Origin of the sequence: Pseudomonas sp. Marseille-Q0931, assembly GCF_940789645.1 — a bacterium.
GTDB lineage: Bacteria > Pseudomonadota > Gammaproteobacteria > Pseudomonadales > Pseudomonadaceae > Aquipseudomonas.
On record NZ_CALNWT010000012.1, the window covers coordinates 1 to 54,689 of the forward strand.

General features: G+C 62.7%; 59 protein-coding genes and 1 other RNA gene (1 of these 60 running past the window's edge). 40 read left to right on the forward strand and 20 right to left on the reverse strand.

The genetic code is table 11. The features are described from left to right. Positions 1-14: 14 nt before the first annotated feature. The 6 genes from P3C50_RS18005 (at position 15) to P3C50_RS18030 (ending at position 5,022) form a co-directional block, all read left to right on the forward strand. The gene (locus tag P3C50_RS18005) at positions 15-1,001 is read left to right on the forward strand and encodes a metallopeptidase TldD-related protein (protein WP_275547147.1); all 987 of its coding nucleotides are present in this window, start codon (positions 15-17) and stop codon (positions 999-1,001) included. 158 nt (positions 1,002-1,159) lie between these two features. Continuing rightward, entirely contained in the window at positions 1,160-1,552 is a 393-nt protein-coding gene (locus P3C50_RS18010) for a FagA protein (RefSeq protein ID WP_275547017.1), read from the forward strand. Then, the gene (locus P3C50_RS18015) at positions 1,545-2,933 is read left to right on the forward strand and encodes a class II fumarate hydratase (RefSeq protein ID WP_275547018.1); all 1,389 of its coding nucleotides are present in this window, start codon (positions 1,545-1,547) and stop codon (positions 2,931-2,933) included. The genes P3C50_RS18010 and P3C50_RS18015 overlap by 8 nt, the downstream gene beginning before the upstream one ends. A gap of 98 nt (positions 2,934-3,031) precedes the next feature. Beyond that, positions 3,032-3,484 (forward strand): tetratricopeptide repeat protein, encoded by a 453-nt coding sequence (locus tag P3C50_RS18020; protein ID WP_275547019.1) that lies wholly within the window; start codon positions 3,032-3,034, stop codon positions 3,482-3,484. A 12-nt stretch (positions 3,485-3,496) separates the two neighbouring features. Then, positions 3,497-4,108, forward strand: a complete 612-nt coding sequence (locus P3C50_RS18025) for a superoxide dismutase (RefSeq protein ID WP_275547020.1) — start codon at positions 3,497-3,499, stop codon at positions 4,106-4,108. Between the two features lie 20 nt (positions 4,109-4,128). Then, positions 4,129-5,022, forward strand: a complete 894-nt coding sequence (locus tag P3C50_RS18030; RefSeq protein WP_197857621.1) for a ZIP family metal transporter — start codon at positions 4,129-4,131, stop codon at positions 5,020-5,022. Positions 5,023-5,039: 17 nt separating this feature from the next. Here the strand turns inward: P3C50_RS18030 and P3C50_RS18035 are convergent, their stop codons facing one another. The 10 genes from P3C50_RS18035 to P3C50_RS18080 all read right to left on the reverse strand — a co-directional run bounded on the left by P3C50_RS18035 (position 5,040) and on the right by P3C50_RS18080 (position 12,061). Further along, entirely contained in the window at positions 5,040-5,312 is a 273-nt protein-coding gene (locus tag P3C50_RS18035; protein WP_197857567.1) for an HPr family phosphocarrier protein, read from the reverse strand. Between the two features lie 14 nt (positions 5,313-5,326). Then, the gene (gene rapZ / locus P3C50_RS18040) at positions 5,327-6,184 is read right to left on the reverse strand and encodes an RNase adapter RapZ (protein ID WP_275547021.1); all 858 of its coding nucleotides are present in this window, start codon (positions 6,182-6,184) and stop codon (positions 5,327-5,329) included. A 1-nt stretch (position 6,185) separates the two neighbouring features. After that, positions 6,186-6,650 carry a PTS IIA-like nitrogen regulatory protein PtsN gene (gene ptsN, locus P3C50_RS18045; RefSeq protein ID WP_197857565.1) on the reverse strand — a complete coding sequence of 155 codons (465 nt, stop codon included), beginning with the start codon at positions 6,648-6,650 and terminating at the stop codon, positions 6,186-6,188. Between the two features lie 12 nt (positions 6,651-6,662). Continuing rightward, positions 6,663-6,971, reverse strand: a complete 309-nt coding sequence (raiA, locus tag P3C50_RS18050; protein WP_003242873.1) for a ribosome hibernation-promoting factor, HPF/YfiA family — start codon at positions 6,969-6,971, stop codon at positions 6,663-6,665. 99 nt (positions 6,972-7,070) lie between these two features. Next, a complete protein-coding gene (locus P3C50_RS18055; RefSeq protein WP_275547022.1) occupies positions 7,071-8,564 on the reverse strand; it encodes an RNA polymerase factor sigma-54 in 1,494 nt (497 codons plus the stop codon). A 175-nt stretch (positions 8,565-8,739) separates the two neighbouring features. After that, the gene (lptB, locus tag P3C50_RS18060) at positions 8,740-9,465 is read right to left on the reverse strand and encodes an LPS export ABC transporter ATP-binding protein (protein ID WP_197857563.1); all 726 of its coding nucleotides are present in this window, start codon (positions 9,463-9,465) and stop codon (positions 8,740-8,742) included. Then, on the reverse strand, positions 9,465-10,004 hold the full coding sequence (lptA, locus tag P3C50_RS18065; protein ID WP_197857562.1) for a lipopolysaccharide transport periplasmic protein LptA: 540 nt from the start codon (positions 10,002-10,004) through the stop codon (positions 9,465-9,467). The genes lptB and lptA overlap by 1 nt, the downstream gene beginning before the upstream one ends. Further along, entirely contained in the window at positions 9,991-10,557 is a 567-nt protein-coding gene (gene lptC / locus P3C50_RS18070; protein WP_197857554.1) for an LPS export ABC transporter periplasmic protein LptC, read from the reverse strand. Before lptC ends, lptA begins: the two co-directional genes overlap by 14 nt. 8 nt (positions 10,558-10,565) lie before the next feature. Further along, positions 10,566-11,087: a KdsC family phosphatase gene (locus P3C50_RS18075; RefSeq protein ID WP_197857552.1), complete on the reverse strand. Its 522-nt coding sequence runs from the start codon at positions 11,085-11,087 to the stop codon at positions 10,566-10,568. Continuing rightward, entirely contained in the window at positions 11,087-12,061 is a 975-nt protein-coding gene (locus P3C50_RS18080; protein ID WP_275547023.1) for a KpsF/GutQ family sugar-phosphate isomerase, read from the reverse strand. The genes P3C50_RS18075 and P3C50_RS18080 overlap by 1 nt, the downstream gene beginning before the upstream one ends. Positions 12,062-12,304: 243 nt before the next feature. Between P3C50_RS18080 and P3C50_RS18085 the strand changes: the two genes are divergently transcribed. The 10 genes from P3C50_RS18085 (at position 12,305) to hisC (ending at position 20,268) form a co-directional block, all read left to right on the forward strand. After that, positions 12,305-13,114, forward strand: a complete 810-nt coding sequence (locus P3C50_RS18085) for an ABC transporter ATP-binding protein (RefSeq protein ID WP_275547024.1) — start codon at positions 12,305-12,307, stop codon at positions 13,112-13,114. After that, complete coding sequence (mlaE, locus tag P3C50_RS18090) at positions 13,114-13,911, forward strand: lipid asymmetry maintenance ABC transporter permease subunit MlaE (RefSeq protein WP_197857542.1); 798 nt, start codon at positions 13,114-13,116, stop codon at positions 13,909-13,911. Before P3C50_RS18085 ends, mlaE begins: the two co-directional genes overlap by 1 nt. Then, entirely contained in the window at positions 13,911-14,381 is a 471-nt protein-coding gene (mlaD, locus tag P3C50_RS18095) for an outer membrane lipid asymmetry maintenance protein MlaD (RefSeq protein WP_197857541.1), read from the forward strand. Before mlaE ends, mlaD begins: the two co-directional genes overlap by 1 nt. A 14-nt stretch (positions 14,382-14,395) precedes the next feature. Next, on the forward strand, positions 14,396-15,028 hold the full coding sequence (locus P3C50_RS18100; RefSeq protein ID WP_275547025.1) for an MlaC/ttg2D family ABC transporter substrate-binding protein: 633 nt from the start codon (positions 14,396-14,398) through the stop codon (positions 15,026-15,028). Then, complete coding sequence (locus P3C50_RS18105; protein ID WP_275547026.1) at positions 15,025-15,333, forward strand: STAS domain-containing protein; 309 nt, start codon at positions 15,025-15,027, stop codon at positions 15,331-15,333. Before P3C50_RS18100 ends, P3C50_RS18105 begins: the two co-directional genes overlap by 4 nt. 118 nt (positions 15,334-15,451) lie before the next feature. Then, a complete protein-coding gene (locus tag P3C50_RS18110) occupies positions 15,452-15,691 on the forward strand; it encodes a BolA family protein (RefSeq protein WP_197857538.1) in 240 nt (79 codons plus the stop codon). A gap of 22 nt (positions 15,692-15,713) precedes the next feature. Continuing rightward, the gene (murA, locus tag P3C50_RS18115; protein WP_275547027.1) at positions 15,714-16,979 is read left to right on the forward strand and encodes a UDP-N-acetylglucosamine 1-carboxyvinyltransferase; all 1,266 of its coding nucleotides are present in this window, start codon (positions 15,714-15,716) and stop codon (positions 16,977-16,979) included. A 62-nt stretch (positions 16,980-17,041) separates the two neighbouring features. Further along, positions 17,042-17,677 (forward strand): ATP phosphoribosyltransferase, encoded by a 636-nt coding sequence (gene hisG / locus P3C50_RS18120; RefSeq protein WP_037046535.1) that lies wholly within the window; start codon positions 17,042-17,044, stop codon positions 17,675-17,677. A 125-nt stretch (positions 17,678-17,802) separates the two neighbouring features. Further along, on the forward strand, positions 17,803-19,113 hold the full coding sequence (gene hisD / locus P3C50_RS18125; RefSeq protein ID WP_275547028.1) for a histidinol dehydrogenase: 1,311 nt from the start codon (positions 17,803-17,805) through the stop codon (positions 19,111-19,113). Between the two features lie 102 nt (positions 19,114-19,215). Beyond that, positions 19,216-20,268 carry a histidinol-phosphate transaminase gene (hisC, locus tag P3C50_RS18130; protein ID WP_275547029.1) on the forward strand — a complete coding sequence of 351 codons (1,053 nt, stop codon included), beginning with the start codon at positions 19,216-19,218 and terminating at the stop codon, positions 20,266-20,268. Positions 20,269-20,341: 73 nt separating this feature from the next. Here hisC and P3C50_RS18135 read toward each other — a convergent pair whose 3' ends face one another. The 3 genes from P3C50_RS18135 to algW all read right to left on the reverse strand — a co-directional run bounded on the left by P3C50_RS18135 (position 20,342) and on the right by algW (position 24,384). Then, on the reverse strand, positions 20,342-21,061 hold the full coding sequence (locus P3C50_RS18135) for a DUF4198 domain-containing protein (RefSeq protein ID WP_275547030.1): 720 nt from the start codon (positions 21,059-21,061) through the stop codon (positions 20,342-20,344). A gap of 13 nt (positions 21,062-21,074) precedes the next feature. Then, the gene (locus P3C50_RS18140; RefSeq protein ID WP_275547148.1) at positions 21,075-23,069 is read right to left on the reverse strand and encodes a TonB-dependent siderophore receptor; all 1,995 of its coding nucleotides are present in this window, start codon (positions 23,067-23,069) and stop codon (positions 21,075-21,077) included. A 172-nt stretch (positions 23,070-23,241) separates the two neighbouring features. Next, positions 23,242-24,384 (reverse strand): Do family serine endopeptidase AlgW, encoded by a 1,143-nt coding sequence (gene algW / locus P3C50_RS18145; RefSeq protein ID WP_197857527.1) that lies wholly within the window; start codon positions 24,382-24,384, stop codon positions 23,242-23,244. Positions 24,385-24,494: 110 nt separating this feature from the next. Between algW and P3C50_RS18150 the strand changes: the two genes are divergently transcribed. The 3 genes from P3C50_RS18150 (at position 24,495) to cysN (ending at position 28,211) form a co-directional block, all read left to right on the forward strand. Next, the gene (locus tag P3C50_RS18150; RefSeq protein ID WP_275547031.1) at positions 24,495-25,253 is read left to right on the forward strand and encodes a Nif3-like dinuclear metal center hexameric protein; all 759 of its coding nucleotides are present in this window, start codon (positions 24,495-24,497) and stop codon (positions 25,251-25,253) included. 132 nt (positions 25,254-25,385) lie between these two features. Further along, entirely contained in the window at positions 25,386-26,303 is a 918-nt protein-coding gene (gene cysD, locus P3C50_RS18155) for a sulfate adenylyltransferase subunit CysD (RefSeq protein ID WP_275547032.1), read from the forward strand. Between the two features lie 12 nt (positions 26,304-26,315). Further along, positions 26,316-28,211, forward strand: coding sequence for a sulfate adenylyltransferase subunit CysN (cysN, locus tag P3C50_RS18160; RefSeq protein WP_275547033.1), 1,896 nt, complete (start codon positions 26,316-26,318; stop codon positions 28,209-28,211). A gap of 391 nt (positions 28,212-28,602) precedes the next feature. Here cysN and P3C50_RS18165 read toward each other — a convergent pair whose 3' ends face one another. Next, positions 28,603-29,034 (reverse strand): YhcB family protein, encoded by a 432-nt coding sequence (locus tag P3C50_RS18165; RefSeq protein WP_197857517.1) that lies wholly within the window; start codon positions 29,032-29,034, stop codon positions 28,603-28,605. A gap of 263 nt (positions 29,035-29,297) precedes the next feature. Between P3C50_RS18165 and P3C50_RS18170 the strand changes: the two genes are divergently transcribed. From P3C50_RS18170 to zapE, 3 genes are all read left to right on the forward strand, one after another. Continuing rightward, entirely contained in the window at positions 29,298-29,927 is a 630-nt protein-coding gene (locus P3C50_RS18170) for an alpha/beta hydrolase (protein ID WP_275547034.1), read from the forward strand. 28 nt (positions 29,928-29,955) lie between these two features. Further along, positions 29,956-31,302 (forward strand): tryptophan--tRNA ligase, encoded by a 1,347-nt coding sequence (locus tag P3C50_RS18175; RefSeq protein ID WP_275547035.1) that lies wholly within the window; start codon positions 29,956-29,958, stop codon positions 31,300-31,302. 289 nt (positions 31,303-31,591) lie between these two features. Continuing rightward, positions 31,592-32,686: a cell division protein ZapE gene (gene zapE, locus P3C50_RS18180; RefSeq protein WP_275547036.1), complete on the forward strand. Its 1,095-nt coding sequence runs from the start codon at positions 31,592-31,594 to the stop codon at positions 32,684-32,686. 391 nt (positions 32,687-33,077) lie between these two features. Here zapE and P3C50_RS18185 read toward each other — a convergent pair whose 3' ends face one another. Next, positions 33,078-33,983, reverse strand: a complete 906-nt coding sequence (locus tag P3C50_RS18185) for a GlxA family transcriptional regulator (protein WP_197857510.1) — start codon at positions 33,981-33,983, stop codon at positions 33,078-33,080. 215 nt (positions 33,984-34,198) lie between these two features. On the opposite strand from P3C50_RS18185, the gene P3C50_RS18190 reads away from it, so the two are divergent. Further along, positions 34,199-35,356, forward strand: a complete 1,158-nt coding sequence (locus P3C50_RS18190) for an acyl-CoA dehydrogenase family protein (RefSeq protein ID WP_275547037.1) — start codon at positions 34,199-34,201, stop codon at positions 35,354-35,356. Between the two features lie 72 nt (positions 35,357-35,428). Next, positions 35,429-36,142 (forward strand): deoxyribonuclease V, encoded by a 714-nt coding sequence (nfi, locus tag P3C50_RS18195; RefSeq protein ID WP_275547038.1) that lies wholly within the window; start codon positions 35,429-35,431, stop codon positions 36,140-36,142. On the opposite strand, the gene P3C50_RS18200 is transcribed toward nfi, so the two are convergent. After that, positions 36,139-37,176, reverse strand: coding sequence for an NADP(H)-dependent aldo-keto reductase (locus P3C50_RS18200; protein WP_275547039.1), 1,038 nt, complete (start codon positions 37,174-37,176; stop codon positions 36,139-36,141). The two genes, nfi and P3C50_RS18200, sit on opposite strands and share 4 nt — an antisense overlap. A gap of 247 nt (positions 37,177-37,423) precedes the next feature. On the opposite strand from P3C50_RS18200, the gene rplM reads away from it, so the two are divergent. The 7 genes from rplM (at position 37,424) to P3C50_RS18235 (ending at position 42,304) form a co-directional block, all read left to right on the forward strand. Further along, complete coding sequence (gene rplM / locus P3C50_RS18205) at positions 37,424-37,852, forward strand: 50S ribosomal protein L13 (RefSeq protein ID WP_003242947.1); 429 nt, start codon at positions 37,424-37,426, stop codon at positions 37,850-37,852. Between the two features lie 14 nt (positions 37,853-37,866). Next, on the forward strand, positions 37,867-38,259 hold the full coding sequence (gene rpsI / locus P3C50_RS18210; RefSeq protein WP_161864970.1) for a 30S ribosomal protein S9: 393 nt from the start codon (positions 37,867-37,869) through the stop codon (positions 38,257-38,259). Between the two features lie 254 nt (positions 38,260-38,513). Continuing rightward, positions 38,514-39,107 carry a ubiquinol-cytochrome c reductase iron-sulfur subunit gene (petA, locus tag P3C50_RS18215; RefSeq protein WP_275547040.1) on the forward strand — a complete coding sequence of 198 codons (594 nt, stop codon included), beginning with the start codon at positions 38,514-38,516 and terminating at the stop codon, positions 39,105-39,107. Further along, positions 39,107-40,318 carry a cytochrome b gene (locus P3C50_RS18220; protein WP_143506930.1) on the forward strand — a complete coding sequence of 404 codons (1,212 nt, stop codon included), beginning with the start codon at positions 39,107-39,109 and terminating at the stop codon, positions 40,316-40,318. The genes petA and P3C50_RS18220 overlap by 1 nt, the downstream gene beginning before the upstream one ends. After that, positions 40,318-41,100 carry a cytochrome c1 gene (locus P3C50_RS18225; RefSeq protein ID WP_161864972.1) on the forward strand — a complete coding sequence of 261 codons (783 nt, stop codon included), beginning with the start codon at positions 40,318-40,320 and terminating at the stop codon, positions 41,098-41,100. The genes P3C50_RS18220 and P3C50_RS18225 overlap by 1 nt, the downstream gene beginning before the upstream one ends. A 159-nt stretch (positions 41,101-41,259) precedes the next feature. Further along, the gene (locus P3C50_RS18230) at positions 41,260-41,877 is read left to right on the forward strand and encodes a glutathione S-transferase N-terminal domain-containing protein (RefSeq protein ID WP_013714134.1); all 618 of its coding nucleotides are present in this window, start codon (positions 41,260-41,262) and stop codon (positions 41,875-41,877) included. A gap of 13 nt (positions 41,878-41,890) precedes the next feature. Further along, positions 41,891-42,304, forward strand: coding sequence for a ClpXP protease specificity-enhancing factor (locus P3C50_RS18235; protein ID WP_197857499.1), 414 nt, complete (start codon positions 41,891-41,893; stop codon positions 42,302-42,304). Positions 42,305-42,647: 343 nt separating this feature from the next. On the opposite strand, the gene P3C50_RS18240 is transcribed toward P3C50_RS18235, so the two are convergent. Genes P3C50_RS18240 through P3C50_RS18255 form a run of 4 tightly spaced genes read right to left on the reverse strand, consistent with a single transcriptional unit; the run spans position 42,648 to position 45,961 of the window. Next, positions 42,648-43,181 carry a BON domain-containing protein gene (locus tag P3C50_RS18240; protein WP_275547041.1) on the reverse strand — a complete coding sequence of 178 codons (534 nt, stop codon included), beginning with the start codon at positions 43,179-43,181 and terminating at the stop codon, positions 42,648-42,650. Further along, positions 43,178-43,771, reverse strand: coding sequence for a phosphoheptose isomerase (locus P3C50_RS18245; RefSeq protein WP_197857497.1), 594 nt, complete (start codon positions 43,769-43,771; stop codon positions 43,178-43,180). The genes P3C50_RS18240 and P3C50_RS18245 overlap by 4 nt, the downstream gene beginning before the upstream one ends. A gap of 25 nt (positions 43,772-43,796) precedes the next feature. After that, complete coding sequence (locus P3C50_RS18250) at positions 43,797-44,156, reverse strand: YraN family protein (RefSeq protein ID WP_275547042.1); 360 nt, start codon at positions 44,154-44,156, stop codon at positions 43,797-43,799. Beyond that, entirely contained in the window at positions 44,153-45,961 is a 1,809-nt protein-coding gene (locus P3C50_RS18255) for a penicillin-binding protein activator (protein ID WP_275547043.1), read from the reverse strand. The genes P3C50_RS18250 and P3C50_RS18255 overlap by 4 nt, the downstream gene beginning before the upstream one ends. An 89-nt stretch (positions 45,962-46,050) precedes the next feature. On the opposite strand from P3C50_RS18255, the gene rsmI reads away from it, so the two are divergent. From rsmI to mraY, 9 genes are all read left to right on the forward strand, one after another. Next, positions 46,051-46,950, forward strand: coding sequence for a 16S rRNA (cytidine(1402)-2'-O)-methyltransferase (gene rsmI, locus P3C50_RS18260; RefSeq protein WP_275547044.1), 900 nt, complete (start codon positions 46,051-46,053; stop codon positions 46,948-46,950). A gap of 139 nt (positions 46,951-47,089) precedes the next feature. Next, an RNA gene (gene rnpB, locus P3C50_RS18265) (RNase P RNA component class A) lies at positions 47,090-47,437 on the forward strand. 311 nt (positions 47,438-47,748) lie between these two features. Continuing rightward, positions 47,749-48,204 carry a division/cell wall cluster transcriptional repressor MraZ gene (gene mraZ, locus P3C50_RS18270; protein ID WP_092380073.1) on the forward strand — a complete coding sequence of 152 codons (456 nt, stop codon included), beginning with the start codon at positions 47,749-47,751 and terminating at the stop codon, positions 48,202-48,204. Between the two features lie 2 nt (positions 48,205-48,206). Beyond that, positions 48,207-49,151, forward strand: coding sequence for a 16S rRNA (cytosine(1402)-N(4))-methyltransferase RsmH (gene rsmH / locus P3C50_RS18275; RefSeq protein ID WP_092380075.1), 945 nt, complete (start codon positions 48,207-48,209; stop codon positions 49,149-49,151). Next, positions 49,148-49,441 carry a cell division protein FtsL gene (gene ftsL / locus P3C50_RS18280; RefSeq protein WP_092380077.1) on the forward strand — a complete coding sequence of 98 codons (294 nt, stop codon included), beginning with the start codon at positions 49,148-49,150 and terminating at the stop codon, positions 49,439-49,441. The genes rsmH and ftsL overlap by 4 nt, the downstream gene beginning before the upstream one ends. Beyond that, entirely contained in the window at positions 49,438-51,165 is a 1,728-nt protein-coding gene (locus tag P3C50_RS18285) for a peptidoglycan D,D-transpeptidase FtsI family protein (RefSeq protein ID WP_275547045.1), read from the forward strand. Before ftsL ends, P3C50_RS18285 begins: the two co-directional genes overlap by 4 nt. Next, entirely contained in the window at positions 51,165-52,628 is a 1,464-nt protein-coding gene (locus P3C50_RS18290) for a UDP-N-acetylmuramoyl-L-alanyl-D-glutamate--2,6-diaminopimelate ligase (RefSeq protein ID WP_275547046.1), read from the forward strand. The genes P3C50_RS18285 and P3C50_RS18290 overlap by 1 nt, the downstream gene beginning before the upstream one ends. Next, the gene (gene murF / locus P3C50_RS18295) at positions 52,621-53,997 is read left to right on the forward strand and encodes a UDP-N-acetylmuramoyl-tripeptide--D-alanyl-D-alanine ligase (RefSeq protein WP_275547047.1); all 1,377 of its coding nucleotides are present in this window, start codon (positions 52,621-52,623) and stop codon (positions 53,995-53,997) included. The genes P3C50_RS18290 and murF overlap by 8 nt, the downstream gene beginning before the upstream one ends. Beyond that, positions 53,998-54,689 carry the 5' portion of a phospho-N-acetylmuramoyl-pentapeptide-transferase gene (mraY, locus tag P3C50_RS18300; protein ID WP_197857487.1) on the forward strand. The gene runs 391 nt beyond the window's last position, so the window shows 692 of its 1,083 coding nt (coding positions 1-692); its start codon is at positions 53,998-54,000; the stop codon falls past the right edge of the window. It begins immediately after the preceding gene.

Genomic DNA, 54,689 nt, shown 5'->3' on the forward strand with positions numbered 1-54,689 from the left:
CGGTGGGCTGGGAGATGTGTAAAAGAGCCCCCCCCGGGTCGCCCCCCCCGGAGCGGGCAGCCGAGCGGGCGCGGGCCGGCGGGGCGGCGGCTTCCGCCGCCGACACGGGGATAAAGACCGCCGATGGCCCCAGCCTCACCCCCCATCGGGGCTGCCGCTTTTATGGCAACAGCCATGGTTTTACCGGCGTTTATGCGAGCACCCGCCACAGCCTGAGTTGCGTGATGATCGCCGAAGGCGAAGGCCAGATGCAGCGCGACTACTGGTACGACGTCAATCGCCAGGGCGAGCTGCTGGCCGACGCCGCTGGGATCGGCCAGCGCGCTGCCGAGCGCGCGGTCAGCCGCCTTGGCGCACGGCCGGTGCCGACCTGCGAGGTGCCGGTGCTGTTCGCTGCCGAACTCGCCGGCGGATTGTTCAGCCACCTGCTGGCGGCAATCTCGGGCGGCAATCTGTATCGCCATTCCTCCTTCCTCGAAGGTGCGCTGGGGCAACGTCTATTCCCCGAGTGGCTAAGCCTCGACGAGCGCCCGCACCTGCCGCGGGCGCTGGGCAGCGCGGCCTTCGACGGCGATGGCCTGGCCACTTACGCCAAGCCGTTCGTGGAAAAGGGCGAGCTGGTTTCCTACGTACTCGGCACCTACTCCGGGCGTAAGCTGGGCCTGCCGAGCACCGCCAACTCCGGCGGCGTGCACAACCTGTTCGTCACTCATGGCGACGAGGATCAGCAGGCGCTGATCCGGCGCATGGGGCGCGGCCTGCTGGTGACCGAGCTGATGGGCCAGGGCCTGAATCTGGTCACTGGCGACTATTCCCGTGGTGCGGCGGGCTTCTGGGTGGAGAACGGCGAGATCCAGTTCCCGGTGCAGGAAGTGACCATCGCCGGCAACCTGCGCAACATGTTCCGCCAGATCGTCGCGGTCGGTCGCGATCTGGAGCGGCGCGGCAATATCTGCACCGGCTCGGTGCTGATCGAGAAGATGACCGTCGCTGGTAGCTGACAGCCGCTGATGCGCGGCCCGACCGGCCGCGCACGTTCTGCCATTGACGATCCCGCTTGAGCGGCGGGTCGCCTTGCACATGAAAGCCCACACATTCTATGTATTGATTATTTTTCTCAAAAGAGAATTAATATCATTAATTGATTGGGTGGGTGTCCATGTTCTATCCCTTTTTCACGCCTTGTCCGAACTGCTGGCGTTGGCAGGGTTTTCTCGTGCGCTGCGCCCTGCGGCCCGATGAGCCGCGCCTGCTCGATTTCCACGAATGGCATGGTCGGCAGCTGGTGGAGCGCGGCCTGCTGGATGCCTGGCGCGTCTCGCGCATCACGCTCGAACTCTTGCTCGACACCGCCTGCGACCCGGCGTTGCCCTGGCACTGGCGCTCCCTTTGCCTGGATCGCGCCTACCGGCCGTTGCGCGTGATGCAGCAGCAGGCACTCGATCCCGCGCGTCAGCGCAGCCTGGGCATGCTGCTCAATCGCCTGGCAACGCTGCGCCTGGAACCCTCCCTCTCTTTCACCGAATCGGCAAAAGGACATCCTTATGAGTGAAACCCTCAGCGGCACCCGCATCGAACGTGACAGCATGGGCGAGCTGGAGGTGCCGAGCGCGGCGCTCTACGGTGCGCAGACCCAGCGTGCGGTGAATAATTTTCCGGTTTCAGGGCAGCGCATGCCGGGGCCCTTCATTCGTGCACTGATCCTGGCCAAGGCCGCTGCAGCGCGGGCCAACGTCGAGTTGCAGCAACTCGATCCGCTGATGGGCGATGCCATTGTGGGTGCCTGTCAGCAGTTGCTCGACGGCGATTTCATGGCGCATTTTCCGGTGGACGTGTTCCAGACCGGCTCCGGTACCAGCTCCAACATGAACGCCAACGAGGTGATCGCCACCCTGGCAAGTCGCATCCTTGGCGATAGCGTCAGTGCCAACGATCACGTCAATTGCGGCCAGAGCAGCAACGACATCATCCCCACGACCATCCATGTCAGCGCAGCCATCGAACTGCATGAACGTCTGCTCCCGGCGCTCGGCCACCTGCTCAAGGTGCTGTGCGAAAAATCCCTGGAGGTTCAGCCGTACATCAAAACCGGGCGCACGCATCTGATGGATGCCATGCCGGTGCGCATGAGTCAGGTGCTGGACGGCTGGGGGCAGCAAATTCAGGCCAATGTCGAGCACCTGCGGGCATTGCAGCCCAGCGTGCAGGCGCTGGCCCAGGGTGGCACCGCGGTCGGTACGGGCGTCAATGCACATCCTCGTTTCGCCGAGCAGTTCTGCCTGGAGTTGGGCCGCCTGACGGGGGTTGATTTCACCTCCGGCAACAACTTCTTCGCGCTGATCGGCTCGCAGGACACGGCCGTGGCCGTATCCGGCCAGCTCAAGACTACCGCCGTATCGCTGATGAAGATCGCCAACGATCTGCGCTGGATGAACTCGGGGCCGCTGGCCGGACTGGCGGAAATCGAGCTGGAAGCCCTCCAGCCCGGCTCCTCGATCATGCCCGGCAAGGTCAATCCGGTGATACCCGAGGCGGTAGCCATGGTGTCGGCGCAGGTGATCGGCAACGACTCGGCCATCGCCATCGCCGGCCAGTCCGGCAATTTCGAACTCAACGTCATGCTGCCGCTGATTGCCGACAATCTGCTCTACAGCATTCAGTTGCTGACCAACGCCAGTCGTCTGCTGGCTGATCGGGCCATTTCCAGCTTCAAGGTCAACCAGCCCAAGCTCAAGGAAGCACTGGATCGCAACCCGATTCTGGTGACGGCGCTGAACCCGATCATCGGTTACCTCAAGGCCGCCGAAGTCGCCAAGCAGGCCTACCGCGAGGGACGGCCGATCATCGAGGTGGCGCTGGAACATACCGACCTGTCGCGAGTGCAGCTCGAGCAGCTGCTCAACCCGGAAAAACTCACTGAAGGCGGCCTCTGAGTCGCTTTCGTCCCGGAAACTGCTCACGTGCCCGCTCGGCCAGACAGCGTGCAGCCGGGCCGGTAAGTCGTGGACGGGTTCTTACCAGGAGGTCTGTCATGGAGCACTGGAAAACCATCATCGAAACCGGCAACCGCTGTTTCAGCGAAGGCGACTGGGTCACGGCCCGCGAACTCTATCTGCAGGCGTTGGCCGAGGCTCAGGTGATGTTCGGGCGCTGGCCTGATCACAACATGGCGGTGGCAGCCTTCGTAATTTCCCATCACAACCTGGCCGATTTGCATTTGGCGCTGGGACAGCCGGAGGAGGCTGCGGAAAACCTCTGCGCCAGTCATGAGCGCCTGTTGCAGACCCTGGCCGACAGCCAGCAGCCGCAGGCTCTGCGCGAAGTCGCCCTGCACCACAGCCGCCGCACCTACGTCGAGCTGTTGCAGTTCATCGGCGAGCACGGCGCCTTCCCTCGCACCGATCGTTTGCTGGGCGCTTCGCAGCGCCATGCCTGGCAGCGCCAGTCGGTCAATCCGGCCAGCCAAGGCCGCCACTATCACTGAAGGAGATCGTCCATGCCCTATAGCCTGCCCGCACTGCCATACGCTTACGATGCCCTGGAACCGCATATCGATGCGCAGACCATGGAAATTCATCACGTCAAACACCACCAGACCTACATCAACAATCTGAACGCGGCCCTGGAAGGGACGTCCTATGCACAAGAGCCGGTGGAAGAGCTGCTGAGCCGCTGGAAGGAATTACCGCAGAACCTGCACGCCGCATTGATCAACCAGGGTGGGGGACATGCCAACCACACACTGTTCTGGACGGTCATGTCGCCTTCTGGTGGGGGTAAGCCCGACGGTGAGCTGGCGACAGCGATCGATGCCGAGCTGGGCGGCTTCACGGCGTTCCAGGACGCCTTTACCAAGGCCGCTCTGAGCCGGTTTGGCAGTGGCTGGGCATGGCTCAGCGTGACGTCGGAGAAAAAACTCGTGGTAGAAAGCAGCGCCAACCAGGACAGCCCCTTGATGCATGGCAACACTCCGATCCTCGGGCTGGATGTGTGGGAGCACGCTTACTACCTGCGCTATCAAAATCGCCGGCCGGAGTACATCGGGGCCTTCTACAACGTCATCGACTGGCGTGAAGTGGCGCGTCGATACCGGCAGGCCCTGAGTTGAATGTACGGATATCCCAGGTGATGCGAGCCCCGCTGACTTCCCTTCCCAGCCTCAATGGCCGAGTTCTGCGTTATTTGCTCGGTGGTGCCATCCTGTTTTGCGGTGGGTTGTTGCTCTTCGTTCAGTCGGCCGCGCTGATCGACCAGAGCGTGCAGCCGCAACTCATGCGAGCGATGCAGGCTGGCCTGCTGTGTGCAACGGGGACAGCGCTGGGCGCCTTGCCGGTGCTGTTCATGGGCGAGCTGTCGCAGCGCTGGCGCGACAGCCTGCTCGGTTTCGGCGGCGGCGTCATGCTGGCAGCGACAGTGTTCTCCCTGCTCACCCCGGCATTGGACGTGGCGGCGGAGCAGGGATTTACGCCTTGGGGGGCGGGCGTCATGGCCAGCATCGGCCTGCTGCTGGGCGCCGCAGCACTGCTGGGCCTGGGTAAGCTGCTCGAGGAACGGCGTTACCTGTCTGATCCACAGGCGGGGCCGGGACCGGGCGCGCTGCTGTTCGTGATTGCCATCATGTTGCACAACGTGCCGGAAGGCATGGCTGTCGGAGTCGCTGCGGGAGCCGGACTGGCTGGCGCCGGTGGCCTGGCGATCGGCATTGCCCTGCAGAACGTCCCCGAAGGGCTAATCGTCGCTTTGGTGCTGGCCAGTGCGGGAGTGAGTCGCGGCAAGGCGGTACTGATCGGTGCCGCGTCCGGATTGGTCGAACCGCTGTTCGCGGTACTCTGCGCATGGCTGGTCAGTGTCTCGCAGGTGCTGTTGCCTTGGGGGTTGGCGCTTGCCGCTGGCGCCATGCTGTTCGCGGTCATTCACGAAATCATCCCCGAGTCGCACGGTAACGGGCACCGTGGCGATGCCAGCCTGGCGCTGACGGCGGGCTTCTGCGTAATGATGGTGATGGATACGGCGCTGGCTTGAGGCGGTCTCGGTGCGCCTCATTCGCCTTCGTCGAAGTAGTTTTCGATGAGGCCGACCAGAGCGTCCATGGCCTGCTGGTCCTGCTCGCCTTCGGTATGCAGGTGCACACAGGTGCCCTTGCCCGCAGCCAGCATCATCACTGCCATGATGCTCTTGCCGTCCACCAGGCTTTCGGCGCTACGGCCGATTCGCACCTGGCAGGGGTAGGTGCTCGCCACGCCGACGAACTTCGCCGCGGCGCGGGCGTGCAGGCCGAGCTTGTTGATGATGGTGATTTCACGTGCGGGCATCGCGGCATGGCTCCTTAGCTGAGGTCGCGGTGGCGCACCTGGACGTTCTTCAGCGAGTCTTTGAGTGCCTGGCTCAGGCGGTTGGCCAGATACACCGAGCGGTGGTGACCACCGGTGCAACCAATGGCGATGGTGACGTACGCGCGGTTGCTGGCGGCGAAGCGCGGCAGCCATTTTTCCAGGTAGGCGAGAATGTCCTGATACATCTCCTCGACCTCCGGTTGCGCCGCCAGGTAGTCGACCACTGGTTGATCCAGGCCGGAATAGTCGCGCAGCTCAGGCTTCCAGTAAGGGTTGGGCAGGCAGCGTGCATCGAACACCAGATCGGCGTCGACCGGCATGCCACGCTTGAAACCGAAGGACTCGACGAGAAAGGCGGTGCCGGTCTGCGTCTGGCCGAGCAGGCGCAGCTTGAGCGTATCGCGCAGCTGATAGAGGTTCAGCCTCGTGGTATCGATCTTCAGATCGGCGCGATCGGTGATCGGTGCCAGCAGCTGACTTTCGTAGGCGATGGCCTCGGCCAGCGAGCGGTTGTCGTTGGTCAGCGGGTGGCGTCTGCGGGTTTCCGAGAAGCGTTTGAGCAGCGTCTCGTCTTCGGCGTCGAGGTAGAGCACGTCGCAGCGGATGTTGCGCTGGCGTACTTCTTCGAGCAGCTCCGGGAAGCGCTTGAGCTGGCTCAGCAGGTTGCGTGCATCGATGGAAACGGCCACCTGCGGCAGCAGCATATCGCTGTGTGGCAGGAAGCGCTCGGCGAGGTCGGGCAGCAGGCCGGCCGGCAGGTTGTCGATGCAATAGAAACCGTTGTCCTCAAGTACATCGAGGGCGGTGCTCTTGCCCGAGCCGGAGCGACCGCTGACGATGATCAGGCGCATGTCATTGACCGTTCTGAATGTCCACCACGACCTGATAGAGATCTTCGCCGCTGTTGGCCTGGCGCAGACGTTCGCGTACTTCCTGGCGATCGAGCATGCTGGCGATCTGGCGCAGCAGTTCGAGGTGCGCGTCGGTTGCCGCTTCCGGCACCAGCAGGACGAACAGCAGATCGACCGGCACGCCGTCGATGGCGTCGAAGTCGACCGCGGTGTCGAGGTGCAACACGGCGCTGATCGGTGCACTGCAGCCGGCCAGGCGGCAGTGGGGAATGGCAATGCCGTTGCCGAAGCCGGTGGAACCGAGCTTCTCGCGGGCGATAAGGCTTTCGAAGATGTCCTGGGCATCCAGGTCGGGCAGGTCGCGGGCAACCAGGTTGGCGATCTGTTCGAGCACGCGTTTCTTACTGCCGCCCGGCACGTTCACCAGGGAACGGCCGGGGGTCAGGATGTTTTCAAGTCGGATCATGGATGGGGAATGTTAGCGGGCCGTGGCGCCTTGCAGACGCTCGAGCTGCTTTTCCTTGTGCTTGATGAGTTGACGGTCGAGTTTGTCGGCCAACAGGTCGATGGCAGCGTACATGTCCTGATGTTCGGCATTGGCGACGACTTCGCCGCCGGCGACATGCAGGGTGGCTTCGATCTTCTGCTTGAGTTTCTCGACCTCCATGGTCACCTGAACGTTGGTGATCTTGTCGAAGTGGCGTTCCAGTCGGCCCAGTTTCTCGCCGATATAGTCACGCAGGGCGTCGGTCACATCCAGCTGATGTCCACTGATGTTGACTTGCATACCGCTTTCTCCTTGTTGCCTTGTGTAAGAGACGGGTCTGGTTCGACCCGCCGCCGGAACACTCTGGCCTGAAGACCCTGGGCCTTCAGTCGATCTGGCCTACATCAGTCGCTTGCGCTCACTGGAGGGCGCGATACCGAGGGACTCGCGATACTTGGCGACCGTCCGACGGGCGACTTGGATGCCTTGTGCCTCCAGTAAACCAGCGATCTTGCTGTCACTCAACGGCTTTTTCGCGTTTTCTGCCGCAACCAGTTTCTTGATGATCGCGCGGATCGCGGTGGACGAGCATTCGCCGCCTTCGGAGGTGCTGACGTGGCTGGAGAAGAAATATTTCAGCTCGTAAATGCCGCGCGGGGTGTGCATGAATTTCTGCGTGGTCACGCGCGAAATGGTCGACTCGTGCATGCCGACCGCTTCGGCGATGTCGTGCAGCACCAGAGGCTTCATCGCCTCGTCGCCGTAATCGAGAAAGCCGCGTTGGTGCTCGACGATCTGCGTGGCCACCTTCATCAGCGTCTCGTTGCGGCTCTGCAGGCTCTTGATGAACCAGCGCGCTTCCTGCAGCTGGTTGCGCATGAAGGTGTTGTCGGCGCTGGAGTCGGCGCGTTTGACGAAGCCGGCATACTGCGGGTTGACCCGCAGGCGCGGCATGGCTTCCTGGTTCAGCTCCACCAGCCAGCGGTCGTTGTGCTTGCGCACGATCACGTCCGGAACGACGTACTCCGGCTCGCTGGATTCGATCTGCGACCCCGGGCGCGGATTCAGGCGCTGGATCAGGTCGATGACCTGGCGCAGTTCGTCTTCCTTGAGCTTGGTGCGGCGCATCAGCTGGGCGTAATCGCGGCTGCCGAGCAACTCGAGATAATCGCTGACGACGCGCTGGGTCTCGTTCAGCCAGCTCGTATTGGCAGGCAGCTGGCGCAATTGCAGCAGCAGGCATTCGCGCAGGTCGCGGGCACCGATACCGGCCGGTTCGAACTGCTGGATGCGGTGCAGCACCACTTCCACTTCGTCCAGCTCGATATCCAGCTCTGGGTCGAAGGATTCGGTCACTTCCTCGAGGGTTTCCTCGAGATAACCATCGTTGTTGATACAGTCGATCAGGGTGGCGGCGATCAGCCGGTCCTTGTCCGACATGGGGGCCAGGTTCAGTTGCCAGAGCAGATGGCTCTGCAGGCTCTCGCCGGTGGAAGTGCGGGTGGTGAAGTCCCACTCGTCATCATCGTTGCTGGGCAGGCTGCTGGCGCTGGTCTGGTAGATGTCTTCCCAGGCGGTATCGACTGGCAACTCGTTGGGGATGCGGTCGCCCCATTCGCCATCCTCCAGGTTATCCACCGTCGGAGTGGTCTCCTGGTAGCTCTCTTCCTTGCTCGGGGCGGGAGCGGCGCTTTCGGCGCCATCAGCCATCGGGTCGCTGTTGTCGAAGTCGTCGCCATCTTCCTGGCGCTCGAGCATGGGATTGGATTCCAGCGCCTCCTGGATTTCCTGTTGCAGGTCCAGGGTCGACAGTTGGAGGAGGCGGATAGCCTGTTGCAGCTGCGGGGTCATCGTCAGCTGCTGGCCCATCTTGAGGACTAGCGATGGTTTCATTGCAGACCTTAATTTACTGGCGAGTTACGCCTTCCACATCAGGGCGCCGAAGCGCCGCCAGGAAGCAAATTATATGCCTGAATTTCTCGTTCTTGCCTAGGGGTTGCAATATTTCTGTAGCGAAATAGCGGCGATCTACAGGCAGTGTGAAGGCGCAGTATTTTCACGCAGCCTGCTACAGGCGGAACTCGTGGCCCAGATAAACTTCCTTCACCGTCTGGTTGGCGAGGATGGTCTCGGCGTCACCTTCGGCGATCAGTTGCCCATCATTGACGATGTAAGCGGTTTCGCAGATATCCAGGGTCTCGCGCACGTTGTGATCGGTGATCAGGATGCCGATGCCCTTGGTCTTGAGGTGATGGATGATCTGCTTGATGTCGCCCACCGAAATCGGGTCGACACCGGCGAAGGGTTCGTCGAGCAGGATGAACTTGGGATTGGTCGCCAGGGCGCGGGCGATCTCCACGCGGCGTCGCTCGCCACCGGACAGGCTCATGCCGAGGCTGTCGGCGATGTGGTGGATATGGAACTCCTGCAGCAGGCTGTCCAGTTCCGCCTGCCGCCCGGCGCGGTCCAGGTCCTTGCGCGTTTCCAGAATAGCCATGATGTTGTCGGCCACAGACAGTTTGCGGAAGATCGAGGCTTCCTGCGGCAGGTAGCCGATGCCGGCGCGCGCGCGGCCGTGCATGGGCTGGTGGCTGACGTCGTGGTCGTCGATCAGCACGCGGCCCTGATCGGCGCGCACCAGGCCAACGATCATGTAGAAGCAGGTGGTCTTGCCGGCGCCATTGGGGCCGAGCAGGCCGACGATCTGACCGCTTTCGATGCTCAGGCTGACGTCACGCACGACCTGGCGGCTCTTGTAGCTTTTCGCCAGGTGTTGGGCTTTGAGAATGGCCATTACTGTTGCTGATCCGCGGGTTTGTTCTTCGGCTGGATGACCATGTCGATGCGCGGGCGTGGCGTGCTGACGTTGCCGCCCGTGGCGCGACCGGCATTGACGATCTGGCGGCGGGTGTCATAGACGATCTTCTCGCCTTCGAAGGTATTGCCTTCCTGAATCACCTTGGCCTGGTCGATCAGTACGATACGCTCGTTGCTGGCGAAGTACTGGATGGTCTTGCCGTAGGCCTTGACGATGTCCTTGTCCACGGCTGGCTTCTGCTCGTAATAGGCCAGGTTGCCCACCGAGGTGAAGACGTCGATATCGCCACTGGCGGTCTGCGTGATGGTCACGGTGTCGCCGGTGATCTTCAGGGTGCCCTGGGTGATGATCACGTCGCCGCGATAAACCGCGACGCCCTGCTTGTCATCCAGTTCGGCGCTGTCGGCCTGGATGCGGATCGGCTGGTCGCGATCCGATGGCAGTGCCCAGGCAGCCGCGCTTCCCAATGCGGCGCTGAGGCTGAGAATCAGGGGGAGGGTATTAACGAACCTCATGCTGGCCTCTTACGTTGGACTGCAGGAGCATCCTGCCGTCATTCAAGTACGCTTTCATTCCTTGTGCCGTGGTCACCCCGTTGGCCGCGACGATTCTAACTGCTTGCTCGGTCTGCGCATATTCCTTGTCGGGAATAACGGTCATGCGGCTACTGGTGATGATGGTTGGACGGTCCTTTGCATCGGTGCGGGCGATGCGCACGTCGTCGATCAGTTCCACCTCGACGCCGCCGGGCGAGACTTCGGCACGCTGGCTGGTCACTTTCCAGGGCAATTCGGTGCCGCGGTAGAGGTCCAGCTTGGGCGTGTCGATCAGGGTGATGTCGGTACTCTTGACGTGTTCGAGCTTGTCCGCGGTCATGCGGTAGTGCAGTTTGCCGTCATCCTGGAACTGCACGGTGCGTGCGCCGACCACATAGAAGTCGATGACATTGTCATCGCCGTTCTGCTGGGCTACGCGGGCGCTGTCCGGCGCGAGGTTCCAGTAGCCGAGAGCGGCCACCACCACTGCGATCAGCGCGAAGATCAGAGTATTGAGAAGTTTACGCGGCATGCTGTTCTCTATAGATAGGCGGCCTGGGCCGCTTCCAGTGTGCCCTGGGCACGCATGATCAGTTCGCAGAATTCCCGCGCCGCACCGTCACCGCCACGCGCCTGGGTCACGCCATGGGCATGCTGGCGCACGAAACTGTCGGCGCTGGCCACGGCCATGCCCAATCCGACACGGCGAATCACCGGAAGGTCCGGCAGGTCGTCGCCCAGATAGGCAACTTCTTCATAGCTTAGGCCGAGTTCGGCGAGCAGGCCGTCGAGCACCACGAGTTTGTCCTCGCGGCCCTGGAACAGGTGCTGGATGCCGAGGTTGTTGGCGCGGCGCTCCACTACCGGGGTCTTGCGGCCGCTGATGATGGCGGTGCGCACGCCCGAATTGATCAGCATCTTGATGCCGTGACCGTCGAGCGTATTGAAGGTCTTGAACTCGCTGCCGTCTTCGAGAAAGTACAGGCGGCCGTCGGTGAGCACGCCATCGACGTCGAAGATCGCCAGTTTGACGGCGCGGGCGCGTTGCAGCAGGTCGTTCATCACATTACTCCGGCGCGCAGCAGGTCGTGCATGTTGAGGGCGCCGACCGGCTTGTCCTGGTCGTCGACCACCACCAGCGCGTTGATCTTGTGGTCTTCCATGATCTTCAGGGCTTCGGCGGCGAGCATCTCGGCGCGGGCGGTCTTGCCGTGCGGGGTCATGACCTCGTCGATCGACGCCTGGCGTACGTCGATGCCCTTGTCCAGGGTGCGGCGCAGATCGCCATCGGTGAAGATGCCGGCCAGGCGGCCGTCTTCTTCCAGTACCACGGTCATGCCCAGGCCTTTCTGGGTCATTTCCAGCAGCGCGTCGCGCAGGCTGGTGCCACGGCGCACGCAGGGCAGCGCATCGCCCTTGTGCATGACGTTTTCCACCTTGAGCAACAGGCGACGGCCGAGGGCTCCACCCGGATGGGAGAAGGCGAAGTCTTCGGCGGTGAAACCGCGCGCTTCCAGCAGGGCGATGGCCAGGGCATCGCCCAGTACCAGGCTGGCGGTGGTCGAGGAGGTTGGCGCCAGGTTCAGCGGGCAGGCTTCCTGCGATACGCGGGCATCGAGATTGACCTCGGCGGCTTTGGCCAGCGGCGAGTCGGGGTTGCCGGTCATGCTGATCAGGCGGATGCCGAGGCGCTTGATCAGCGGCAGCAGGGTGACGATCTCGGCGGTCGAGCCCGAGTTGGACAGGGCCAGGACGATGTCGTCCTTGGTGATCATGCCCATGTCGCCGTGGCTGGCTTCGGCCGGATGGACGAAGAACGCCGTGGTGCCGGTGCTGGCCAGGGTCGCGGCGATCTTGTTGCCGATGTGCCCGGACTTGCCCATACCGACTACGACCACGCGTCCCTTGCAGTTCAGAATGAGCTCGCAGGCCCTGATGAAATCGGCATCGATACGGGGCAGCAGCTCCTGCACCGCTTCGAGTTCGAGGCGAATGGTGCGCTGCGCGGAGTCGATCAGGTCGCGGGTCTGGTTCATTGGGCTGAGCTGTCGGGCGAAAAAAGACGGGGATTATAACGGGAAAAGCTTTCTGCGCTCACCTCTGCTTTAAGCAGCCATTGTCGAAGCTGTCGCAAGTCTGAACGCCGTATTGTGGCGCTATTGGGCGGCATGTCCGGCAAATGCTATAGTTCGCGGCCATTTTGGCCCCCTCTGGCCGGCGCGTGTCCTGGCATCGGGAGGCGGCGTCTGCAAGGAAGGCCTGGTTTTCGAGGAGTTCAGATGAGCGCCGAGCACGAGTACGCGATCGAGTTGCAGGGCGTCAGCTTTCAGCGCGGCGCGCGGTCGATTTTCGAAAAGGTCGACATCCGCATTCCGCGCGGTAAGGTCACCGGCATCATGGGCCCCTCCGGCTGCGGCAAGACTACCTTGTTGCGTCTGATCGCCGCCGAGCTGCGCCCCTCCGCAGGCGATGTCCGCGTCGACGGCGTGAGCCTGCCGAAGCTGTCGCGGGACGAGCTGTTCGACATGCGCAAGCAGATGGGCGTGCTGTTTCAGAGCGGCGCGCTGTTCACCGATCTCGACGTGTTCGAGAACGTGGCGTTCCCGCTACGGGTGCACACCAAGCTTCCGGAAGAGATGATTCGCGACATCGTCCTGATGAAACTGCAGGCCGTTGGCCTGCGCGGCGCGCTGGAGCTGATGCCGGACGAGCTGTCCGGCGGCATGAAGCGTCGTGTGGCGCTGGCCCGCGCTATCGCTCTCGATCCGCAAATTCTGCTGTATGACGAGCCGTTCGTCGGCCAGGACCCTATCGCCATGGGCGTGCTGGTGCGTCTGATTCGCCTGCTCAACGATGCGCTGGGGATCACCAGCGTGGTGGTCTCTCACGATCTCGCGGAAACCGCCAGCATCGCGGATTACATTTACGTTGTCGGCGATGCGCAGGTATTGGGGCAGGGCACGCCGGCCGAGCTGATGGAGTCGGATAATCCGCGTATTCGTCAGTTCATGAAGGGCATTCCGGACGGCCCGGTGCCGTTCCATTTTCCAGCGCCGGACTACCGCGAAGATCTGTTGGGGAGAGGTTGATGCGCAGAATTTCACCGCTCGAACGGCTGCGGCTGTTCGGTCGTGCGGGTATCGATGTGGTTGCGACGCTGGGGCGCTCGGTGCTGTTCCTAGTCGGCGCGCTGTTCGGCCGCAGTCGCGCCGGCAAGCCGTTGCAACTGTTGATCAAACAGCTGTTCGCGGTCGGCGTGATGTCGCTGGCGATCATCGTCGTCTCCGGCGTTTTCATCGGCATGGTGCTGGCCCTGCAGGGCTACAACATCCTGGTCAGCTATGGCTCCGAGCAGGCGGTCGGGCAGATGGTCGCCCTGACCCTGCTGCGTGAACTGGGGCCGGTGGTCACTGCGCTGCTGTTCGCCGGTCGCGCAGGTTCGGCGCTGACCGCCGAGATCGGCAACATGAAGTCGACCGAGCAGCTCTCCAGCCTGGAGATGATCGGTGTCGACCCGCTCAAGTACATCGTCGCGCCACGGCTGTGGGCCGGTTTCATCTCGATGCCGCTGCTGGCGATGATCTTCAGTGTCGTCGGCATCTGGGGCGGGGCGATGGTCGCCGTGGACTGGCTGGGCGTCTACGAGGGATCGTTCTGGTCCAACATGCAGAACAGTGTTTCCTTTTATGACGATGTGCTCAACGGCGTGATCAAGAGCATCGTCTTCGCCTTCGTGGTGACCTGGATCGCCGTATTCCAGGGCTACGACTGCGAACCCACTTCCGAGGGCATCAGCCGCGCGACCACACGCACCGTGGTGTATGCCTCGCTGGCCGTGCTTGGCCTGGATTTCATTTTGACCGCTTTGATGTTTGGAGACTTCTGATGCAAAACCGCACGCTGGAGATTGGTGTCGGCCTGTTCCTCATGGCCGGTGTGCTGGCCCTGCTGCTGTTGGCCCTGCGCGTCAGCGGCCTGAGCGTCGGCAGTGCAGGCGATACCTACAAGGTCTACGCCTACTTCGACAACATCGCCGGGCTGACCGTACGCGCCAAGGTGACCATGGCCGGCGTGAGCATCGGCAAGGTCACCGCCGTCGACCTGGACCGCGACAGTTACATGGGCCGAGTGACCCTGGAACTCGATGGCAACGTCAATAACCTGCCCGAGGATTCCACCGCGTCGATCCTGACTGCAGGTCTGCTCGGTGAGAAGTACATCGGCATCAGCGTCGGTGGTGACGAGGAGGTGCTCAAGGACGGCAGTACCATCCACGACACGCAGTCCTCGCTGGTGCTGGAAGACCTGATTGGCAAATTCCTGCTCAATTCGGTCAATAAAGATGAAGCCAATTGATGAGGGCTCCTGACATGTTCAAGACCGTGCGTAATTCCCTGCTGGCGTTGCTTGCCGCCATGCCGCTGCTAGCCGTCGCCGCGCCAAGCGCCCACGAGGTGGTGCAGCAGACCACCGATACCCTGCTGGCCGACCTCAAGGCCAACAAGGAGCGCTATCGCAGCGATCCCAATGCGTTCTATGAGTCGCTCAACGAGATTCTCGGCCCGGTGGTCGACGTCGATGGCATCTCCCGTGGCGTGATGACCGTGCGCTACTCGCGCCAGGCCTCGCCCGAGCAGATGAGCCGCTTCCAGGAGAACTTCAAGCGCAGCCTGATGCAGTTCTATGGCAACGCCCTGCTCGAATACAACAACCAGGACATCCGCGTACTGCCGGCCAGCGGCAAGCAGGACGCCGAGCGCACGTCGGTCGGCATGGAAATCCGCGACGGCAAGGGCGTAGTTTATCCGCTGTCCTACACCATGGTTTCCCAGGATGGCACCTGGAAGCTGCGCAACGTGGTGATCAATGGCATCAACGTCGGCAAGCTGTTCCGCGACCAGTTCGCCCAGTCGATGCAGAACAACCGCAACGATCTGGACAAGGTCATCGACACCTGGGCCGATACCGTGGCCAGGGCGCGCCAGGCTCGGGGCGAATCGTGAGTCAGGCGAGCATCAGCGAGCGCGCCGCTGGGCAACTGCAGCTCAGTGGTGTGCTCGATTACCGCACCGGCCCGAAGTTGCGTGAGCAGGGCGCGCGTTTGATCGCCGCCAGCAGCGCCGCGCAGCTGTCGCTCGACTGCAGTGCGGTGGAAAAATCCAGCAGCGTCGGTCTGGCGCTGCTGCTGGCGTTCGTTCGCGATGCGCGCAAGGCCGGGCGTGAGCTGTCGATCAGCGCGCTGCCCGACGACATGCGCGAGATCGCTCAGGTCAGCGGTTTGCTGGAACTGCTGCCGCTGCAACCGTGAAGCGCTTCCCGTCGTTCCGTCAGCACCGCTGCTGGCGGGGTTCGCAGGCGGGAGGCTTTTTTGTATGATGGCCGACCCGCGGGCGTAGGTAGCCCGAATGCGTCAGTCGAGGTCGAGCATGCAGGCTGCAGAAGTAAAAAGCCTCCTAGAGGAAAAACTCCCGAACACCCAGGTGGAAGTCGAAGGCGAAGGCTGCAACTTCCAGCTCAACCTGATCAGCGACGAGCTGGCTGCACTCAGCCCGGTCAAGCGTCAGCAGCAGATCTACGCCCATCTCAATGCCTGGATCGCCAGTGGCAGCATCCACGCCGTGACCATGAAATTCTTCAGCCAGGCCGATTGGGCCGCGCGTTCCTGAGCCTGCGGGCGACGAGATTCCTATGGATAAACTGATCATTACCGGCGGTGCTCGCCTCGATGGCGAAATCCGCATTTCCGGTGCGAAGAACTCTGCGCTGCCGATTCTGGCTGCCACCCTGCTGGGCGACGCCCCCGTCACCATCTGCAACCTGCCGCACCTGCACGACATCACCACCATGATCGAGCTGTTCGGTCGCATGGGCATCGAGCCGGTGATCGACGAGAAGCTGGCGGTGGAAGTCGACGCCCGCGCGATCAAGACCCTGGTTGCACCCTACGAGCTGGTAAAGACCATGCGCGCCTCGATCCTGGTGCTCGGCCCGATGGTCGCCCGTTTCGGTGAGGCCGAAGTGGCGCTGCCGGGCGGTTGCGCCATCGGTTCGCGTCCGGTCGACCTGCACATCCGCGGCCTCGAGGCGATGGGCGCGATCATCGATGTCGAAGGCGGCTACATCAAGGCCAAGGCGCCGGAAGGCGGCCTGCGCGGCGCGCACTTCTTCTTCGACGTGGTCAGCGTGACCGGTACCGAGAACATCATGATGGCCGCGACCCTGGCCAAGGGCCGCAGCGTGCTGGAAAACGCCGCGCGCGAGCCGGAGGTGGTCGACCTGGCCAACTGCCTGATCGCCATGGGAGCGAAGATCCAGGGTGCCGGCACCGATACCATCATCATCGACGGCGTCGAGCGCCTGCATGGCACGCGCTTCAGCGTGATGCCCGACCGTATCGAGACCGGTACCTACCTGGTCGCCGCCGCCGTCACCGGTGGCCGCGTCAAGGTCAAGGATGCCGACCCGTCGACCCTGGAGGCCGTGCTGGCCAAGCTGCAGGAAGCGGGCGCCGAGATCACCACCGGCCCGGACTGGATCGAGCTGGACATGAAGGGCAAGCGGCCGAAGGCCGTCAACCTGCGCACTGCGCCGTACCCGGCGTTCCCCACCGACATGCAGGCGCAGTTCATCGCCCTGAATGCCGTGGCCGAAGGCACTGGCACCATCATAGAAACCGTCTTCGAAAACCGCTTCATGCACGTCTACGAGATGCTGCGCATGGGCGCTAACATCCTGGTCGAAGGCAATACGGCGGTGGTCACCGGCGTAGAGATGCTCAAGGGCGCGCCCGTGATGGCGACCGACCTGCGTGCGTCGGCGAGCCTGGTGCTGGCTGCGCTGGTGGCCGAAGGCGATACGCTGATCGACCGCATCTACCACATCGACCGTGGCTACGAGTGCATCGAAGAGAAACTGCAACTGCTCGGTGCCAAGATCCGCCGAGTGCCGGGCTAAGTCTCCATTGCTGTAAGACCGCACCGATTGGTGCGGCCGCTTCCGCTCAAGGAAACCGTTTCATGCTGACCATCGCCCTGTCCAAAGGCCGCATTCTCGATGACACCCTGCCGCTGTTGGCGGCTGCCGGTATCGAGCCGACCGAGAACCCGGACAAGAGCCGCAAGCTGATCATCCCCACCACTCAGGATGACGTGCGCCTGTTGATCGTGCGTGCCACCGACGTGCCGACCTATGTCGAGCATGGCGCCGCCGACCTCGGCGTGGCAGGCAAGGACGTGCTGATGGAATACGGCGGCCAGGGCATCTACGAGCCGCTGGATCTGCAGATCGCCAAGTGCAAGCTGATGACCGCCGGCAAGGTCGGTGCGCCGGAGCCGAAAGGACGCCTGCGTGTGGCCACCAAGTTCGTCAACGTTGCCAAGCGCTACTACGCCGAGCAGGGCCGCCAAGTCGACATCATCAAGCTGTACGGCTCGATGGAGTTGGCGCCGCTGGTGGGTCTGGCCGACAAGATCATCGACGTGGTCGACACCGGCAACACCCTGCGTGCCAACGGCCTGGAGCCGCAGGAACTGATCGCCACCATCAGCTCGCGCCTGATCGTCAACAAGGCTTCGATGAAGATGCAGCACGCGCGCATCCAGGCGCTGATCGAAACCCTGCGTGGCGCCGTCGAGGCGCGACACCAAGGCTGACTCTTTTCGCGACCTCTGGTCGCGGCAGCCTATCCGTGTCATAGCCATTTTTCTTGGGTGCCCGCACGGTGGGCTTGCTACATTACGGGCGCCCGAGAAAAACGCCATTTAATGAGGCTTTCGCTATGACCGCACCCGTTGCCATCCGCCGACTCAACGCCGCCGACACGGACTTCGCGCGTCATCTGGATCATCTGCTGTCCTGGGAAAGCGTCTCCGACGATGGCGTCAACCAGCGCGTGCTGGAAATCATCCAGGCCGTGCGCGAGCGCGGCGATGCCGCTCTGGTCGAGTACACCCAGCGTTTCGATGGCCTTGAGGTCGCCTCCATGGCCGACCTGATCCTGCCGCGCGAGCGTCTGGAGCTGGCCCTGACCCGCATCAGCGCCGAGCAGCGCCAGGCCCTCGAGGTCGCCGCTGAGCGCGTGCGCAGCTACCACGAGAAGCAGAAGCAGGACTCCTGGCGCTACACCGAAGCCGACGGCACCGTGCTGGGTCAGAAGGTCACGCCGCTGGACCGCGCCGGCCTTTACGTGCCGGGCGGCAAAGCCTCCTATCCGTCTTCGGTGTTGATGAACGCGATTCCTGCCAAGGTCGCCGGCGTGCCCGAGGTGGTCATGGTGGTGCCGACCCCGCGCGGCGAGATCAACGAGATCGTCCTGGCTGCGGCTGCCATCGCCGGCGTCGACCGCGTTTTCACCATCGGTGGCGCCCAGGCCGTCGCCGCGTTGGCGTATGGCACCGAGAGCGTGCCGCCGGTGGACAAGATCGTCGGCCCCGGCAATATCTACGTGGCCACTGCCAAGCGCCACGTGTTCGGCAAGGTGGGCATCGACATGATCGCCGGCCCGTCGGAAATCCTGGTGGTCTGCGACGGCCAGACCGATCCGGACTGGATCGCCATGGACCTGTTCTCCCAGGCAGAGCACGACGAGGATGCTCAGTCGATCCTGGTCAGCCCGGATGCCGCTTTCCTCGACAAGGTTGCCGAGAGCATCGCCAAGCTGCTGCCGACCATGGAGCGGGCCGAGATCATCCGCACCTCGCTGGAAGGCCGTGGCGCGCTGATCCAGGTGGCGGACATGGCCCAGGCCATCAAGGTGGCCAACCACATCGCGCCGGAGCACCTGGAGCTGTCGGTGGCCGACCCGGAAGCCTGGTTGCCGCAGATCCGCCACGCCGGCGCCATCTTCATGGGCCGCTACACCGCAGAAGCCCTGGGCGACTACGTGGCCGGCCCGAATCACGTGCTGCCCACTTCCGGTACTGCGCGCTTTTCCTCGCCGCTGGGGGTGTATGACTTCCAGAAGCGCTCGTCGATCATCTTCTGCTCGCCGGACGGCGCATCGGAACTGGGCAAGAGTGCTTCGGTGCTGGCCCGTGGCGAGTCGCTGACCGCGCACGCACGCAGCGCCGAGTACCGCATCAAAGAGTGACCCGAACCGCGTAGGAGCGAGTTCTGCTCGCGAACGCCATTTTCGCGAGCAAGCTCGCTCCTACAAAAGCAACGCGAACCGCATTCGAGGAGAGAAGGGCAGATGAGCAAATTCTGGAGCCCCTTCGTCAAAGACCTGGTGCCCTACGTGCCGGGTGAGCAGCCCAAGCTGAGCAAGCTGGTCAAGCTCAACACCAACGAGAACCCCTATGGCCCGTCGCCCAAGGCTATCGCGGCGATGCAGGCCGAGGTCAACGACGACCTGCGTCTGTATCCGGACCCCAACGGCGAGCGCCTGAAGCAGGCGGTGGCCGATTACTACGGCGTGCAGCCGGCCCAGGTGTTCGTCGGTAACGGTTCCGACGAAGTCCTGGCGCATGCCTTCCACGGCCTGTTCCAGCACGATGCGCCGCTGCTGTTCCCGGATATCAGCTACAGCTTCTACCCGGTTTACTGCGGCCTGTATGGCATCGACTTCGAGCAGGTGGCGCTGGATGATGAGTTCCAGATCCGCGTTGAGGATTACGCCAAGCCGAACGCCGGCATCATCTTCCCCAACCCCAACGCGCCGACCGGCTGCCTTCTGCCGCTTGAGGCCATCGAGCGTCTGCTGCAGAACAGCCCGGATTCAGTGGTGCTGGTAGACGAGGCCTATATCGACTTCGGCGGCCAAAGTGCCATCGCTCTGGTCGACAAGTACCCGAACCTGCTGGTCACCCAGACCTTGTCCAAGTCGCGTTCGCTGGCCGGTCTGCGCGTCGGCATCGCGGTCGGTCACCCGGATCTGATCGAGGCGCTGGAGCGGATCAAGAACAGCTTCAACTCCTACCCGCTCGATCGCATGGCCATCGCCGGTGCGGCAGCAGCGTTCGAAGATCGTGATTATTTCGAAAAGACCTGCCAGCAGGTGATCGCCAGCCGCGAGGTGGTGGTCGCCGGCTTGCAGGGTCTGGGCTTCGACGTACTGCCGTCAGCGGCCAACTTTGTCTTCGCCCGTCATCCGGGCAAGGATGCCGCGAGTCTGGCGGCAGGATTGCGCGAGCAGGGCGTGATCGTGCGTCACTTCAAGCAGCAGCGCATCGCTCAGTTTCTGCGTATCACCATCGGCACGGCGGAGCAGAACCAGGCTCTGCTGGACGCCCTGCAAGGCCTGTAAGCCAGGCAGCAGGTTGCAAAAAAGCCGGTGACGCTCACGCGCCACCGGCTTTTTCATGCGCTTTCCGCGGGAATCACTCGTGATGCGGCTGGCCGAGGAAGGTCAGCGAGGTGAACAGACCACGGCTTTCGATGTTCGGATCGTTCTTCACCGGCAGGTAGACCGAAGCGCTGATGATGTTCAACCCTTCGTTGCGCACCATGACCTGAGCGCGGCCCTCGGCATCGGTCTTGGCGCTGACCTGGTGCGGCGCGCCACGGTAATCACCAACCAGCTCGACGCCTGCGAGCGGCTTGCCGTCGGCCAGCACGCGTACCGGCAGCGGCTTGCCCGGGCCGACCTTGAGCGGATCGGTCTCCGGAACGATGACCAGTTTCAGCGCCTTGAGATCGGGGAGCTTGGCGCCTTCGGCGTAGATCGCCAGGCTGTATTTGTAGGTGTGCAGTGACTCGGAGGAGTCCGGCACCTGGCTACGGCCCTGATTGACCCATTTGCCGTCCGGGGTTTTCGACCAGGCGCCGTTGTCCAGTGCCACGCCGAGCACGGCGGGCTTTTTCAGTGGCTGCAGACGGGCGTGGTCGGCCAGGCGTTCGACGGTTACCGGAATCATCTTGCCGGCAACATCGTAGGCCCAGGCGCCGCTGATCTTTTCTGCCTTGAAGGCGTTATCTTCGGCGCCGTGGCCATAGACCACTTCGATGTTGCCGCGTCGCTCTTCAGTCCACAGGCCGTGGGCGAGAGCGCCGCTGCTGGCGAACAGGCCGGCGAGGAGCAGGTAGGCAGGAATGCGCATGTGAATCTCCGATTCAGAGGTTGAGGGTCAGGCTGACACTGAGGTTGCGTGGGTCGCCGGGTATTACCCAGACGTTGTTGAACGCGCGTTCGTAGTACTTGCGGTCGAACAGATTGTTGAGATTCAGGCCCAGGCTCAGATCGTTCGTCGCCTGCCAGCGGGCGAGCAGGTCGACCGTGGTGTAGGCCGGCAATTCGAAATCGCTGCCGGTCTGCCCGGAACGGTCGCCAACGTAGGTGATCGCTGCCCCCAGTTCGGAACCCTGCAGCGTGCCGCCCTGGAATTGGTAAACGCTCATCAGGCTGGCGCTGTTGCGAGCGATACCAAGCAGGTCGCTGCCCTCGGGGATGCTGTTGTCCTTGGTTACCTCGGCGTCGATATAGGCGTAGGCGCCGATCACCCTTAGGGCGTCGCTGAGCTGGCCGCTGACCTGCAGATCCAGGCCCTGGCTGCGGGCCTTGCCGGCGGCGATACTGTCGCCGGGGTTGTTCGGGGCGGCGGTCAGCACGTTTTCCTTTTCGATATGGAACAACGCCACGGTGGCGCCGATGCGCCCGTCTGCCAGGTCGAGCTTCAGGCCGGTCTCGTAGCCGAGACCTTTCTCCGGCTTGAACACCTGGCCCTGGGCACCTATGGCGTTGGGCTTGAACGACATCGAGGCGTTGGCGAACACGCCGACTTCCGGAGTCAGCTGATAGAGCACGCCGGCGCGCGGTGTGGCGACATCCTTGCTCTGCTCGTTGCTGACCCGCGTGCTGCGGTTCAGCGCGGTCTGCTCGAAACGCTCCAGACGCACGCCGAGCAGGCCGCTCCAGCGCTCGCTGAAGCTGATCTGGTCCTGCAGGTTGAGGGCGTAGCTTTCCGTGTGCTCGTGAAAGTCGTTGGGGTTGACGATGGGGGGCTTGGGCTGGCCGTAGATCGGGTTATAGATGTCCAGACCATAGCCGAGGCCGGTGACGCTTTGCGGGTACTTCTGGCTGTTGCGGTAGTTCTCGTATTCCAGGCCCAGCAGCGTCTGGTGCTGCCAGCCGGCCCAGTCGAACTGACCGTGCAGCTCGGCCTGGGTGATGCTGTCGTTCCACTCGAAGCTGCGCTCGCGGTAAAAACGAGTGACCTGATCACCGATCAGCCGCGACGTCTCGGAGCTGTTGCCTTCCAGCGTGCCCTGGCTGTAGTGGCTGGCCAGACGCATTTTCCAGGCATCGTTCAGGTAGTGTTCGAGGCTCACCTGCAGCAACTGGTTGTCGTTGCGAATCTTGCCGTCGTTGGGCTCGCCGAGGAAGGTAGAGCGCTTGACTACTCCCGTCTTGCCGTCGACGGCGGGAATGCCACGGTCGAATACCGCATCGGTGCGCGAGAACTCGCTGTCGATCATCAGCAGGGTGTCGGGCGACAGTTGCCAGCTGAATGTCGGGTTGACGATCTGCCGTTGATTGCCGACGTGATCGCGAAAGCTGCCGTTGTCCTCCACCGCCAGGTTGACCCGCGAGAGCAGCGTGCCCTCATCGTTCAGCGGGCTGTTGACGTCGAGGCTGCTGCGGTAGCGATCCCAGCGCCCGGCACTGGCCTTGAACTGAGTGAAAGCTTCGAGCTGCGGGCGCTTGGTGACGATGTTGACCAGCCCGCCGGGATCGCCACGCCCGTACAGCGCGGCGGCCGGTCCCTTAAGCACTTCCAGGCGTTCGATGGCCGAGGCGTCCGGCGAGCTGTAGCTGCCGCGGTTGATGGCGAAGCCGTTGCGATACAGCTCGCCAGTGGTGAAGCCGCGCACACTGTAGTTGAGGAAGGTCAGGCCGCCAAAGTTGTTCTGCCGCGACATGCCGCCGGCGAAGTCCAGGGCGCGATCGATACGGCTGCTGCCAAGATCTTCCAGCACCTGCGCGGGCACCACGCTGATGGCCTGAGGAATCTCGCTGATCGGCGTATCGGTGCGGGTGGCGCTGGCCGAGCGTTTGGCGCGGTAGCCCTGCACCGGCCCATCGGCCTGTTCGCTGGGGGCGCTGATGATGCTGTCAGCGAGTTGGGCCGGAGATTCTGCTGCAACGACCCAAGGTGTTAGCAGGCTGCCGGCAAGCAGGGCGGTGGTGGCGCGCAAGGGAATCTCCAGAGAATTGTAATTAATGTAATAACATTACAATAACCTCAATCGAGAAAAGTTCCCACCTGAAAATGCTGGTCGATCAGTTGCCGTTAACGGGAGGGCGGATACCGATCTCGGCGGTCAGCTGCAGCGGCTTGCCGTTGCGTAGGACCTCGATACGAATCTTGTCACCCGGCTTGGTGCGCGCCACCTGGTTCATCGAGCGGCGGCCGTCGCTGGCTGGTTCGCCATCGATGCTGAGAATCAGGTCGCCCGGTTGCAGACCGGCCTTCTGCGCCGGGCCGTCACGGTACACGCCCGCAACGACGATGCCGGGGCGGCCATCGAGGCCGAAGGACTCGGCCAGCTCCGGCGTCAGCGGCTGCACCTCGACCCCCAGGTAACCACGGATTACCTGGCCATGCTCGATGATGGCGCGCATCACTTCCATGGCCAGCTTCACCGGGATGGCGAAACCGATGCCCTGCGAGCCACCGGACTTGGAGAAGATCGCCGTGTTGATGCCAACCAGGTTGCCGTGCGCATCGACCAGCGCGCCGCCGGAGTTGCCGGGGTTGATGGCCGCGTCGGTCTGGATGAAGTCTTCGTAGGTGTTGAGGCCCAACTGGTTGCGCCCGGTGGCACTGATGATGCCCATGGTCACGGTCTGGCCCACGCCGAAGGGGTTGCCGATGGCCAGGGTGACGTCGCCGATGCGAATGCTGTCGGAGCGGCCCAGGGTGATGGCCTGCAGATTGGGCAGGTCGATCTTCAAGACTGCCAGATCGGTTTCCGGGTCGTTGCCGATCACCCGCGCAAGGGTTTCGCGCCCGTCCTTGAGGGCCACGACGATCTGATCGGCGCCACTGACCACATGGTTGTTGGTCAGCAGGTAGCCTTCCTTGCTCATCAGCACCGCTGAGCCCAGGCTCGACTCCATACGCTGCTGGCGTGGCAGGTTGTCGCCGAAGAAGCGGCGGAACGTCGGGTCTTCGAACAATGGGTGCGCAGGTTTGCTCACCAGCTTGGTGGTGTACAGGTTGGCTACCGCCGGCGAAGCAGTGTCGACGGCCTCGGCGTAGGACACCGGCCCTTCCTGCAGGCGGCTGTAGATGGGGGCCTGCACCAGTTGCACGTCCTGGCTTGGCAAACCTACCCATTGCGGGTAGCGCTGGATCAGCAGCAGTGCGAGCAGCACACCAACCAGCAGGGGCCAACCGAGAAAACGCAGTGCCTGGGGCATCGAGACAATCCTGAGAGTTGCAGGGGCCAAATTCGGCCCTTAAGGTGGCGCATTATAGTGAGGTGCTCGCCAATTAGGCAGCGGCCCGCAACAGCTTGAGAGGAATCTTAATGGCCATTGCCCTGTCCACGTTGGTGGAAGAAGCTGACGCTTTTCTGAACGCGTCGCGCATCAGCGATTACTGCCCTAACGGCCTGCAGGTCGAGGGGCGTCCGCAGGTCAGTCGTATCGTCAGCGGCGTCACCGCCAGCCAGGCTCTGATCGAAGCCGCCATCGACGCCGAGGCCGATGTGCTGCTGGTCCATCATGGCTATTTCTGGAAGGGTGAAAACCCCTGCGTCACCGGCATGAAACAGCGTCGTCTGAAAGCGTTGCTGGCTCATGACATCAGCCTGCTGGCCTATCACCTGCCGCTCGACGTTCATCCCGAAGTGGGCAATAACGTGCAGCTCGCTCGGCAGTTGGGCATCGTGGTCGAGGGCCCTCTGGAGCCGGAAAATCCGCGCACCGTTGGCCTCGTCGGCTCGCTGACAGAGCCGATGAGTGCTATCGATTTCGCCCGTCACGTACAGCAGGCGCTGGGGCGTGAGCCGCTGCTGGTGGAAGGCGAAGGCCTGATCCGCCGGGTCGGCTGGTGCACGGGGGGCGGGCAGGGCTATATCGATCAGGCGATCGCCGCTGGTGTCGATCTTTACCTGACCGGCGAAGCCTCGGAGCAGACATTCCACAGCGCGCGGGAGAATGGCGTGAGCTTCATCGCTGCAGGCCACCATGCCACAGAGCGCTATGGCGTGCAGGCGCTGGGCGATTATCTGGCGCGGCGTTTCGCCCTTGAACACCTGTTCATCGACTGCCCGAATCCGGTCTGAAGCGTCTGAACGCGCAGGTATAACCCTAGATCGTTTCGGTCTAACCAGCGTCCTGAGTATAAGCAGACGCTGTGATAGAGTGCGCGCTCGTCCACGGCCCGCCGGCCCCATAACAGCAAACCGTGAGTAGCCATGCTCGACAAACTGACGCACTTGAAACAGCTCGAGGCGGAAAGCATCCACATCATTCGTGAAGTGGCCGCCGAATTCGACAACCCGGTGATGCTCTATTCCATCGGCAAGGATTCAGCCGTGATGCTGCACCTGGCCCGCAAGGCATTCTTCCCCGGCAAGCTGCCGTTCCCGGTGCTACACGTCGATACGCGCTGGAAATTCCAGGAGATGTACCGCTTTCGCGAAAAGATGGTCAGTGAATACGGCCTGGATCTGCTGACCCACATCAACCCCGACGGTGTGGCACAGGACATGAACCCCTTCACCTACGGCAGTGCCAAGCACACCGACGTGATGAAGACCGAAGGTCTCAAGCAGGCGCTGGACAAGTACGGCTTCGATGCCGCCTTCGGTGGCGCGCGCCGCGACGAAGAGAAGTCGCGCGCCAAGGAGCGCGTGTATTCCTTCCGCGACAGCAAGCACCGTTGGGACCCGAAGAACCAGCGCCCCGAGCTGTGGAACGTGTACAACGGCAAGGTCAAGAAGGGCGAGTCGATCCGCGTCTTCCCGCTGTCGAACTGGACCGAGCTGGACATCTGGCAATACATCTACCTGGAGCAGATCCCAATCGTGCCGCTGTACTTCGCTGCCGAGCGCGAAGTGATCGAGAAGAACGGCACGCTGATCATGATCGATGACGAACGCATCCTCGAGCACCTCACCGACGAGGAAAAGGCGCGCATCCAGAAGAAGAAAGTGCGTTTCCGCACCCTGGGCTGCTACCCGCTGACCGGCGCGGTGGAGTCCGAGGCGGAAAGCCTGACCGACATCATCCAGGAAATGCTCCTGACCCGGACTTCCGAGCGCCAGGGCCGCGTGATCGATCACGACGCCGCCGGGTCGATGGAAGAGAAGAAACGTCAGGGCTATTTCTGAGGATCACGCACCATGAGTCACCAATCCGATTTGATCAGCCAGGACATTCACGCCTACCTGGCTCAGCACGAGCGCAAGGAACTGCTGCGCTTCCTCACCTGCGGCAACGTCGATGACGGCAAGAGCACGTTGATCGGCCGCCTGCTGCACGACTCCAAGATGATCTATGAAGATCACCTGGAAGCCATCACCAAGGATTCCAAGAAGAGCGGCACCACCGGCGAGGAAGTCGACCTGGCGCTGCTGGTCGACGGCCTGCAGGCCGAGCGCGAGCAGGGCATCACCATCGATGTCGCCTACCGCTACTTCTCCACCGCCAAGCGCAAGTTCATCATCGCCGACACCCCCGGCCATGAGCAGTACACGCGCAACATGGCCACCGGCGCCTCGACCTGCGACCTGGCCATCATCCTGATCGACGCCCGTTATGGCGTGCAAACCCAGACCAAGCGCCACAGCTTCATCGCGTCCTTGCTGGGCATCAAGCACATCGTCGTCGCCGTCAACAAGATGGATCTGAAGGATTTCGACCAGGGCGTGTTCGAGCAGATCAAGGCCGACTACCTGGCCTTCGCCGAGAAGATCAACCTGCGTCCGACCACCCTTGAGTTCGTGCCGATGTCGGCGCTCAAGGGCGACAACGTGGTCAACAAATCCGAGCGCTCGCCCTGGTACAGCGGCCAGTCGCTGATGGAAATCCTCGAAAGCGTGGAAGTGGCGGGTGATCGCAACTTCGACGACCTGCGCTTCCCGGTGCAGTACGTCAACCGCCCGAACCTCAACTTCCGCGGTTTCGCCGGCACCCTGGCCAGCGGCATCGTGCGCAAGGGCGATGAGGTCATGGCGCTGCCTTCGGGCAAGACCAGCAAGGTCAAATCCATCGTCACCTTCGAGGGCGAGCTGGAGCATGCCGGCCCGGGCCAGGCGATCACTCTGACTCTGGAAGACGAGATCGACGTTTCACGCGGCGACATGCTGGTGCATGCCGACAACCGCCCGCAGGTCACCGACAGCTTCGAGGCCATGCTGGTGTGGATGGGCGAAGAGCCGATGCTGCCGGGCAAGAAATACGACATCAAGCGCGCCACCAGCTACGTGCCCGGCTCGATCCCCAGCATCGTTCATCGCGTTGACGTGAACACCCTGGAGCAGGGCGCGGCAAGTGAGCTGAAGCTCAACGAGATCGGCCGGGTGAAGATCGCCCTGGACGCGCCGATTGCCCTGGATGGCTACGAGTACAACCGCACCACCGGTGCCTTCATCGTCATCGATCGCCTGACCAATGGCACCGTCGGCGCCGGCATGATCATCGCCGATCCGGTCGCCCATGGCGGCGGTCAGCATGGCCGTCTGGCCCATGTGTCGACCGAGGAGCGCGCCTCGCGCTTCGGCCAGCAGCCGGCCACCGTGCTGTTCAGCGGCCTCTCCGGCGCGGGCAAGAGCACCCTGGCCTATGCGGTCGAGCGCAAGCTGTTCGACATGGGCCGCGCCGTGTACGTGCTCGACGGGCAGAACCTGCGCCATGACCTGAACAAGGGCCTGCCGCAGGATCGCGCCGGCCGCGCCGAGAACTGGCGCCGTGCCGCCCATGTAGCGCGCCAGTTCAACGAGGCGGGGCTGATCGCCCTGGCAGCGTTCGTCGCCCCGGATGCCGAGGGCCGCGAGCAGGCCAAGGCGCTGATCGGCAGCGAGCGTCTGGTCACCGTCTACGTCCAGGCCTCTCCGCAGATCTGCGCCGAGCGTGACCCGCAGGGGCTGTATGCCGCCGGTGGCGACAACATCCCCGGTGAAGGCTTCCCCTATGACGTACCGCTGGATGCCGATCTGGTGATCGACACCCAGACTCAGTCGGTCGAGGAGGGCGTCAAGGCGGTGCTGGATCTGTTGCGTAGCCGCGGCGCGATCTGACGGTCGCCTGCTGAACGAAAGCCCCGCCCTCGTGCGGGGCTTTTTCGTTCTGGGGGGCGGTGAGGATGCAGTGCAGGGGGGCCGACAGGCGTGCGGCAACCCTCTAGCGCCTAGGGCACTATCGATGGGCCGACGAGCATTCGCGGACAAGTCCGCTCCCACAACAGCACCACCGCTCCCCCTGTGGGAGCGGACTTGTCCGCGAAGGTCATGGCGCCTGGCTGGAGGCTGAGGCTGTTCTTGCAGGGGGCGCGGCGATCCGCTTTTCCACAGACTCTTTGAGCGGATGACCGGGATGAAGCTGCGCGCGACTGCGGATGACCCGCCGCCGGTGCCAACGAAAAAGCCCCGCATTGCGGGGCTTTGTGTTCTAGCCGGACGTGCAGGTTGGTTACTTCTTCAACCCGTAGCTTTCGTCCAGCATGCCGGGGCCATCGCTCTTCGGCGCATAGTCCTTGGGCATTTCGTGGTTCTTCGGCGGCGTCAGGCGCTCGCGCTTTTCACTCGAGTCTGTGCTGTTCAGGGTGGCCAGCAGGCGCTGGCGGGTCAGTTCGTCCAGGGCCAGGCGGTTGGCACCGTCGGACAGGTGCTCCTGCACGTCCTGGTAGCTCTGGGTAAGTTTCTTAACCAGGCTGGCGGTGGTGTTGAAGTGGGTCACCACTTCGCTCTGGTAGGCCTCGAAGCGCGCCTGCATTTCATCCATCTGCCGCTGCGTACGGCCAGGTGCAGCATTGGGGGCCAGGCGGGCGAGCACAAAGCCCACGGCGATGCCGACCACCAGGGTCAGAGCGGGTATCAACCAGGCTGTAACGGTCTGTTCCACGAGTCCTTCCTCTCAAAACGGCTTTGCTTTACGTTAGCGGCTTGAGCCTGTGCTGTATACGACCAGAACCTGCTCGGAGTTTATTGCATGTTGGCAATGCTGGGTAAAAACAGGTTCGGAATGCTCATGTACAACAGTACACTGCGTTTCCTCTCCTGTTTTGCCTTGCATTGCGCGAGCGTGTGAAACGCTGAACAGGGTCATTTGCCGCACAGGCAGTTTGCTAGACGAGTCGACCCGATGTGGGGTCACGGAGTTCAGTGTTGCTCAGTCGCGAAACCCCTCTTTTCATTCAGGGCCCGGTAGGCCAACTCGAAGCCCTTCTACTGGAGGTGCCTGACGCCCGGGGCGTGGCGTTGGTCTGCCATCCCAACCCGGTACAGGGCGGCACCATGCTCAACAAGGTGGTGTCCACGCTGCAGCGTACCGCGCGTGACTGTGGTTATCACACGCTGCGGTTCAACTACCGCGGTGTTGGCGCCAGTGCCGGCAGTCACGACATGGGCACTGGCGAAGTGGACGACGCCGAAGCCGTCGCTGCCTGGCTGCAGGAAAAGTACCCGAATCTGCCTATCACCCTGCTGGGCTTCTCCTTCGGCGGTTTCGTGGCGGCTGCGCTGGGCGCTCGCCTGGAGGCACAGGGCGTTACGCTCAGCAAGCTGTTCATGGTCGCACCGGCGGTGCATCGTCTGACGGCCGATACGCCACCGGCCAGCCAGTGTCCGCTGGTGGTGATCCAGCCTGACGCCGACGAAGTGGTCGAGCCGCAGGCGGTCTACGAGTGGTCGGCCAATCTCGGGCGTGCCCACGAGCTGTTGAAAGTGGCAGAATGCGGTCACTTTTTTCACGGCAAGCTGACGGATCTGAAGGATCTGCTGTTGCCTCGACTGTAAGTTTTCCAGCCATTTCTAAGCGAACGTCATGACCACCCGTATCCTTACCGGTATCACCACCACCGGCACGCCGCACCTGGGCAATTATGCCGGCGCCATCCGCCCGGCCATTGCGGCCAGCCGCGACCCGCAGATGGACTCGTTCTACTTCCTCGCCGACTACCACGCGCTGATCAAGTGCGATGACCCGGCGCGCATCCAGCGCTCGCGTCTGGAGATCGCCGCCACCTGGCTGGCGCTGGGCCTGGATACCGACAAGGCGACTTTCTACCGTCAGTCCGACATTCCCGAGATTCCCGAGCTGTGCTGGCTGCTGACCTGCGTCGCCGGCAAGGGCCTGCTCAACCGTGCCCATGCCTACAAGGCCTCGGTGGACAAGAATATAGAAGCCGGTGAAGACCCGGACGCCGGCGTGACCATGGGCCTGTTCAGCTACCCGGTGCTGATGGCGGCGGACATTCTGATGTTCAACGCGAAGAAGGTGCCGGTGGGGCGCGACCAGATCCAGCACGTGGAAATGGCCCGTGACATCGGCCAGCGCTTCAATCACCTGTTCGGCAAGGGCAAGGACCTTTTCGTGCTGCCCGAGGTGGTGATCGAGGAGGAGGTGGCGACGCTACCGGGCCTCGACGGGCGCAAGATGAGCAAGAGCTACGACAACACCATCCCGCTGTTCGGCACCGCGAAGCAGCTCAAGGATGCCGTGGCGCGCATCGTTACCGATTCCAGGCTGCCGGGGGAACCCAAGGACGCCGAAGGCTCGCACCTGTTCACCCTGTACCAGGCCTTCGCCAGCCAGTCGCAGCAGGCCGAGTTCCGCGCTGACCTGGAAGGTGGCCTGGCCTGGGGCGAGGCGAAGAATCGCCTGTATCAGCTGCTCGAAGACACTCTGGGCGAGGCGCGCGAGCGCTACAACGCGCTGATCGCCAAGCCGGCCGATTTGGAGGACATTCTCCTCGCCGGCGCCGCCAAGGCGCGCAAGATCGCCACACCATTCCTCGGCGAACTGCGCGAGGCGGTGGGCTTGCGCTCGTTCCGTGAGCAGGTGCAGGTGGCTACTGGCGAGAAGAAGAAAGCCAGCAAGAGCGCACGCTTCGTCAGCTTCCGCGATGACGACGGCAGCTTCCGCTTCCGTCTGCTGGATGTCGATGGCGAGCAACTGCTGTTGTCGAAATCCTTCGCCGATGGCAAGTCGGCCGGTATGGTCAACAAGCGCCTGCAGTCCGGCGAAGCGCTGGATGTGCGTGCCGATGGTCTGGCGTTCTCGGTATGGATTGACGGTGAAAACGTGGCAGGCAGCCCCGAATTTGCCGACGGTCAGGCCGTGGAAGCTGCCATCGCCCGCCTGCGTGAGGCGCTTGCGCCGCAGGATTGAAGTAGCCTGGATGAAATCCGGGGCGGGTACCGCCAAGACTCCCGGATTGCATCCGCGCTACGGCCATGATTGCCAACAAACGGGGGCGTCGCTAAAGTGACGCCCCCGTTTTTACTTGCCGGCCGAGAGCCTGTTTAAAGGCTCGCGAGCTAGAGGCATGCAAGGCAGAGACAGGCGAGGACGCGGAGTGTACTGGTGTACATGAGCATTCGACCGGGCTGGCGTTCCAGACTGTTTCTAACGCAGCAGGCCCGACGCGCAGCAGACTTTGAACAGGCTCTAACGAATCATGACCCCTCTCGAGCGTTATCAGGCCGACCTCAAGCGGCCCGACTTCTTCCATGATGCGGCCCAGGAAAATGCCGTCCGCCATCTGCAGCGTCTATACGACGATCTGATCGCGCGCGACCAGGGCAAGTCCGGGCTGATGGGCAAGCTGTTCGGCAAGAAGCCGCAGGGGCCGGTCAAGGGCCTTTACTTCTGGGGCGGCGTGGGACGCGGCAAGACCTATCTGGTCGACACCTTCTTCGATGCGCTGCCGTTCGAGCAGAAGATGCGCACCCACTTCCACCGTTTCATGAAGCGCGTGCACGAGGAAATGAAGACCCTCAAGGGCGAGAAGAATCCGCTGACCATCATTGGCAAGCGTTTCGCCGACGAGGCGCGGGTGATCTGCTTCGACGAGTTCTTCGTCAGCGACATCACCGACGCGATGATCCTCGCCACACTGCTCGAAGAGCTGTTCAAGAACGGTGTGTCGCTGGTCGCCACCTCCAACATCGTTCCGGACGGCCTGTACAAGGATGGCCTGCAGCGTGCGCGCTTCCTGCCAGCCATCGCTTTGCTCAAGGAGCATACCGATATCGTCAACGTCGACAGCGGCGTCGACTACCGCCTGCGTGCACTGGAGCAGGCCGAGCTGTTCCACTACCCACTCGGGCCGACGGCGGAAGAGAGCCTGCGCAAGAGCTTCCAGAGCCTGCTGCCCGACTGCACGCACATGGTGGAGAACGAGGCGCTGATGATCGAGAACCGCGCGATCAACGCCGTACGTGTGTGCGAGGACGTGGCCTGGTTCGAGTTCCGCGAACTCTGCGACGGCCCGCGCAGCCAGAACGACTACATCGAGCTGGGCAAGATCTTCCACGCGGTGATCCTGGCCAACGTCGAGCAGATGGGCGTGGCCAAGGACGACATGGCACGGCGCTTTATCAATCTGGTAGATGAGTTCTACGACCGCAACGTCAAGCTGATCATCTCTGCCGAGGTGGAGCTCAAGGATCTCTACACCGGCGGCCGCCTGAGCTTCGAGTTCCAGCGTACGCTGAGCCGTCTGCTGGAAATGCAATCGCACGAGTTCCTCTCGCGCCCACACCGCCCCTGAGAAACTGACGAGCCACGATAAATAGCGCTCAAGTCAACGCTGTTCGCCAAGGCTGCATGTGCCTGTCTCCCCTCGCCCACTTGGGGGAGGGGTTGGGGGAGAGGGCTGAAATACAGCAAGGCTGTCAGTTCCTCCGTCCCAACCCTTTTCCCGAAGAGGTGAGGGACTGATCGCGTTCGGCCGCTTACGTGAACAGCGTTACGCCTGCGGGCGTGCCTTACGGCCTTCGGTTTCTCGCTAGCTTCTGCTGAGGCTAAGCCAGCAGATTTGCGCATAAGCCATTTCCCGCTTATCCATGGCAGTGGCCGCCTTGCTCGTTGCCGCGAGTTGTCTTTGCTGTCGCCTTACACCTACGTCAGATAGCTGGCGAACTCGACGGGCAGGGCGACGCTTACTCCTGTTTTTCCTTCTGCTGAAATTGCCGGCGGTACTGGTTCGGCGACAGGTCGGTGTGCTGGCGGAACAGGCGTGCAAAGAAGCTGGCGTCGTCGTAACCGACTTCGTAGCTGATGGTCTTGATGCTCTTGCGTGTGGAGGAGAGCAGGCTCTTGGCGGTTTCGATGCGCAGGCGCTGCAGGTAGTGCAGCGGTTTGTCGCCGGTGGCGCCCTGGAAGCGACGCATGAAGTTGCGAATGCTCATGCCGTGCTCGCGGGCTACGTCCTCGAAACGGAATTTGTCGGCGTAGTGCTCCTCCAGCCAATGCTGGATCTGCAGTACGGTGACGTCCTGATGCAGTTTCTGCCCGCCGAAGCCGATGCGCCCCGGCGTATAACTGCGTTGCACCTCGTAGAGAATGTCACGTGCCACACCCTGGGCGACGCCAGCGCCGCAGTAACGTTCGATCAGGTAGATATACAGATCGCAGGCCGAGGTGACGCCGCCGGCGCAATACAGGTTGTCGGCATCCGACAGATGCTTGTCCTGGTTGAGCAGGACCTTGGGGAAGCGCTCGGCGAACTCGCGGAAGAAGCGCCAGTAGGTAGTGGCCTCCTTGCCGTCGAGCAGGCCAGCTTCGGCCATCCAGAATACGCCGCTGGCTTCTCCGCAGATCGCCGTACCGCTGGCATGCTGACGCTTGAGCCAGTCCAGCACCTGCGGGTAACGACGGCTGAGCGCATCGAAGTCGTCCCAGAAGGCCGGCAGGATGATCACATCGCAGGCGTCCAGGCCGCTATCGACCGGAACGCGTACATTGCTGAAGCTGTTCACCGGCTGGCCGTCGGGGCTGACCAAGTGGATTTCGAAAGGCGGCTTAAGGTCAAGACCTTGCTGCTTGGCGTAGCGAACGCCAGCCATGTGGAAAAAGTCCTTGGCTTGCATCACCGTAGAGGCGAACACGCCGTCGGTGGCGAGAATGCTGACGCGCCGTAAGGCGCCTGACTGATGATTAACCATATGTTGTTTTTATAAAGGCTAAGTGGTCACTGGGTGGCTGGATCGTCTTATTTTTTGGCGCTTGTGTCCAGTGTAAGCAAGCGTTTGCTTGGCTAAAGTCGAGCGCTGATTCCTCGATGACTACAGGTAGCGCTATGATTCCCAGAACCCTATTCAGCTCCGACCATGAACTGTTCCGAGACAGCGTGCGCAAGTTTCTCGAGCAGGAAGCGGTGCCTCATCATCATCAATGGGAGAAGGACGGCCATATCGATCGGGCGCTGTGGAACAAGGCGGGTGAGGCCGGCATGCTCTGCTCGCATATCCCCGAAGAGTACGGCGGCATGGCGGCCGACTTCCTCTACAGCACCGTGGTGATCGAGGAGATCGGTCGTCTGGGGCTGACCGGTATCGGCTTCTCGCTGCACTCGGACATCGTCGCGCCGTACATCCTGCATTACGGCAGCGAGGCGCTGAAGCAGCGCTACCTGCCCAAGCTGGTGAGCGGCGAGATGGTCACCGCCATCGCCATGACCGAGCCGGGCGCCGGCTCCGACTTGCAGGGTGTGAAGACCACCGCTGTGCTCGATGGCGACGAGTACGTCATCAATGGCTCGAAGACCTTCATCACCAATGGCTGGCTGGCGGATCTGGTCATCGTCGTGGCCAAGACCGACCCCAAGGCCGGCGCCAAGGGCACCAGCCTGTTCCTGGTGGAGGCCAATACGCCGGGCTTCTCCAAGGGCAAGCGCCTGGAAAAAGTCGGCATGAAAGCGCAGGACACCTCCGAGCTGTTCTTCCAGGATGTACGCGTGCCCAAGGAAAACCTGCTGGGTCAGCCGGGCATGGGCTTCGCCTACCTGATGCAGGAATTGCCGCAGGAGCGTCTGACCGTCGGCATCGGCGCGCTGGCTTCGGCCGAGGCGGCGCTCAAGTGGACGCTGGAGTACACCCGCGAGCGCAAGGCATTCGGCAAGGCCGTGGCGGATTTCCAGAATACTCGCTTCAAGCTTGCCGAGATGGCGACCGAAATTCAGGTCGGCCGGGTGTTCATCGACCGCTGTTTGGAGCTGCACCTTGATGGCAAGCTCGATGTGCCGACTGCGGCGATGCTCAAGTACTGGACCACTGACCTGCAGTGCAAGGTACTCGATGAGTGCGTGCAACTGCACGGCGGCTACGGCTTCATGTGGGAGTATCCGATTGCGCGTGCCTGGGCTGATGCGCGCGTGCAGCGCATCTATGCCGGTACCAACGAGATCATGAAGGAGATCATTTCCCGCTCGTTGGTGTAATGGGGTAGTGGTTCACGGGGCGAACTCAGGCGTCGCCCCGCGGCTCCAAGGTAGAAATGCCTGGAGAGCCTCATGACCCGATTGAGCGATCTGGCTGCCGCCCCCTTCGCGGATTGGGACGGCAGCCCGACGGCTGCCCGCGAATTGCAGACGCAACTGGCCCGGCAAGTACGGCTGGAGGACGATTATCCGCCGCTGCGGCGCTTGGCGGGTGTGGATGTCGGCTTCGAGGAGGGCGGCGCCATCACTCGCGCTGCCGCAGTGCTATTGGACGCCGATACTCTCGAACCGCTGGCCGAGTGCGTGGCGCGCATTCCCACCAGCATGCCCTACGTGCCGGGGTTGCTGTCCTTTCGCGAATTGCCCGCTTTGCTTCGAGCATTGGTTGATCTGCCGCACGAACCGGATCTGGTCTTCGTCGACGGTCACGGCATCGCCCATCCGCGCGGTCTGGGCATCGCCGCGCACCTGGGCGTGGTCAGCGGCTTGCCGACCATTGGTGTGGCCAAGAAGATTCTCACCGGACATCACGCCGAGCTGGATGAGGCGCGTGGTGCGCGCGTCGAGCTGCTGAGCAGGAGAGGCGAGCGAATCGGCTGGGTATTGCGCAGCAAGGATGGTGTGCGACCGCTGATCGTCTCTCCGGGCAATCGGGTCAGTCTCGAGCGAGCGCCGGAGCTGGTCATGGCCTGCGTCAGGCGTCACCGCCTGCCCGAACCGACCCGACTGGCCGATCGCCTGGCCTCGCGACGCGACGCCAGGAACGATCAGCCCTCTCTTTTTTAGGGCGCGGGGTTGGGCTGCGCCTTGTGAATCGCCTCGATACCGGCAAGCACCTCTTCGGAGAGTTTCAACCCGGCGCTGGCGATGTTGCTGTCCAACTGCTCCAGGCTGGTGGCACCGATAATGTTGCTGGTTACGAACGGCTGCGCGGTAACGAAAGCCAGGGCCATCTGCGCCGGGTCCAGGCCATGCTCGCGGGCCAGGGTCACGTAGCGGGAGGTAGCTGCGATGCTCTGCGCATTGTTGTAGCGCTGGAAACGTTCGAATAGTGTCAGGCGCGCGCCGGAAGGTTTCTCGCCACCTTCGTACTTGCCGCTGAGCATGCCGAACGCCAGCGGTGAATAGGCCAGTAGACCGCATTGCTCGCGAATCGCCACTTCCGCCAGACCCACTTCGAAGCTGCGATTGAGCAGGTTGTAAGGGTTCTGGATCGACACCGCGCGCGGCCAGCCGCGGCTCTCGGCCAGTTGCAGGAACTTCATGGTGCCCCAGGGTGTTTCGTTGGACAGGCCGATGTGGCGGATCTTGCCGGCCTTGACCTGCTCGTCGAGCACTTCGAGTGTCTCTTCCAGCGGCGTGAAATCAACGTCCTTGTGTTTGTAGTCGAGCTGACCGAAGAAGTTGGTCGGGCGCTCAGGCCAGTGCAACTGATACAGGTCGATCCAGTCGGTCTGCAGGCGCTCGAGGCTGGCATCCAGCGCGGCGACGATGTGCTGGCGGTTGAATTTGAGCTGGCCATCGCGGATGTGGCTGATGCCGTTGCCGGGGCCGGCGATCTTGCTGGCCAGAATCCAGTCGGCGCGATCGCCGTGGCGCTTGAAATAGCTGCCGATGATCTGCTCGGTCTTGCTGTAGGTTTCAGCGCGCGGCGGCACCGGGTACATCTCGGCGGTATCGATGAAATTGATGCCGCTGGCCTTGGCCCGCTCGATCTGGGCGTGGCCTTCGCTCTCGCTGTTCTGCTCGCCCCAGGTCATCGTGCCCAGGCACAGTGCGCTGACATCGAGATCGGTTCGGCCTAGCTTGCGGTATTCCATGAAGTGCTCCTTGGCTAAAAGAGTCATACAAGCAGGTTGAAATTTTTTTCGCAATCCGGATAATCCGGCACCTCTTTCTGCGGTGGAAGTGATGCGCCGCCTGCCGAAGAATCTTGCCGTATTGTGGACGCGCTGACCCGAGCCCCCGATAGCGTCCGTATGCGGCTGCCTTTGACTTGTCAAAGTACGCACTATCCAGTAAGATCCGCCGTCTATTTTTGCTGGGCGGCCCCTGAGGCTATAAAGAATGAAAACTTTTACTGCTAAACCGGAAACAGTAAAACGCGATTGGTTCGTCGTTGATGCTGCTGGTCAGACCCTGGGTCGTCTGGCCACCGAAATCGCGAGCCGTCTGCGTGGCAAGCACAAGCCTGAGTACACCCCGCACGTTGATACCGGCGACTACATCGTCGTGATCAATGCCGAGCAGGTGCGTGTAACTGGCGCCAAGGCCAGCGACAAGAAGTACTACTCCCACTCCGGTTTCCCGGGCGGCATCAAAGAGATCAACTTCGAGAAGCTGATCGCTCGTGCTCCTGAGCGCGTGATCGAGACCGCGGTCAAAGGCATGCTGCCGAAGAACCCGCTGGGTCGCGACATGTACCGTAAGCTGAAGGTGTACAAGGGTGCCGCTCACCCGCACACCGCTCAGCAGCCCCAAGAACTGAAGATTTAACGGAATAGTTCATTATGTCGGCGACTCAAAACTACGGCACTGGCCGTCGCAAGACCGCAACCGCGCGCGTTTTCCTGCGTCCGGGCACTGGTAACATCTCGATCAACAATCGCAACCTGGATACCTTCTTCGGTCGCGAAACCGCTCGCATGGTCGTGCGTCAGCCGCTGGAGCTGACCGAGACCGTCGAGAAGTTCGACATCTTCGTCACCGTTGCCGGTGGTGGTGTCAGCGGCCAGGCCGGTGCCATTCGTCACGGCATCACCCGCGCTCTGATCGAGTACGACGAGACCCTGCGCAGCCCGCTGCGTAAAGCCGGTTACGTCACTCGTGACGCCCGTGAAGTCGAGCGTAAGAAAGTCGGTCTGCGGAAAGCGCGTAAGCGTCCGCAGTACTCGAAGCGTTAATCGCGTCTACGCTTCCAAAAGCGCCCAGTTTCCTTACGGAGCTGGGCGTTTTTTATGGGCCTGGAAAATTGCTGCGACAACGTGCCGCATACGCGCAAGCCGCACGCGCCAAGGCTTTCGCCAGTCTCTTCGGGGGTAATTACCTTGTCAGAAAAGGGGCTTTTCTTTACCATTTGGCGAATTTTTTGCGCGGCCCGATTTTTACTTAGTAGAGGCCTGAACAACAGGCCACAAAGCTGATGGGAGACGACTGAATGAGCAATGACGGCGTGAATGCAGGCCGGCGTCGCTTCCTGGTTGCAGCCACCTCCGTGGTGGGTGCAGCAGGGGCGGTAGGTGCTGCGACTCCGTTCGTGGGGTCATGGTTCCCCAGTGCCAAGGCCAAGGCGGCCGGTGCACCGGTGAAGGTGAACGTCGGCAAGATCGAAGCAGGTCAGCAGATGGTTGCTGAATGGCGCGGTCAGCCGGTGTTCATCGTGCGCCGTACCGAGGAGATTCTGGCCAACCTGACCAAGATCGAAGGTAGCGTTGCGGATCCCGAGTCGGCTGCTTCCGTGCAGCCGGAGTACGTGGACAAGAAAAACCGCTCGATCAAGCCGGAACTGCTGGTGCTGGTAGGTCTTTGCACCCACCTTGGCTGTGCGCCGTCCTTCCGCCCGGAAGTCGCCCCGGCTGACCTGGGGCCGGACTGGGTGGGTGGCTATTTCTGCCCCTGCCACGGCTCGCGCTACGACCTCGCCGGCCGCGTGTACAAGGCCCAGCCTGCACCGCTGAACCTGCCGGTGCCGCCGCACACCTACGAAACGGATGATGTAATCATCATCGGTGTGGACCAGGAGAACGCGTGATGAGCAAATTCATGGAATGGGTGGATGCGCGCTTCCCCGCCACCAAGATGTGGGAAGACCATCTCTCCAAGTACTACGCCCCGAAGAACTTCAACTTCTTCTACTTCTTCGGCTCGCTGGCACTGCTGGTGCTGGTCAACCAGATCGTTACCGGTATCTGGCTGACCATGAGCTTCGAACCTTCGGCCGAAGGCGCTTTCGCCTCCGTCGAATACATCATGCGTGACGTCGAATACGGTTGGATCCTTCGCTATCTGCACTCCACCGGCGCTTCGGCGTTCTTCGTGGTGGTCTACCTGCACATGTTCCGCGGTCTGCTCTACGGCTCCTATCAGAAGCCGCGCGAGCTGGTGTGGATCTTCGGCATGCTGATCTATCTGGTGCTGATGGCCGAAGCCTTCATGGGCTACCTGCTGCCGTGGGGCCAGATGTCCTACTGGGGCGCCCAGGTGATCATCTCGCTGTTCGGTGCCATCCCGGTCATCGGTGACGACCTGACCCAGTGGATCCGTGGTGACTACCTGATCTCCGGCATCACCCTGAACCGCTTCTTCGCCCTGCACGTGATCGCGCTGCCGATCGTTCTGCTCGGCCTGGTCGTGCTGCACATCCTGGCGCTGCACGAAGTCGGCTCGAACAACCCGGACGGCGTCGACATCAAGAAGTTCAAAGACGAGAACGGCGTGCCGCTGGACGGTATCGCGTTCCACCCGTACTACACCGTGAAGGACATCGTCGGCGTAGTGGTCTTCCTGTTCGTGTTCTGCTTCGTGGTGTTCTTCTTCCCGGAAATGGGCGGTTACTTCCTCGAGAAGCCGAACTTCGAAGCGGCCAACCCGTTCAAGACCCCTGAGCACATCGCGCCGGTTTGGTACTTCACTCCGTTCTACGCGATTCTGCGTGCGGTACCGGACAAGCTGCTCGGCGTTATCGCCATGGGGGCTGCCATCGCCGTGCTGTTCGTGCTGCCTTGGCTCGACCGCAGCCCGGTCAAGTCGATGCGCTACAAGGGTTGGCTGAGCAAGATCTGGCTGGTGGTGTTCTGCATCTCCTTCGTCATCCTGGGCGTGCTGGGTGTGCTGGCGCCGACCCCGGGTCGTACCCTGCTGTCGCAGGTGTGCACCTTCCTGTACTTCGCGTACTTCATCCTGATGCCGTTCTACACCAGGATGGAGAAGACCAAACCGGTTCCGGAAAGGGTGACTGGCTGATGAAAAAGCTCTTTGCTGCATTTGTTTTCGCTGCGCTGCCGGCCCTCAGCTTCGCCGCCGGTGGTCATGATGTGCAACTGGACAAGGTCGACATCGACCTGACCGACAAGGCTGCCATGCAGGACGGCGCGCGTACCTTCGCCAACTACTGCATGGGCTGCCACTCGGCCCAGTACCAGCGTTACGAGCGTGTCGCTGATGACCTCGGCATCCCGCATGAAATCATGCTGGACAACCTGGTGTTCAACGACGCCAAGATCGGCGACCACATGAAGATCGGCATGAAGCCGGACGATGCCAAGGCCTGGTTCGGTGCGGCGCCGCCCGATCTGACCCTGGTCGCTCGTGTGCGTGGCAACGACTGGCTGTACACCTACCTGCGTACTTTCTACGCCGATCCGACCCGTCCGCTGGGCTCCAACAATAAGGTGTTCCCGAACGTCGGCATGCCCAACGTGCTGGTTGGCCTGCAGGGCAATCAGGTCATCGGTTGCAAGCAGGTTCAGGTCGTCACCGACGGCAAGAAGCAATTCGACCCGTTGACCGGTGCGCCGATCACTCACGAGGCCTGCGATCAGCTCACCATCGAGCCGAACACCGGCAAGCTGAGCGAGGCCGAGTTCGACGAGAAGATCAAGAACCTGGTGACCTTCCTGGCCTACTCGGCCAACCCGGTCAAGCTGAAATCCCAGCGCATCGGCACCTACGTGCTGCTGTACCTGGCGTTCTTCTTCGTGTTCGCCTACCTGCTCAAGCGTGAGTACTGGAAGGACGTTCACTAAGTCGTTCGAGCTGCATGAGACCTGCGCGCCCTGAGGGGCGCGCAGGTTTTTCTGCCCTGCCATTTCTAACGGCCGCCTTAGGGCGCCGTGTCTGCGACGAAAAAATTGCTCCGGCAATTTTTCCTGTTTCTGAATAATCAAAAAGCGAGGAGGATCGCCATGGCGGTGACCAACAGGTTGACCTGCTACTCCGACCCCGCCGACCACTATTCCCATCGCGTGCGTCTGGTGCTCGCCGAGAAAGGTGTCAGCGTCGAGATCATCGATGTCGAGCAGGGCCGCTGTCCGCCCAAGCTTGCCGAAGTCAATCCCTATGGCAGTTTGCCGACCCTGGTCGACCGTGACCTGGCGCTGTACGAGGCGTCCGTGGTGATGGAGTATCTCGACGAGCGTTATCCGCATCCGCCGCTGTTGCCGGTGTATCCGGTGGCGCGGGCCAATAGTCGCCTGCTGATGCACCGCATCCAGCGCGACTGGTGCGTGCTTGTCGATCGTATTCTCGACAAGCGCAGCAAGGAGGCTGAGCGCCAGCTGGCGCGCAAGGAGCTGCGCGAGAGCCTGACAGGTGTATCGCCACTGTTCGCGGACAAGGCATTCTTCCTCAGCGAGGAGCTGAGTCTGGTGGATTGTTGTCTACTGCCCATTCTCTGGCGTTTGCCGGTACTGGGTATCGAGCTGCCGCGTCCGGCCAAGCCGCTGCTCGACTATATGGAGCGCCAGTTCGCCCGTGAGGCCTTTCAGGCCAGTCTTTCCGCAGCCGAGCGCGCAATGCGCTGAGAAGGAGGAAGTCATGAATTCCAGTCGTCCCTACCTGGTTCGCGCCCTGTACGAATGGATCGTCGATAACGATTGCACGCCGCACCTGCTGGTCAATGCCGAGCACCCTGGGGTGCAGGTGCCATCTGGCTTCGCCAGTGACGGCCAGATCGTGCTCAATGCCTCGCCCAGTGCCGTGCGTCATCTGCACATGGACAATGAGGCGGTGAGCTTCGAAGGGCGCTTCGGCGGTGTGGCGCACAGTCTCTATATCCCTGCTGCAGCGATCCTGGCGATCTATGCGCGGGAGAACGGCCAGGGCATGGTCTTCGATATGGAGCCGTCGATTGCTGGCGGCCCGGAAGAGCCGGGGCCGGATGATGACGGTCCGTCCGGTGACGAGCCACCGCGTCCCAGCGGCCGACCCAGCCTCAAGGTGGTGAAATAGGGTTGGAGCGTAATGCTGTTCACATAAGAAAATGGTCGAGCGCGATCAGTCCCTCGCCCCTCTGGGGAGAGGGTTAGGGCGGGCCGCGTTCGGCGAGGGGAAAGCTAGTAGTTTGCGGTGCTGTCGGCCCTCTCCCCCAGCCCCTCTCCCATAAATGGGAGAGGGGAGCCAAACGCATGCAACCTTAAGTGAACAGCGTTAGGGTAGGAGCGAGCTCTGCTCGCGAATCCGCTCGACGCAAAAGCTTCGCGAGCAGAGCTCGCTCCTACGGGAAGCAATCTTTGCCGTACACGAAAACGGGCGCCCTAGGGCGCCCGTTCTTGTTCCGCAGTTTGAGATGGCTTCAGTTGGTGTATTCGAACAGGCGCACGACCCGCTGTACGCCTGACACACCCTGTACCACGCGGGTGGCAGCGTTGGCTTCTTCGCGCGTCACCAGGCCGAGCATGTAGACGATGCCGTTCTCGGTGACGACCTTCACGCGTGCGCTCGGCACATTGCTGTCGGCCAGCATCTGCGTCTTGATCTTGGTGGTCAGCAGCGAGTCGTTGCTGCGCGCCAGCAGGGATGCCGGTTGCTGCACCTGCAGTTCGTTGTAGACCTTCTTCACGCCCTGTACTCCACGAGCGGTCTGCGCGGCGCGATCCTTGAGCTCACTGCGTGGGGTTTGCCCGGCGAGCAGAATCACGCCGTTGTAGCTGGTGACCACGATGCGCGAGGTCGGGCTGGACAAGTCGGCATGAGCGTTGCTGATACGCGAGGCGACCTCCGGGCCGAGGAACTGGTCGTCGATCTTGTTGCCGATGCTGCGGCTGCCGCAGCCTGCCAGGCTCAGGGTAACGGCCAGGGCGGCCAGAATCAGGGCGGAACGCTTCATTCTTCACTCCCAAACAATTGACTGTCGATCAGGTCGCACAAGCAGTGGATGGTCAGCAGGTGGACTTCCTGGATGCGTGCGGTGGCTTTGGCTGGAACGCGGATCTCGACGTCTTCCGGTAGCAGCAGCGAGGCCATGCCCCCGCCATCGCGGCCGGTGAGGGCGACGACGATCATTTCGCGGTCATGCGCGGCTTGAATGGCCTGGATGACATTGGCCGAGTTGCCGCTGGTGGAAATTGCCAGCAGCACGTCGCCGGGTTGGCCGAGCGCGCGGATCTGTTTCGAAAAAACCTCGTTGTAGCTGTAGTCGTTGGCGATCGAGGTGATGGTCGAGCTGTCGGTGGTCAGGGCAATGGCCGGCAGGCTCGGGCGCTCACGCTCGAAGCGATTGAGCAGCTCGGAGGAAAAGTGCTGGGCATCGCCGGCAGAACCGCCGTTGCCGCAGGAAAGAATCTTGCCCTCGTTGAGCAGCGCCTGGACCATCACCAGGCTGGCGTGCTCGATATAGGGTGCCAGGACTTCCATGGCCTGTTGCTTGGTGTCGATGCTGGCTTGGAAGAGCTGGCGGATTCGGGATTGCATGTCCATCGGTTAAACCTTGAATGTACGGCCGTCAGGCGTCGAAGGCGTTCTTGATCCAGTCGAGGCGAGTGGCGCCGTCAGTGCTGATGGCGACCACATCGAAGCGGCAGGAGTAGCGGGCCCAGCGTGAGTGTTGCTGGAGGAAGAGTTCTGCGGCGATGACCAGCTTGCCACGCTTGCGCGCATCGATGCTCTCCAGGGCGCCGCCCCAGGCGCTGTGGCGGCGGGCGCGGACTTCGACGAATACTACTGTATCGCCGTCGAGCATGACCAGATCGAGCTCGCCACGCCGACAGCTCCAGTTCTGTTCGATCAGGCGCAGGCCGTTACGTTCCAGATGCTGACGAGCCGCCTGTTCGGAGGCTCGGCCCAGATCGTTGTGTGTGCTCAATTGATGCTGTCGGGTAGGCGCTGAACCTGGCCGTCACGGAACTCGGCCCAGGGCAGCTGGCGTTCGATGCGCTGCGTGGCATTGAGGCTGAGACTGCCGGACAGGCCGTCGATGCGCGACTCAGGCAGCGCCTTGAGCTGGCCCAGGCGCGGGGCCAGGCGATAGGCGTCGACGCCCATGGCGTACAGGCGACCCAGGCTGCCGCCTGCCTGCGGCCACTGGTTCATGACTTCCTGGCGCAGCGGTGCGTGAGTGTCGAGCAGCCAGGGGGTTTCGCAGAAGCGAATGCCTTCGAGGTCCTGATACTGAGCCTGGCTGTGCGCGCCGGTGAACAGGTGCGAGGTGGCGTAGACCGGCACGTCGCCGGCGTACTGGAAGGCCAGGGTGGGCTTGATCTGCTGCGCCTGTTGCGGTGTGGCGGCAAGGAAAATGAAGTCGATGTCCTGGCGGCGCGCCGGTTGCGCGTCCAGGCTGGTGCCCAGGGTGTTTTGCAGGCGGCGTGCACGGGCCTCGCTCTCGCGCAGTTGGAACAGGTCGGCGATCTGGCGGGCCAGCTCCACGGGCTGGTCGACGTGCTCGGCGGCGATCAGCGTACCGCCCTGGGCTTGCCAGCTCTGGCGGAAGGCATCCAGTACACGATCACCCCAATCACCACGCGGCACCAGGGCGACGGCGCGGCGCATGCCGTCGTTCCAGGCGCGGCGCGCGACCTCGCGGGCCTCGTCCTCGGCCGCCAGGCCGAACTGGAACAACTGCGCGGGGCCTTCCTGGCCAGCATCGCTGTAGTTCAGGGCGAGGGTGGTGATGGGCAGTTGCTCGCGATCGCTGAGTTGCTTAACCAGTGGTTTTTCCAGTGGGCCGACCACCAGTTGCACGCCGTCGGCCTGCGCCTGCTGGTAGAAGGCGTCAAGCGAGCCGATGCGCGAACTGTCATAGAGTTTGATATCCGGCGGGTTCTGTCCGGCCTGCTGGGCTTCGTAATGTGCGGCGAGGAAACCGTCGCGCAGTGCGCGGGCAACACTGGCAAGCTGACCTTCCTGTGGCAGCAGCAGGGCGATGCGGGTCAGCGGCTGGCTGGCCAGTTCGCGCAGCTTGCCCAGTGCTTCGGGCAGTTGCTCGGCAGCCGGGTGCTGCGGGTTCTGCGCGACCCACTGGTCGATGGCGGCTTGCTGCTGTTCGAGCGTGGCGCTGCTCTTGGTCAGCTGAGCCAGCGCCAGCCAGCCGGCCAGGTCGCTGTCGGCGCCGGCAGAGGTTTGCGCTGGCAGAGTGGACACCAGTGCCCAGATATTCTCGTGGTTGTCATGGGCGGCCTGGCCACTCAGCAGTGGGGCGATGAACACGCGTTCGCGGGCGGCGGCCAGAGTCTGGCCGTCGGCTTCCAGGGCGCGTGCGCGAACCAGCTGGGTGCGAATCTGTTGCTCGACCGGCAATTCGCCCAGGCGCTCCAGGCTGGGATGCTGCAGCGCTTTCAGCGCGCTTTGCGGTTGCCGGCGGGCCATGGCCAGCTCCGCCTTCAGGGTACTGGCGAAGATCTGCTGCGCGGGCTGCAGGCTGGTGATATCGAGCTGCTCGAGAATGCGTGTGGCACGCGCCACGTCATTTTGCTGGTAGCTCTGGTCGGCTGCCGACAGGCGCAGCAGGGCGGCCTGTTCCGGTTTGCTCTCGGCGGCTTGCTGGAGCATCTGCTCGATGCTCGCTTGTGGCGTACGCGGCAACTGGCCCAGGTCGTTGGAGGGCGAGCTGGCGCAGGCGGCGAGCAGGCCAGCCAGGAAAAGAGCGGAAAGAGGACGCAGGCTAGCGATCATCGGGTCATCCTGATACTTGAGCAAATCAAGCGGCGATTGTACCCAAGCCCCGAGATCGGTGCGATGCCGCAGGGGCGGAACCGGCTAGAATGAGCGCTCATTCAATTAACGAGGTGTTTCCAGTGAGTCAGCCCGCAGTCGCAAGCGTCCAGCCCGGCAGCCTTTATGTGGTCGCCACGCCGATCGGCAACCTGGATGACATCAGTGCGCGGGCCTTGCGGATTCTGCGCGAGGTAGCGCTGATCGCCGCGGAGGACACTCGGCATTCGGCGCGCCTGCTGCAGCACTTCGGCATCGCAACGCCGTTGGCTGCCTGCCATGAGCACAACGAGCGCGCCCAGGGCGGCCGCTTTCTGGCGCGATTGCAGGCAGGGGAAGATGTGGCGCTGATTTCCGATGCCGGTACGCCGCTGATTTCCGATCCGGGCTATCACCTGGTGCGCCAGGCGCGTGCCGCCGGCTTCGCAGTGGTACCGGTGCCGGGTGCCTGCGCGCTGATCGCGGCGCTGTCGGCCGCTGGTCTGCCATCCGATCGCTTCATCTTCGAAGGTTTCCTGCCAGCCAAGGCGGCAGGTCGCCGGGCGCGCCTGGAGCAGGTGCGCGAGGAGCCGCGCACGCTGATCTTCTATGAGGCGCCGCACCGTATTCTGGAGTGCCTGCAGGATATGCGCGACGTATTCGGCGCCGAGCGCCTGGCATTGCTGGCGCGTGAGCTGACCAAGACCTTCGAGACTCTGCAGGGGCTGCCGCTGGCCGAACTGTGCGAGTGGGTGGGCGCAGACAGTAATCAGCAGCGTGGCGAGTGCGTGGTGCTGGTGGCGGGCTGGCAGGCGCCGGAAGGCGAGGAGGCGGTCAGCGCCGAAGCGCTGCGCGTGCTCGATCTGCTGATGGCGGAAATGCCCCTCAAGCGGGCGGCAGCGCTGGCGGCGCAGATCACCGGCGTGCGTAAGAACCTGCTGTATCAGGTGGCGCTGGAGCGCCAGCTGTAGGAGCGGCTTTAGCCGCGAATAGGGCAGGAGCGATGGTGGCCCATTCGCGGCTGAAGCTGCTCCTACGCCAATGGTCGCGGCGTGCTTTTTCTTGCAGCTTGTAGCTTGGCGCTTGCCGCTTTGTTACCCTTGCCGGCGGAGAGTCGATCGGACAGTCGCTGCCTTCGCAAGAAGGGGGAGGAAAGTCCGGGCTCCATAGGGCAGAGTGCCAGGTAACGCCTGGGAGGCGTGAGCCTACGGAAAGTGCCACAGAAAATAACCGCCTAAGCGTTTCGGCGCCGGTAAGGGTGAAAAGGTGCGGTAAGAGCGCACCGCACGGCTGGCAACAGTCCGTGGCTAGGTAAACCCCACTCGGAGCAAGACCAAATAGGGTTCCATCGGCGTGGCCCGCGCTGGAACCGGGTAGGTTGCTAAAGGCGTGCAGTGATGTACGTCGTAGAGGAATGGCTGTCCTCGACAGAACCCGGCTTACAGATCGACTCTCCTCCTTCCTCCCTTCTTGTTTTGCGCTTCTATCCCTCGCTGTTCTGATACCGAAAAATTCTTACTCTTAATAAATTACTTTAAGTTCGATTTTCAGCTCGCTGGAATGGCTGGAATTTGCCTGTCCTAGGCCGGCCCTGGCATCCCTTTTCCCCTCGCTTTTGTTCGCTAAATCTCCGTCCTGTAAGGATTTTTCCCTTTCGTGGCGCCTTGACGGTGGGGCGTAGGCGTTTCTATAGTGTGCGCAAGTGGTGAAAAGTGGCATGAAGTGGGTTTTTATGGGCAAGGAAAGCTAATTACAGGGGAAGCGCAGCCGTGTTTCGCGGAGCTAACGCCATCAGTCTCGACGCCAAAGGGCGCCTCGCGATGCCGAGTCGGTATCGTGACGAGCTCGTTTCGCGTTGTGCAGGCCAGCTCATCGTAACCATCGACATCAATGACCCCTGCCTGAACATCTATCCCCTGGTCGAGTGGGAGCGGATCGAGGAAAAGCTCAGCGTGCTGGCCTCTCTGGATGAGAAGAACCGGATCCTGCAGCGCCTGCTGGTGGGGAACGCGGTAGATCTCGAAATGGACGGCAGTGCGCGCATCCTGATCCCGCCGCGCCTGCGTGAGCACGTCAAGCTGGACAAGCACGCAATGCTGGTCGGCCACCTGAACAAGTTCCAGTTGTGGGATGAAGAAACCTGGAATGCCCAAGCTGCAAACGACCTGGCCGCCATCAAGCTGCCGGGAGCCCTTTCCGATGAACTGCGTAGCCTGATCCTGTGACCATGACCGACAGCAACTTCCGCCATATCACCGTGCTGCTCGACGAAGCCGTCGAGGGGCTCGCCGTGCGCGCTGATGGTTGCTATATGGATGGCACCTTCGGACGAGGGGGGCATAGCCGGCTGATCCTGCAGAAGCTCGGGCCGGGAGGGCGGCTACTGGGGTTCGACAAGGATCCCCTGGCGATAGCCACCGGGGAAGCATTGGCGGCCGAAGACGGCCGCTTTGTCGTTGTGCAGCGCAGTTTTGCGGAACTCGGCGACGAAGCTGTTGTCCGCGATCTTCGCGGTCAGGTCTCCGGCATCCTTCTGGACCTCGGTGTGTCCTCGCCGCAACTGGATGACCCGGAACGCGGCTTCAGCTTTCTCAATGACGGCCCGCTGGACATGCGCATGAATCCGGATGCCGGCGTGAGTGCCGCTGACTGGATCGCCACGGCGGATGAAGACGAAATCGCCCGCGTGATGAAGGACTACGGCGAGGAGCGTTTTGCCAAGCGCATGGCGCGCGCTGTGGTGCAGCGCCGTGCCGAGCAGCCGTTCACCCGCACCGCTGATTTGGCGAAAGTCCTGACCGATGCCAATCCCGCCTGGGAAAAGGGCAAGAACCCGGCGACTCGCGCTTTTCAGGGTATCCGCATTCACGTCAACAACGAGCTCGGCGATCTCGAGCGCGGGCTCGAGGCTGCGCTGGAAACGCTGGAGGTGGGCGGCCGTCTGGTGGTGATCAGCTTCCATTCGCTGGAAGACCGTATCGTCAAGCAGTTCATGAAACGCCAGGCCAAGGGCGAAGCGGACAAACTGCCGCGCGACCTGCCGATCATCCCGAAAGCCTTCGAGCCGCGTCTGAAGCTGATCGGCAAGCCGGTCTATGCCGCCGAAGCCGAACTCAAGGCCAACCCGCGCTCGCGCAGCGCGGTGATGCGCATCGCGGAGAAGTTGCGGTGAGCCGCCGGCTGATCAAATCCATGCCCAATGGCAGCTTTCTGATGCTGCTGTTGTTCGTCGCCATTCTGGTTTCTGCCGTGGCCGTGGCCTACAGCGCGCACTGGAATCGCGTATTGCTCAACGAGCTGTATGGCGAGCTGAGCGTGCGCGACAAAACCCAGGCCGAGTGGGGCCGGCTGATTCTCGAGCAAAGCACCTGGACTGCGCACAATCGCATCGAGGCTTTGGCCAGCGAACAGCTGAAAATGCACATTCCCGACCCTGCCGCCGTGCGCATGGTGCGTCCATGATCGGTCTCGAAGGCGCACTCTATCCCTGGCGTTTCCGCCTGGTGCTGGTGCTGCTGGCACTGATGGTCGGTGCCATCGCCTGGCGCATGCTCGATCTGCAGGTGCTCGACCATGATTTCCTCAAGGCTCATGGCGATGCCCGTAGTGTTCGGCATATCCCGATTCCTGCCCACCGCGGCCTGATCACCGACCGCAACGGGGAGCCGCTGGCGGTCAGTACGCCGGTGACCACCTTGTGGGCAAATGGCAAGGAGCTTCAGGTCGGTCGTGAGCAGTGGCCTGCGCTGGCTGCGGCCCTGGGTCAGGACCCGGCCAACTTCGCCGCGCGCCTGGAGCAGAACAAGGAACGCGAGTTCATGTACCTGGTGCGCGGCCTGACCCCGGAGAACGGTCAGCGCGTGCTGGACCTGAAAGTGCCGGGCGTCTATGCCATCGAAGAATTCCGCCGTTTCTACCCTGCAGGCGAAGTTGCCGCACATGTCGTCGGCTTCACCGACATCGACGATCGTGGTCGCGAGGGTATGGAGCTGGCCTACGAAGACTGGCTGGCCGGTGTGCCGGGCAAGCGCCAGGTGCTCAAGGACCGTCGCGGCAAGCTGATCAAGGATGTACAGGTCGCGCAGAACGCCAAGGCTGGCAAGGCCCTGGCGTTGTCCATCGACCTGCGCCTGCAGTACCTCGCCCATCGCGAGCTGCGCAATGCGCTGCTGGAAAACGATGCCAAGGCCGGCAGCCTGGTGATGGTCGACGTGAAAACTGGCGAAGTGCTGGCGATGGTCAACCATCCGACCTACAACCCGAACAACCGCCGCAGCCTGACACCGGCCGCCATGCGCAACCGCGCCATGATCGACGTGTTCGAACCCGGCTCTACCATCAAGCCGCTGTCGATGGCCGCTGCCCTGGAGTCCGGCCGCTGGAAGCCCAGCGATATCGTCCAGGTCGGCAATGGCACCCTGCAGATCGGTCGCTACAGCATTCGCGACGTTTCCCGTACTCAAGGTCCGGCGCTGGATCTGACCGGCATCCTGATCAACTCCAGTAACGTCGGCATGAGCAAGATCGCCTTCGACGTAGGCGGAGAGAACATCCATCACGTACTGAGCAACCTCGGCTTCGGCCGAGACACCGGCCTGGGTTTCCCGGGTGAGCGGGTCGGCAATCTACCCAATCACCGTCAGTGGCGTCAGGCGGAAACGGCCACGTTGTCCTACGGCTATGGCCTGTCGGTGACCGCCGTGCAGCTGGCGCATGCCTATGCAGCACTGGCCAACGGTGGCGGCATGACGCCGCTGTCGATGATTCGTGTGGACAGCAAGCCGAGCGCGTTGCAGGTCGTGCCGCCTGAGGTGGCCAAGACCCTGCAGGGCATGTTGCAGCAGGTGGTCGAGGCGCCGCGCGGTGTGTTCCGCGCTCAGGTGCCGGGCTACCACGTCGCTGGCAAGAGCGGCACGGCGCGCAAGACCAACGCCGGGGCCAAGGGCTACCAGACCAACTCCTATCGCTCCCTGTTCGCGGGCTTCGCCCCGGCACAGGACCCGCGCATTGCGCTGGTCGTGGTGATCGACGAGCCCGGCAAGGGCGCCTATTACGGCGGCCTGATCTCTGCACCGGTGTTCAGCCGGGTGATGGCTGGCTCGCTGCGTTTGATGAATATTGCGCCGGACAACCTGCCGTCCCCCGAGCAGAAGATGGCGGCCGCTGGCCAGGGAGGGCGTAACTGATGCCCATGCCACTCAATCAATTGCTGCCATCTGCTGATAGCGGCGTGCTTATTCGTGAACTGACTCTGGATAGCCGCAAGGTGCGTCCGGGTGATCTGTTCCTGGCCGTGCCGGGTACCCAGCAGGATGGTCGCGTGCATATCGCCGATGCCATCGCCCGTGGCGCAGCCGCCGTCGCCTTTGAGGCAGAAGGCGCCCCGGCCCTGCACGCCGATAGCACCGTGCTGATCCCGGTAAAAGGCCTCGCCAAACAGCTTTCGGCCATCGCCGGGCGCTTCTACGGTGAGCCGAGCCGTGCCCTGTATCTGGTCGGCATTACCGGGACCAACGGCAAGACCAGTGTCAGCCAGTTGCTGGCGCAGGCGCTGGATCTACTCGGCCAACCCTGCGGCATCGTTGGTACTTTGGGCAATGGTTTCCATGGCGCGCTGGAGCAGGGCAAGCACACAACGCCCGATCCGGTCGGCACGCAGGCCACTCTCGCGTCGCTCAAGCAAGCCGGTGCTCGCGCCGTGGCCATGGAAGTGTCTTCCCATGGTCTGGACCAGGGCCGTGTCGCCGCACTGGAGTTCGACGTTGCGGTGTTCACCAACCTGTCGCGTGATCACCTCGATTACCACGGCAGCATGGAGGCTTATGGCGCAGCCAAGGCCAAGCTGTTCGCCTGGCCAAATCTGCGTTGCCGGGTGATCAACCTCGATGACGCCTTCGGCCGTGAGCTGGCGGCGCAAACGCACGAGTCGCGCCTGATCGGCTACAGCCTGAACGATGCTGGCGCCTTCCTTTATTGCAGCGAAGCGCACTTCGATGATCACGGCGTGCGCGCGCGGCTGGTGACGCCGCGTGGCGAGGGCGTGCTGCGCAGCAATCTGCTCGGCCGTTTCAACCTGAGTAATCTGCTGGCCGTGGTCGGTGCGCTGCTCGGGCTGGACTACGCACTCGACGAGATTCTCAAGGTTCTGCCGCAGTTGCAGGGCCCGGCTGGCCGCATGCAGCGCCTCGGTGGCGGTGACAAGCCGCTGGTAGTGGTCGATTACGCACACACCCCCGATGCTCTGGAGAAAGTCCTCGAAGCCATGCGCCCGCATGTGGAAGGGCGTCTGGTTTGTCTGTTCGGCTGTGGCGGCGATCGCGATAGTGGCAAGCGTCCGTTGATGGCCGCTGTTGCCGAGCGCCTGGCCGATGTGGTGTGGGTGACTGATGACAACCCGCGTACCGAAGAGCCGGCGCAGATCGTTGCCGATATCCGCGCGGGCTTCGCAGCACCGGAGCAGGTGCAGTTCATTCACGGTCGTGGCGATGCCATTGCGCGTCTGATCGCCCAGGCCGAGGCTGCCGACGTGCTGTTGCTGGCAGGCAAGGGTCACGAGGATTACCAGGAAATCATGGGTGTGCGTCAGCCGTTCTCCGACCTGATCGAAGCGAACAAGGCCCTGGCGGCCTGGGAGGCGGCTCATGCTTAAGCCCTGGCTGCTTAGCGAAGTCGCCGCGGACCTGAATGCGAGCGTGATTGGCGCCGATGTCGCGTTTTCCGCCGTGGGCACCGACAGCCGCACCATCACCGCTGGCCAGTTGTTCGTGGCGCTGACCGGGCCGCGTTTCGACGGCCACGACTACCTGGCCGAAGTCGCCGCAAAGGGCGCAGTTGCTGCACTGGTCGAGCGTGAAGTGGAGGGAGCACCGCTGCCGCAGTTGCTGGTGGCAGATACCCGCATGGCGCTTGGTCAGCTGGGCGCGCTGAATCGCCAGGCCTTCACCGGCCCGCTGGCGGCTGTTACCGGCTCCAGTGGCAAGACCAGCGTCAAGGAGATGCTCGCGTCCATTCTGCGCGCCGGCCTGAACGGCGCGGTGCTGGCCACCCGTGGCAACCTCAACAACGATCTTGGCGCACCGCTGACCCTGTTGGAGTTGGCACCGGAGCATCGCGCCGGCGTGATCGAACTCGGCGCCAACCATGTCGGCGAGATCGCCTACACCGTCAGCCTGACCCGGCCGCAGGTGGCGATCATCACCAATGCCGGCAATGCCCATGTCGGCGAGTTCGGCGGTCCGGAAAAGATCGTCGAGGCCAAGGGCGAGATTCTCGAGGGCCTGCCGAACGATGGCGTGGCCGTGCTCAACCTGGATGACAAGGCCTTTATCACCTGGCAGCGCCGCGCTGCAGGACGCAAGGTGCTGAGTTTTGCCTTGCGTGACACTCGCGCCGACTTTCACGGCAGCGATCTGGCACGCGACGAGCGTGGTTGTCAGGGCTTCACTCTGCGCAGCCCGCTTGGCAGCGCGCGTATTCAACTCAACCTGCTGGGCGAGCACAACGTGGCCAATGCACTGGCTGCCTGCGCCGCGGCTCATGCCCTTGGCATGCCGTTGGTCGCCATGGTTCAGGGGCTGGAAAATCTGCAGCCGGTCAAGGGCCGCGCCGTAGCGCAGCTGGCGCCGAACGGCGTTCGGGTTATCGATGACAGTTACAACGCCAACCCCGTGTCTATGTGCGCGGCGGTGGATATACTCGCCGGCTTCTCCGGTCGCACCGTCCTGGTGCTGGGAGACATGGGCGAGCTGGGCGAATGGGCCGAACAGGGTCATCGCGATGTCGGCCGCCATGCCGCGGGCAAGATCGATGCGCTGTATGCCGTCGGCCCGCTGATGCGTTTTGCTGTCGAGGAGTTCGGCTCAAAAGGCCGCCACTTCGTCGAACAAGCCGAGCTGATCGAAGCGCTTCACGCCGAGCAGGCCGGCAGCACACTACTAATCAAGGGTTCACGCAGCGCAGCCATGGACAAGGTCGTGGCGGCGCTGTGTGGCATATCTGTATCTGGGGAGAGTCACTAAATGCTGCTGCTGCTGGCAGAGTACCTGCAACAGTTTTACAAGGGCTTCGCGGTCTTTCAGTACCTGACCCTGCGCGGCATCCTTGGCGTGCTTACCGCCTTGGCGCTGTCGCTGTGGCTCGGTCCGTGGATGATCCGCACCCTGCAGGTGCGTCAGATCGGCCAGGCCGTGCGCAACGACGGCCCGCAATCGCACCTGTCGAAGAAAGGCACGCCGACCATGGGCGGCGCGCTGATCCTCACCGCCATCGCCGTCAGCACCCTGCTCTGGGCCGACCTGTCCAACCGCTACGTGTGGGTGGTGCTCGCCGTTACCCTGGCGTTCGGCGCCATCGGCTGGGTCGATGACTACCGCAAGGTGATCGAGAAGAATTCGCGCGGCTTGCCGAGTCGCTGGAAGTACTTCTGGCAGTCGGTGTTCGGCCTGGGCGCTGCCTTCTTCCTTTATATGACCGCGCAGAATCCGGTAGAAACCACGCTGATCCTGCCGCTGCTGAAAGACGTCAGCATTCCGCTGGGCATCGGTTTCGTGGTGCTGACCTACTTCGTCATCGTTGGCTCGAGCAACGCGGTGAACCTTACCGACGGCCTCGATGGCCTGGCCATTCTGCCCACCGTGATGGTTGGCGGCGCCCTGGGTATCTTCTGCTACCTGTCGGGCAACGTGAATTTCTCCGAGTACCTGCTGATCCC

Coding starts and splice junctions, on each gene's coding strand:
- P3C50_RS18135 (WP_275547030.1), bottom strand. CDS start 21,061: ATGCGCATTCCTGCCTACCTGCTCCTCGCCGGCCTGTTCGCCAGCAGC.
- lptC (WP_197857554.1), bottom strand. CDS start 10,557: ATGCCGCGTAAACTTCTCAATACTCTGATCTTCGCGCTGATCGCAGTG.
- rapZ (WP_275547021.1), bottom strand. CDS start 6,184: ATGCGCCTGATCATCGTCAGCGGTCGCTCCGGCTCGGGCAAGAGCACC.
- mlaE (WP_197857542.1), top strand. CDS start 13,114: ATGCGCAGAATTTCACCGCTCGAACGGCTGCGGCTGTTCGGTCGTGCG.
- P3C50_RS18230 (WP_013714134.1), top strand. CDS start 41,260: ATGGCGGTGACCAACAGGTTGACCTGCTACTCCGACCCCGCCGACCAC.
- P3C50_RS18220 (WP_143506930.1), top strand. CDS start 39,107: ATGAGCAAATTCATGGAATGGGTGGATGCGCGCTTCCCCGCCACCAAG.
- P3C50_RS18175 (WP_275547035.1), top strand. CDS start 29,956: ATGACCACCCGTATCCTTACCGGTATCACCACCACCGGCACGCCGCAC.
- P3C50_RS18075 (WP_197857552.1), bottom strand. CDS start 11,087: ATGAACGACCTGCTGCAACGCGCCCGCGCCGTCAAACTGGCGATCTTC.
- P3C50_RS18200 (WP_275547039.1), bottom strand. CDS start 37,176: ATGGAATACCGCAAGCTAGGCCGAACCGATCTCGATGTCAGCGCACTG.
- ptsN (WP_197857565.1), bottom strand. CDS start 6,650: ATGATCCGACTTGAAAACATCCTGACCCCCGGCCGTTCCCTGGTGAAC.
- P3C50_RS18010 (WP_275547017.1), top strand. CDS start 1,160: ATGTTCTATCCCTTTTTCACGCCTTGTCCGAACTGCTGGCGTTGGCAG.
- P3C50_RS18025 (WP_275547020.1), top strand. CDS start 3,497: ATGCCCTATAGCCTGCCCGCACTGCCATACGCTTACGATGCCCTGGAA.
- P3C50_RS18285 (WP_275547045.1), top strand. CDS start 49,438: ATGATCGGTCTCGAAGGCGCACTCTATCCCTGGCGTTTCCGCCTGGTG.
- P3C50_RS18245 (WP_197857497.1), bottom strand. CDS start 43,771: ATGGACATGCAATCCCGAATCCGCCAGCTCTTCCAAGCCAGCATCGAC.
- P3C50_RS18080 (WP_275547023.1), bottom strand. CDS start 12,061: ATGAACCAGACCCGCGACCTGATCGACTCCGCGCAGCGCACCATTCGC.
- P3C50_RS18110 (WP_197857538.1), top strand. CDS start 15,452: ATGCAGGCTGCAGAAGTAAAAAGCCTCCTAGAGGAAAAACTCCCGAAC.
- P3C50_RS18185 (WP_197857510.1), bottom strand. CDS start 33,983: ATGGCTGGCGTTCGCTACGCCAAGCAGCAAGGTCTTGACCTTAAGCCG.
- P3C50_RS18020 (WP_275547019.1), top strand. CDS start 3,032: ATGGAGCACTGGAAAACCATCATCGAAACCGGCAACCGCTGTTTCAGC.
- P3C50_RS18190 (WP_275547037.1), top strand. CDS start 34,199: ATGACTACAGGTAGCGCTATGATTCCCAGAACCCTATTCAGCTCCGAC.
- P3C50_RS18255 (WP_275547043.1), bottom strand. CDS start 45,961: ATGATCGCTAGCCTGCGTCCTCTTTCCGCTCTTTTCCTGGCTGGCCTG.
- P3C50_RS18150 (WP_275547031.1), top strand. CDS start 24,495: ATGGCCATTGCCCTGTCCACGTTGGTGGAAGAAGCTGACGCTTTTCTG.
- murA (WP_275547027.1), top strand. CDS start 15,714: ATGGATAAACTGATCATTACCGGCGGTGCTCGCCTCGATGGCGAAATC.
- hisD (WP_275547028.1), top strand. CDS start 17,803: ATGACCGCACCCGTTGCCATCCGCCGACTCAACGCCGCCGACACGGAC.
- nfi (WP_275547038.1), top strand. CDS start 35,429: ATGACCCGATTGAGCGATCTGGCTGCCGCCCCCTTCGCGGATTGGGAC.
- lptB (WP_197857563.1), bottom strand. CDS start 9,465: ATGGCCATTCTCAAAGCCCAACACCTGGCGAAAAGCTACAAGAGCCGC.
- P3C50_RS18225 (WP_161864972.1), top strand. CDS start 40,318: ATGAAAAAGCTCTTTGCTGCATTTGTTTTCGCTGCGCTGCCGGCCCTC.
- rplM (WP_003242947.1), top strand. CDS start 37,424: ATGAAAACTTTTACTGCTAAACCGGAAACAGTAAAACGCGATTGGTTC.
- P3C50_RS18240 (WP_275547041.1), bottom strand. CDS start 43,181: ATGAAGCGTTCCGCCCTGATTCTGGCCGCCCTGGCCGTTACCCTGAGC.
- raiA (WP_003242873.1), bottom strand. CDS start 6,971: ATGCAAGTCAACATCAGTGGACATCAGCTGGATGTGACCGACGCCCTG.
- mlaD (WP_197857541.1), top strand. CDS start 13,911: ATGCAAAACCGCACGCTGGAGATTGGTGTCGGCCTGTTCCTCATGGCC.
- P3C50_RS18015 (WP_275547018.1), top strand. CDS start 1,545: ATGAGTGAAACCCTCAGCGGCACCCGCATCGAACGTGACAGCATGGGC.
- algW (WP_197857527.1), bottom strand. CDS start 24,384: ATGCCCCAGGCACTGCGTTTTCTCGGTTGGCCCCTGCTGGTTGGTGTG.
- P3C50_RS18055 (WP_275547022.1), bottom strand. CDS start 8,564: ATGAAACCATCGCTAGTCCTCAAGATGGGCCAGCAGCTGACGATGACC.
- cysD (WP_275547032.1), top strand. CDS start 25,386: ATGCTCGACAAACTGACGCACTTGAAACAGCTCGAGGCGGAAAGCATC.
- lptA (WP_197857562.1), bottom strand. CDS start 10,004: ATGAGGTTCGTTAATACCCTCCCCCTGATTCTCAGCCTCAGCGCCGCA.
- zapE (WP_275547036.1), top strand. CDS start 31,592: ATGACCCCTCTCGAGCGTTATCAGGCCGACCTCAAGCGGCCCGACTTC.
- P3C50_RS18035 (WP_197857567.1), bottom strand. CDS start 5,312: ATGCCCGCACGTGAAATCACCATCATCAACAAGCTCGGCCTGCACGCC.
- P3C50_RS18290 (WP_275547046.1), top strand. CDS start 51,165: ATGCCCATGCCACTCAATCAATTGCTGCCATCTGCTGATAGCGGCGTG.
- rsmI (WP_275547044.1), top strand. CDS start 46,051: ATGAGCGCTCATTCAATTAACGAGGTGTTTCCAGTGAGTCAGCCCGCA.
- hisG (WP_037046535.1), top strand. CDS start 17,042: ATGCTGACCATCGCCCTGTCCAAAGGCCGCATTCTCGATGACACCCTG.
- P3C50_RS18235 (WP_197857499.1), top strand. CDS start 41,891: ATGAATTCCAGTCGTCCCTACCTGGTTCGCGCCCTGTACGAATGGATC.
- rpsI (WP_161864970.1), top strand. CDS start 37,867: ATGTCGGCGACTCAAAACTACGGCACTGGCCGTCGCAAGACCGCAACC.
- petA (WP_275547040.1), top strand. CDS start 38,514: ATGAGCAATGACGGCGTGAATGCAGGCCGGCGTCGCTTCCTGGTTGCA.
- P3C50_RS18030 (WP_197857621.1), top strand. CDS start 4,129: ATGCGAGCCCCGCTGACTTCCCTTCCCAGCCTCAATGGCCGAGTTCTG.
- rsmH (WP_092380075.1), top strand. CDS start 48,207: ATGACCGACAGCAACTTCCGCCATATCACCGTGCTGCTCGACGAAGCC.
- hisC (WP_275547029.1), top strand. CDS start 19,216: ATGAGCAAATTCTGGAGCCCCTTCGTCAAAGACCTGGTGCCCTACGTG.
- P3C50_RS18100 (WP_275547025.1), top strand. CDS start 14,396: ATGTTCAAGACCGTGCGTAATTCCCTGCTGGCGTTGCTTGCCGCCATG.
- cysN (WP_275547033.1), top strand. CDS start 26,316: ATGAGTCACCAATCCGATTTGATCAGCCAGGACATTCACGCCTACCTG.
- murF (WP_275547047.1), top strand. CDS start 52,621: ATGCTTAAGCCCTGGCTGCTTAGCGAAGTCGCCGCGGACCTGAATGCG.
- P3C50_RS18085 (WP_275547024.1), top strand. CDS start 12,305: ATGAGCGCCGAGCACGAGTACGCGATCGAGTTGCAGGGCGTCAGCTTT.
- P3C50_RS18005 (WP_275547147.1), top strand. CDS start 15: ATGTGTAAAAGAGCCCCCCCCGGGTCGCCCCCCCCGGAGCGGGCAGCC.